60 protein-coding genes, 1 pseudogene and 1 riboswitch (2 of these 62 cut by a window edge) are annotated in these 55,438 nt (G+C 68.9%); of the genes and pseudogenes, 19 read left to right on the top strand and 42 right to left on the bottom strand.

Annotation, left to right across the window (positions count from 1 at the left end; translation table 11 throughout):
* Both JOD27_RS23240 and JOD27_RS23245 read left to right on the top strand, forming a co-directional pair.
* A protein-coding gene (locus JOD27_RS23240; RefSeq protein ID WP_204764354.1) for a response regulator transcription factor crosses the window boundary here: on the top strand, positions 1–413 show its 3' portion. The gene continues 232 nt to the left of window position 1, outside the view; only the last 413 of its 645 coding nucleotides appear in the window; the start codon falls outside the window, past its left edge; its stop codon occupies positions 411–413.
* Positions 414–496: 83 nt separating this feature from the next.
* The gene (locus JOD27_RS23245) at positions 497–1,042 is read left to right on the top strand and encodes a radical SAM family protein (protein WP_204764355.1); all 546 of its coding nucleotides are present in this window, start codon (positions 497–499) and stop codon (positions 1,040–1,042) included.
* Here the strand turns inward: JOD27_RS23245 and JOD27_RS23250 are convergent.
* The 10 genes from JOD27_RS23250 to JOD27_RS23295 form a co-directional block, all read right to left on the bottom strand.
* Positions 1,029–1,202: a DUF397 domain-containing protein gene (locus JOD27_RS23250; RefSeq protein WP_204764356.1), complete on the bottom strand. Its 174-nt coding sequence runs from the start codon at positions 1,200–1,202 to the stop codon at positions 1,029–1,031. The two genes, JOD27_RS23245 and JOD27_RS23250, sit on opposite strands and share 14 nt — an antisense overlap.
* Positions 1,177–2,022: a helix-turn-helix domain-containing protein gene (locus tag JOD27_RS23255; protein ID WP_204764357.1), complete on the bottom strand. Its 846-nt coding sequence runs from the start codon at positions 2,020–2,022 to the stop codon at positions 1,177–1,179. The genes JOD27_RS23250 and JOD27_RS23255 overlap by 26 nt, the downstream gene beginning before the upstream one ends.
* Positions 2,023–2,154: 132 nt before the next feature.
* Positions 2,155–3,309 carry an MFS transporter gene (locus JOD27_RS23260; RefSeq protein WP_204764358.1) on the bottom strand — a complete coding sequence of 385 codons (1,155 nt, stop codon included), beginning with the start codon at positions 3,307–3,309 and terminating at the stop codon, positions 2,155–2,157.
* A complete protein-coding gene (locus JOD27_RS23265) occupies positions 3,306–3,650 on the bottom strand; it encodes a cupin domain-containing protein (protein ID WP_204764359.1) in 345 nt (114 codons plus the stop codon). The genes JOD27_RS23260 and JOD27_RS23265 overlap by 4 nt, the downstream gene beginning before the upstream one ends.
* Positions 3,647–4,354, bottom strand: coding sequence for a cupin domain-containing protein (locus JOD27_RS23270; RefSeq protein WP_204764360.1), 708 nt, complete (start codon positions 4,352–4,354; stop codon positions 3,647–3,649). Before JOD27_RS23270 ends, JOD27_RS23265 begins: the two co-directional genes overlap by 4 nt.
* Complete coding sequence (locus JOD27_RS23275; RefSeq protein ID WP_204764361.1) at positions 4,351–5,538, bottom strand: sedoheptulose 7-phosphate cyclase; 1,188 nt, start codon at positions 5,536–5,538, stop codon at positions 4,351–4,353. Before JOD27_RS23275 ends, JOD27_RS23270 begins: the two co-directional genes overlap by 4 nt.
* Positions 5,531–6,709, bottom strand: coding sequence for an acyltransferase family protein (locus JOD27_RS23280; RefSeq protein ID WP_204764362.1), 1,179 nt, complete (start codon positions 6,707–6,709; stop codon positions 5,531–5,533). The genes JOD27_RS23275 and JOD27_RS23280 overlap by 8 nt, the downstream gene beginning before the upstream one ends.
* A gap of 13 nt (positions 6,710–6,722) precedes the next feature.
* The gene (locus JOD27_RS23285) at positions 6,723–8,339 is read right to left on the bottom strand and encodes an FAD-binding oxidoreductase (RefSeq protein ID WP_204764363.1); all 1,617 of its coding nucleotides are present in this window, start codon (positions 8,337–8,339) and stop codon (positions 6,723–6,725) included.
* Positions 8,340–8,434: 95 nt separating this feature from the next.
* Positions 8,435–9,334: a VOC family protein gene (locus tag JOD27_RS23290; RefSeq protein ID WP_204764364.1), complete on the bottom strand. Its 900-nt coding sequence runs from the start codon at positions 9,332–9,334 to the stop codon at positions 8,435–8,437.
* Positions 9,335–9,372: 38 nt separating this feature from the next.
* Entirely contained in the window at positions 9,373–10,134 is a 762-nt protein-coding gene (locus JOD27_RS23295) for an SDR family oxidoreductase (protein WP_307830286.1), read from the bottom strand.
* A gap of 110 nt (positions 10,135–10,244) precedes the next feature.
* Between JOD27_RS23295 and JOD27_RS23300 the strand changes: the two genes are divergently transcribed.
* On the top strand, positions 10,245–10,865 hold the full coding sequence (locus JOD27_RS23300; protein WP_204764365.1) for a TetR/AcrR family transcriptional regulator: 621 nt from the start codon (positions 10,245–10,247) through the stop codon (positions 10,863–10,865).
* A gap of 202 nt (positions 10,866–11,067) precedes the next feature.
* Here JOD27_RS23300 and JOD27_RS23305 read toward each other — a convergent pair whose 3' ends face one another.
* Positions 11,068–12,003 (bottom strand): asparaginase, encoded by a 936-nt coding sequence (locus JOD27_RS23305; protein WP_204764366.1) that lies wholly within the window; start codon positions 12,001–12,003, stop codon positions 11,068–11,070.
* Between the two features lie 10 nt (positions 12,004–12,013).
* Entirely contained in the window at positions 12,014–12,346 is a 333-nt protein-coding gene (locus tag JOD27_RS23310) for a winged helix-turn-helix transcriptional regulator (RefSeq protein WP_204764367.1), read from the bottom strand.
* Between the two features lie 87 nt (positions 12,347–12,433).
* On the opposite strand from JOD27_RS23310, the gene JOD27_RS23315 reads away from it, so the two are divergent.
* Positions 12,434–13,060, top strand: coding sequence for a DUF8737 domain-containing protein (locus tag JOD27_RS23315; RefSeq protein WP_204764368.1), 627 nt, complete (start codon positions 12,434–12,436; stop codon positions 13,058–13,060).
* Here the strand turns inward: JOD27_RS23315 and JOD27_RS23320 are convergent.
* The 5 genes from JOD27_RS23320 to JOD27_RS23340 are packed head-to-tail and all read right to left on the bottom strand — an operon-like array spanning position 13,049 to position 16,956.
* Entirely contained in the window at positions 13,049–13,612 is a 564-nt protein-coding gene (locus tag JOD27_RS23320) for a 1,2-dihydroxy-3-keto-5-methylthiopentene dioxygenase (protein ID WP_204764369.1), read from the bottom strand. The genes JOD27_RS23315 and JOD27_RS23320 overlap by 12 nt on opposite strands.
* On the bottom strand, positions 13,612–14,205 hold the full coding sequence (mtnB, locus tag JOD27_RS23325) for a methylthioribulose 1-phosphate dehydratase (protein ID WP_307830287.1): 594 nt from the start codon (positions 14,203–14,205) through the stop codon (positions 13,612–13,614). The genes JOD27_RS23320 and mtnB overlap by 1 nt, the downstream gene beginning before the upstream one ends.
* Positions 14,202–14,858, bottom strand: coding sequence for an acireductone synthase (mtnC, locus tag JOD27_RS23330; RefSeq protein ID WP_204764371.1), 657 nt, complete (start codon positions 14,856–14,858; stop codon positions 14,202–14,204). The genes mtnB and mtnC overlap by 4 nt, the downstream gene beginning before the upstream one ends.
* Complete coding sequence (locus JOD27_RS23335; protein WP_204764372.1) at positions 14,855–15,856, bottom strand: s-methyl-5-thioribose-1-phosphate isomerase; 1,002 nt, start codon at positions 15,854–15,856, stop codon at positions 14,855–14,857. The genes mtnC and JOD27_RS23335 overlap by 4 nt, the downstream gene beginning before the upstream one ends.
* Entirely contained in the window at positions 15,856–16,956 is a 1,101-nt protein-coding gene (locus JOD27_RS23340; protein ID WP_204764373.1) for an acyl-CoA dehydrogenase family protein, read from the bottom strand. The genes JOD27_RS23335 and JOD27_RS23340 overlap by 1 nt, the downstream gene beginning before the upstream one ends.
* 139 nt (positions 16,957–17,095) lie before the next feature.
* On the opposite strand from JOD27_RS23340, the gene JOD27_RS23345 reads away from it, so the two are divergent.
* From JOD27_RS23345 to JOD27_RS23360, 5 genes are all read left to right on the top strand, one after another.
* Positions 17,096–17,299: a cold-shock protein gene (locus JOD27_RS23345; protein ID WP_189253034.1), complete on the top strand. Its 204-nt coding sequence runs from the start codon at positions 17,096–17,098 to the stop codon at positions 17,297–17,299.
* 64 nt (positions 17,300–17,363) lie between these two features.
* On the top strand, positions 17,364–17,498 hold the full coding sequence (locus JOD27_RS46130; RefSeq protein ID WP_275591759.1) for a hypothetical protein: 135 nt from the start codon (positions 17,364–17,366) through the stop codon (positions 17,496–17,498).
* 163 nt (positions 17,499–17,661) lie between these two features.
* Positions 17,662–17,943 carry a hypothetical protein gene (locus JOD27_RS23350; protein WP_204764374.1) on the top strand — a complete coding sequence of 94 codons (282 nt, stop codon included), beginning with the start codon at positions 17,662–17,664 and terminating at the stop codon, positions 17,941–17,943.
* A gap of 372 nt (positions 17,944–18,315) precedes the next feature.
* Entirely contained in the window at positions 18,316–19,512 is a 1,197-nt protein-coding gene (locus JOD27_RS23355) for a PI-PLC domain-containing protein (protein WP_307830288.1), read from the top strand.
* A gap of 30 nt (positions 19,513–19,542) precedes the next feature.
* Positions 19,543–20,622 (top strand): aminotransferase-like domain-containing protein, encoded by a 1,080-nt coding sequence (locus tag JOD27_RS23360; protein WP_204764376.1) that lies wholly within the window; start codon positions 19,543–19,545, stop codon positions 20,620–20,622.
* Here JOD27_RS23360 and JOD27_RS23365 read toward each other — a convergent pair.
* Positions 20,585–21,412, bottom strand: coding sequence for a glycosyltransferase family 2 protein (locus tag JOD27_RS23365; protein WP_204764377.1), 828 nt, complete (start codon positions 21,410–21,412; stop codon positions 20,585–20,587). The genes JOD27_RS23360 and JOD27_RS23365 overlap by 38 nt on opposite strands.
* 44 nt (positions 21,413–21,456) lie before the next feature.
* On the opposite strand from JOD27_RS23365, the gene JOD27_RS45150 reads away from it, so the two are divergent.
* The 4 genes from JOD27_RS45150 (at position 21,457) to JOD27_RS23390 (ending at position 23,314) form a co-directional block, all read left to right on the top strand.
* The gene (locus tag JOD27_RS45150) at positions 21,457–22,026 is read left to right on the top strand and encodes an FAD-linked oxidase C-terminal domain-containing protein (protein WP_239568285.1); all 570 of its coding nucleotides are present in this window, start codon (positions 21,457–21,459) and stop codon (positions 22,024–22,026) included.
* 108 nt (positions 22,027–22,134) lie between these two features.
* Positions 22,135–22,584 (top strand): MarR family winged helix-turn-helix transcriptional regulator, encoded by a 450-nt coding sequence (locus JOD27_RS23380; protein WP_204764378.1) that lies wholly within the window; start codon positions 22,135–22,137, stop codon positions 22,582–22,584.
* Positions 22,581–22,976, top strand: coding sequence for a DUF5313 family protein (locus JOD27_RS23385; protein WP_204764379.1), 396 nt, complete (start codon positions 22,581–22,583; stop codon positions 22,974–22,976). Before JOD27_RS23380 ends, JOD27_RS23385 begins: the two co-directional genes overlap by 4 nt.
* Positions 22,977–22,984: 8 nt before the next feature.
* Positions 22,985–23,314: a hypothetical protein gene (locus JOD27_RS23390; protein WP_204764380.1), complete on the top strand. Its 330-nt coding sequence runs from the start codon at positions 22,985–22,987 to the stop codon at positions 23,312–23,314.
* Here the strand turns inward: JOD27_RS23390 and surE are convergent.
* The 9 genes from surE to JOD27_RS46735 form a co-directional block, all read right to left on the bottom strand.
* A complete protein-coding gene (gene surE / locus JOD27_RS23395; RefSeq protein WP_204764381.1) occupies positions 23,277–24,032 on the bottom strand; it encodes a 5'/3'-nucleotidase SurE in 756 nt (251 codons plus the stop codon). The genes JOD27_RS23390 and surE overlap by 38 nt on opposite strands.
* 4 nt (positions 24,033–24,036) lie before the next feature.
* Positions 24,037–24,942 carry a 1-phosphofructokinase family hexose kinase gene (locus JOD27_RS23400; protein WP_204764382.1) on the bottom strand — a complete coding sequence of 302 codons (906 nt, stop codon included), beginning with the start codon at positions 24,940–24,942 and terminating at the stop codon, positions 24,037–24,039.
* 47 nt (positions 24,943–24,989) lie between these two features.
* Positions 24,990–25,175 carry a hypothetical protein gene (locus tag JOD27_RS23405; protein ID WP_204764614.1) on the bottom strand — a complete coding sequence of 62 codons (186 nt, stop codon included), beginning with the start codon at positions 25,173–25,175 and terminating at the stop codon, positions 24,990–24,992.
* A gap of 204 nt (positions 25,176–25,379) precedes the next feature.
* Complete coding sequence (locus JOD27_RS23415) at positions 25,380–26,162, bottom strand: ECF transporter S component (RefSeq protein WP_307830289.1); 783 nt, start codon at positions 26,160–26,162, stop codon at positions 25,380–25,382.
* A complete protein-coding gene (locus JOD27_RS23420; RefSeq protein WP_204764384.1) occupies positions 26,159–27,715 on the bottom strand; it encodes an ABC transporter ATP-binding protein in 1,557 nt (518 codons plus the stop codon). Before JOD27_RS23420 ends, JOD27_RS23415 begins: the two co-directional genes overlap by 4 nt.
* Positions 27,712–28,743, bottom strand: coding sequence for a CbiQ family ECF transporter T component (locus JOD27_RS23425; protein WP_204764385.1), 1,032 nt, complete (start codon positions 28,741–28,743; stop codon positions 27,712–27,714). The genes JOD27_RS23420 and JOD27_RS23425 overlap by 4 nt, the downstream gene beginning before the upstream one ends.
* A gap of 124 nt (positions 28,744–28,867) precedes the next feature.
* Positions 28,868–29,626 (bottom strand): SCO2322-related protein, encoded by a 759-nt coding sequence (locus tag JOD27_RS23430; protein ID WP_204764386.1) that lies wholly within the window; start codon positions 29,624–29,626, stop codon positions 28,868–28,870.
* The gene (locus tag JOD27_RS23435) at positions 29,623–30,033 is read right to left on the bottom strand and encodes an SCO2322-related protein (protein WP_504739945.1); all 411 of its coding nucleotides are present in this window, start codon (positions 30,031–30,033) and stop codon (positions 29,623–29,625) included. The genes JOD27_RS23430 and JOD27_RS23435 overlap by 4 nt, the downstream gene beginning before the upstream one ends.
* Positions 30,033–31,211: an LAVTG motif-containing sortase-dependent surface protein gene (locus JOD27_RS46735; protein WP_204764388.1), complete on the bottom strand. Its 1,179-nt coding sequence runs from the start codon at positions 31,209–31,211 to the stop codon at positions 30,033–30,035. Before JOD27_RS46735 ends, JOD27_RS23435 begins: the two co-directional genes overlap by 1 nt.
* A 47-nt stretch (positions 31,212–31,258) precedes the next feature.
* Positions 31,259–31,338: riboswitch (adenosylcobalamin-variant (AdoCbl-variant) riboswitch) on the bottom strand.
* 81 nt (positions 31,339–31,419) lie between these two features.
* Here JOD27_RS46735 and JOD27_RS46740 point away from each other — a divergent pair.
* Complete coding sequence (locus tag JOD27_RS46740; protein ID WP_204764389.1) at positions 31,420–32,988, top strand: DUF6461 domain-containing protein; 1,569 nt, start codon at positions 31,420–31,422, stop codon at positions 32,986–32,988.
* On the opposite strand, the gene JOD27_RS23450 is transcribed toward JOD27_RS46740, so the two are convergent.
* The 10 genes and pseudogenes from JOD27_RS23450 to JOD27_RS23490 all read right to left on the bottom strand — a co-directional run.
* Positions 32,975–34,063, bottom strand: coding sequence for an FAD-dependent monooxygenase (locus tag JOD27_RS23450; protein WP_204764390.1), 1,089 nt, complete (start codon positions 34,061–34,063; stop codon positions 32,975–32,977). The genes JOD27_RS46740 and JOD27_RS23450 overlap by 14 nt on opposite strands.
* 149 nt (positions 34,064–34,212) lie before the next feature.
* On the bottom strand, positions 34,213–34,761 hold the full coding sequence (locus tag JOD27_RS23455) for a Uma2 family endonuclease (RefSeq protein ID WP_204764391.1): 549 nt from the start codon (positions 34,759–34,761) through the stop codon (positions 34,213–34,215).
* Positions 34,762–35,121: 360 nt separating this feature from the next.
* Entirely contained in the window at positions 35,122–37,155 is a 2,034-nt protein-coding gene (locus tag JOD27_RS46745) for a tetratricopeptide repeat protein (RefSeq protein ID WP_204764392.1), read from the bottom strand.
* 384 nt (positions 37,156–37,539) lie between these two features.
* Positions 37,540–40,470, bottom strand: coding sequence for an AfsR/SARP family transcriptional regulator (locus tag JOD27_RS23465; protein WP_204764393.1), 2,931 nt, complete (start codon positions 40,468–40,470; stop codon positions 37,540–37,542).
* Positions 40,470–41,060, bottom strand: coding sequence for a nitroreductase family protein (locus tag JOD27_RS23470; protein ID WP_372441720.1), 591 nt, complete (start codon positions 41,058–41,060; stop codon positions 40,470–40,472). Before JOD27_RS23470 ends, JOD27_RS23465 begins: the two co-directional genes overlap by 1 nt.
* Before the next feature lie 46 nt (positions 41,061–41,106).
* Positions 41,107–41,622: a DUF742 domain-containing protein gene (locus tag JOD27_RS23475; RefSeq protein ID WP_204764395.1), complete on the bottom strand. Its 516-nt coding sequence runs from the start codon at positions 41,620–41,622 to the stop codon at positions 41,107–41,109.
* The gene (locus JOD27_RS23480; protein WP_204764396.1) at positions 41,619–42,017 is read right to left on the bottom strand and encodes a roadblock/LC7 domain-containing protein; all 399 of its coding nucleotides are present in this window, start codon (positions 42,015–42,017) and stop codon (positions 41,619–41,621) included. Before JOD27_RS23480 ends, JOD27_RS23475 begins: the two co-directional genes overlap by 4 nt.
* Positions 42,014–44,143, bottom strand: a complete 2,130-nt coding sequence (locus JOD27_RS23485) for a sensor histidine kinase (RefSeq protein ID WP_204764397.1) — start codon at positions 44,141–44,143, stop codon at positions 42,014–42,016. Before JOD27_RS23485 ends, JOD27_RS23480 begins: the two co-directional genes overlap by 4 nt.
* Positions 44,143–44,250 carry an MFS transporter small subunit gene (locus JOD27_RS47390; RefSeq protein WP_419503918.1) on the bottom strand — a complete coding sequence of 36 codons (108 nt, stop codon included), beginning with the start codon at positions 44,248–44,250 and terminating at the stop codon, positions 44,143–44,145. The genes JOD27_RS23485 and JOD27_RS47390 overlap by 1 nt, the downstream gene beginning before the upstream one ends.
* Positions 44,251–44,738: 488 nt before the next feature.
* Positions 44,739–46,070, bottom strand: a pseudogene (locus JOD27_RS23490) (OFA family MFS transporter); the annotation flags it as partial.
* A 253-nt stretch (positions 46,071–46,323) separates the two neighbouring features.
* On the opposite strand from JOD27_RS23490, the gene JOD27_RS23495 reads away from it, so the two are divergent.
* Both JOD27_RS23495 and JOD27_RS23500 read left to right on the top strand, forming a co-directional pair.
* On the top strand, positions 46,324–46,740 hold the full coding sequence (locus tag JOD27_RS23495) for a DUF485 domain-containing protein (protein ID WP_204764399.1): 417 nt from the start codon (positions 46,324–46,326) through the stop codon (positions 46,738–46,740).
* A gap of 3 nt (positions 46,741–46,743) precedes the next feature.
* Complete coding sequence (locus tag JOD27_RS23500; RefSeq protein WP_204764400.1) at positions 46,744–48,324, top strand: monocarboxylic acid transporter; 1,581 nt, start codon at positions 46,744–46,746, stop codon at positions 48,322–48,324.
* 27 nt (positions 48,325–48,351) lie between these two features.
* Here JOD27_RS23500 and JOD27_RS23505 read toward each other — a convergent pair whose 3' ends face one another.
* From JOD27_RS23505 to JOD27_RS23515, 3 genes are read right to left on the bottom strand one after another with little or no spacing between them, the layout of a single operon-like run.
* Positions 48,352–48,999 (bottom strand): response regulator, encoded by a 648-nt coding sequence (locus JOD27_RS23505; protein ID WP_204764401.1) that lies wholly within the window; start codon positions 48,997–48,999, stop codon positions 48,352–48,354.
* Complete coding sequence (locus tag JOD27_RS23510; protein ID WP_204764402.1) at positions 48,996–50,375, bottom strand: sensor histidine kinase; 1,380 nt, start codon at positions 50,373–50,375, stop codon at positions 48,996–48,998. The genes JOD27_RS23505 and JOD27_RS23510 overlap by 4 nt, the downstream gene beginning before the upstream one ends.
* Positions 50,376–50,383: 8 nt before the next feature.
* Positions 50,384–50,863: a phosphatase PAP2 family protein gene (locus tag JOD27_RS23515; protein ID WP_307830290.1), complete on the bottom strand. Its 480-nt coding sequence runs from the start codon at positions 50,861–50,863 to the stop codon at positions 50,384–50,386.
* 168 nt (positions 50,864–51,031) lie between these two features.
* Here JOD27_RS23515 and JOD27_RS23520 point away from each other — a divergent pair, with 168 nt between their 5' ends.
* A complete protein-coding gene (locus tag JOD27_RS23520; protein ID WP_307830291.1) occupies positions 51,032–52,159 on the top strand; it encodes an MFS transporter in 1,128 nt (375 codons plus the stop codon).
* On the opposite strand, the gene JOD27_RS23525 is transcribed toward JOD27_RS23520, so the two are convergent.
* Positions 52,090–52,659 (bottom strand): DinB family protein, encoded by a 570-nt coding sequence (locus tag JOD27_RS23525; protein ID WP_204764403.1) that lies wholly within the window; start codon positions 52,657–52,659, stop codon positions 52,090–52,092. The two genes, JOD27_RS23520 and JOD27_RS23525, sit on opposite strands and share 70 nt — an antisense overlap.
* 49 nt (positions 52,660–52,708) lie before the next feature.
* On the opposite strand from JOD27_RS23525, the gene JOD27_RS23530 reads away from it, so the two are divergent.
* Together JOD27_RS23530 and JOD27_RS23535 are read left to right on the top strand one after the other, a co-directional pair.
* Positions 52,709–53,695 (top strand): prenyltransferase/squalene oxidase repeat-containing protein, encoded by a 987-nt coding sequence (locus JOD27_RS23530; RefSeq protein WP_307830292.1) that lies wholly within the window; start codon positions 52,709–52,711, stop codon positions 53,693–53,695.
* 97 nt (positions 53,696–53,792) lie between these two features.
* The gene (locus JOD27_RS23535) at positions 53,793–54,314 is read left to right on the top strand and encodes a DinB family protein (RefSeq protein WP_204764404.1); all 522 of its coding nucleotides are present in this window, start codon (positions 53,793–53,795) and stop codon (positions 54,312–54,314) included.
* A 55-nt stretch (positions 54,315–54,369) separates the two neighbouring features.
* Here JOD27_RS23535 and JOD27_RS23540 read toward each other — a convergent pair whose 3' ends face one another.
* A protein-coding gene (locus JOD27_RS23540) for an alkaline phosphatase family protein (protein WP_204764600.1) crosses the window boundary here: on the bottom strand, positions 54,370–55,438 show its 3' portion. The gene runs 506 nt beyond the window's last position; only the last 1,069 of its 1,575 coding nucleotides appear in the window; its start codon lies off the right edge, out of view; its stop codon occupies positions 54,370–54,372.

Consider the following 55,438-nt stretch of genomic DNA (forward strand, 5'->3'; position numbering starts at 1 on the left):
TTCTCGTGCTGACCATGCACGAGGACGACGAGCTGGTGTTCGCGGCGATGAAGGCCGGGGCGCGTGGCTACCTGGTCAAGACGACCGACGACGACGAGATCGTGCGCGCGGTGCAGGCCATCGGTGCCGGTGAGGCGATCTTCAGCGCCACCATCGCGCAACGGATGATGGGCTACTTCACCGCGATCTCGTCGTCCAAGGCCGTGGTGTTCCCGCAGCTCACCGACCGCGAACGGGACGTGCTGGAGCTGATGGCGTCCGGCCTCGACAACACCTCGATCGCCCACCGGCTGTCGTTGTCGGGCAAGACGGTGCGCAACCGGGTGTCCGCGATCTTCACCAAGCTGCAGGTCGCGGACCGCGCGCAGGCCATCGTGCGGGCGCGGGAGGCGGGACTGGGAAGTCCCTCCTAGTTCGGGACACCGGTCACGTGACGGCGGGACATCTCCCTCGCTTCGATCGGCGTCATCCGCCGAGCTTCAGGGGGCTTGACCGCATGGACATCACCTGGGACGTCGCCCACGCGCGGCTCAGTCACGAACGAATGCTGCACATCACTCGGGCGCTCGTCTCGATGCGACCGGAGACCGTCACGCTGGGCGGAGGGGAGCCTCTCGGCGTGCCGGGCCTGTTCGAGATCGTCGAGATGTTCCGCGCCGCCGGCATCGACGTCGTGCTGCGCACTTCGGGCAAGTCGCTGCACCCGTCGATGGTCCGCACACTGCTCGTCTCGTGCACGCGCATCGAGGTCTGCGCGATGGCGTTCACCCACGCCCTGCACGCGTTGCACCTGCTCGACATCGGCGCCGCCAAGCTGGACCGGCACGCCGTCTTCGGCCTCGACGCCACGGGCATCCGCCGCGGCTTCGACCGGCTGGAGGACTTCTGCGCCACCACCGCGTTCGAGCTGCCGCACCTCGCGTTCATCGCGTTCAGCGACACGATCGGGCCGGACCACGCGCAGTACCTGCAGTCGCTCGCTCCCCAGTCGGTCCGGGTGACCGTGGAGACCGCGAACACCTCGGTCGTCAGAGCCAGTTGATCAGGGCGCGCCACGCGGTCGTGGAGAACGCGAGTACGTCACCGCTCGCGTTCTTCGTGTCCCGCACGAGCGCGTCCTGGGCCAACGACACCTCCACACAGCTGCCACCGCCGTCGCCGTTGCTGTAGGTGCTCTTACGCCAAGTCCGTTCCGCCGTCATCAGGATCCTCTCGAAGTGCACTGACGTACTCCGCCAGCTTGCGCTTCGATTGTTCCGCATCCAGAGCCACCGCATCCAGCCGCTGAAAGAGCCTCCTGGTGCGCGCCACAGCGACGCTGTCCTGCGCATACACATTCGCCGTGTCGGTCTCGCTGTACACGACAGGTGAAGCCTTGCCGAACTCGTACAGCGTGCAGGCGGAGCGGAGAGTACTGACATTCGCGGGCACGATCCGGAGAATGTGGGTGTTGAATAGAAGACGCAGGTACTGGTCTTCTCGGACCGACGCGTCACCGAGCCGCATCTGCAATGCCAGTTCATGCAGGTAAAACAGGCACTCTGGGCGATTCGGCCGCCTCATGATCGTTTGCCGGTCCATGCGGGCTTGGACGAACCTCTCGATGTCGGCAGGCGCCTCGATATGCGAGTCGACGAACAACTCGCGTGCGTAGCCATCCGTCTGCAACAGGCCGTGCACCGTCATCACGTCGTACGAGATGATCTTCGTGGCCATCGCTTCTGTCATCGCGAGTGTGCGCAGCTTGTCAGGCACCTGCGCGAAGTACAGGTCGAAGGCGTTGTGATAGCGACGGCGGAACTCGTCCACGAAGTCGATGTTCTTGCCACACGTCGCCAGGTACTGCACGAGGTCGACGTCGCTCGCCCGCACCTTGCCGAGCTCGATGTCGGAGACCTTGCTCGGATCCCAGCCGAGCTGGACGGCCATCGAACGGCCGTTGAACTCGGTGCACGACTCCCGCAGGCGGCGCAGCTCGTCGCCGAGATCCCGGCTGTACGGGGTGGAAATGATCGCGGTCATGCCCTTCGAAGTTAGGGCTTGGATCAAATCCATGCCACGCGCTCATTCGGGTGAAAAAGACCCGGAAACACGGCATTGAGCTGCGAAAATCGGCGAGTGCGGACCCTTGCCCAGGTGGCAAGGGTCCGCACGTCAGCGTTCCGCGGGAACGGGTGCCGACCGGTTCGTGCCCACCGCCGTGAGAGCGATCGCGGCGATCGGGCTCAAGGCCGACAGCAGGACCAGCCCCTGCAGGCCGATCCCGCCCTCCACGGCGAGGCGGGCGACACCGCTCGCCACCATGATGCTGAGGTTGTAGGCGGCCACGTTGACGCTCGTCGCCAGTGTCGGTGCCAGGTCCGCGGTGCCCACGACGATGCGGGCGTTGAGGGCCGGCACGATCAGGAAGAACGCGGCGCCGAGGACGAACAGCAGGATCGCCGTGAACACCTTGCTGTGCAACGAAAGACCGAACAGCAGGGTGGTCAGTGCCAGCACGACCAGCCCGATCCGCAGGCCCCGGTCGAGGTGGAAGTCGGCGAGCCGCCCGCCCAGCACGCTGCCGGCCAGGCTGCCGAGGCCGAAGAGCAGCAACAGCAGCCAGAGGTCGTCGCGGGCGAAACCGGTCTCGTCGGTGAGGATCGGCGCGATGAACGTGTAGGTGGCGTACCCGCCGATGGTCGCGAGGAACGTCGTCGCGATCGCGACGAGCACCCGTGGCCGCAGCAGTGCCCTGATCTCCGCACGGGCGGTCGTGGCGGGCTGGTCGGGCGGGCAGCGCACGACGTGGGCCACCGCGACGCCCGCGGCGAGAGCGAGCAGGACGAACGCCATCCGCCACGACGTGAGCGTGTTGATCGCGAGCGCCAGCGGCACGCCCACCGCGGTGGCCAGGTTCAGCGCCACGGAGATCCTGGCCATCGCTCTGCCCTGCCTGGTGGCGTCGTCGTGGCGAGATGCGATCACCAGTGCCATCGCCACGATCGGGCAGTGCGTCGCGGCCGCGACGATCCGGCCGACCATCATCTCGGTCATGCCGGTCGACACGGCCGCGAGCAGGTTCGCCGCGCCGAACGCCGCGAGCAGCCCGATCAGCAGCGAGCGGCGTTCGACCCTGCTGACCGCGAGGGTCAGCAGGGGGCCTGCGACGGCGACGACCGCGGCGTAGACCGTGATCAGGCCACTGGCCTGCGCAACGGTGGTGCGCAGGCCGGTGGCGATGCTGGGCGCCAGCCCGGCGATGAGGTACTCCGACGCTCCGACGCAGAAGACCCCGATGGCGGCGCCCGACAACGGCGACCTGTTCACGACGACACCAGTTCAGGGATTCGCGGCGGCAGCGCCGAGGACACGGCCGACGGCATCGCGCGCACCGTGAGCACGGTCGCCTCACCCGACACCACCGCGTCCGTGCAGTCGGGTAGCAGGAGCACCTGACCAGCGCGAAGCGAATGCGTCTCGTCGCCGACCTGTGCCGTCACGGAGCCGTCCAGGACGATCACCGCTTCCTCGACGGCGTGCGCCGCACGGATGCGCAGTTCGTCCTTTTCGGACAGTCGCCGCCAGTCGACGCTCTCGCATTCGGCGAACAGCATTCCCCTGCGGGCGAGGCAGGTCCAGTCGTCCGCGTTGACGGTCGTGACGATCACGCGTCACCGCCGGGGATGGCGAGGTCCACGGCGTAGGCCACGACCGGAGCGGACGCGGTGAGCACGACCGACGAACCGGCGGGCAGTGTCACGCACGTGTTGGCGGACAACGGCTTCAGTCCGGTCAACGTCGCCTCGCCCTGCTGCACGAACAGTGCGGTCTCTGCTGACGGCCGCCCGAGCTCGCGACTCTCGCCCGGTTCGAGCGAGATCCGCTCGACGCGGCGCAACGGTCCGGTGAAGGTGCCGGTCGTCTCGACGACCGGTGTGGTGGTGAGGTCGAAGATCTGCGCGGCTGCCATGGGACGTTCCTCCATCGGTTCGGTGGTGGCGATGGCCTGCTGGGTCGCGGCGGCGAGCGTCTCGATGACCCACCAGTCGAGGTTCGTCGTGCCGGTGTTGAGCAGGCCGTGGGTGTGCCCGACGGGGGTGAGGGCGAGCGTGCCCGGCCGGACGGGGATCTTCTCCCCGTCGAGGATGAACTCCCCTTCCCCGCCCAGGATCAGGTAGATCTCCTCGGTGCGGCTGTGCAGGTGTTCCCCGCTCAGCCCGGACGGCGGGATGCTCGCCCACTCGACGGCCTCGGTCGGTGACGCGAGGTGCTGCCTGCTCGCGAGGCACGTCCAGTACGTCAGGCCGGCGGCGCCGTGCACTCCGTACACCGACGCCGGCGCGTCCGTGGTGCGGATCAGCGGCAGGTTCATGCGTGCACCGCCGGTGCCTGGGCGAGGGCGACGTCCTCCAGCGCGGCGGCCGCCTGCGCGAGCTCCTCCGGGCGGACGTCGTTGACGAAGCACGCGGAACCGATGCCCACCGGCAGCGGCAGGCGCTGCTGGCCGTCGCGGTGGCGCACGGTGTCGGCGAGCGCCTTCTCCAGCAGCTCCGCCGTGAGCAGCGGATGCCACGTCGGCAGCTCCAGGCGGGTCATCAGCTCCAGCACCCGCCTGCGTTCCTCCTCGGTGACGAGGCCTCGCTGCTCGGCGAGGCACGTGGTGAGCGCCATGTCGATGCAGACGGCCTCGCCGTGCAGCAACGCGGGCAGCGCGGCCATCTCGAGCGATGGGCTGAAGGTGTGGCCGTAGTCGACGACCCGCTCCAGCGTCTTCTCCCACAGGTTCGGCTGCAGCTCGGTGAGCATGCCGTGGATCGCGCGCTCGATGATCTCCAGCGCCGGGTCCACCGAGCCGGGGCCAGGCTGCATCTTCGCCTCGAGCACGTGCTCGCCGGTGACCTCCATCAGGTCGAACAGCTCGCGGTCCTTGATCAGCGCGATCTTCAGGATCTCCGCGAGGCCGTTGCTGACGTGCCTGCGCGGCAACGTGGTCAGGAACTTGCGGTCGAGCAGGGTGCGCTCGGCCGCGAAGTAGGTGCCGATGCGGTTCTTGTGCCCGTTGGCGTTCACTCCCGTCTTCACGCCGACGCCGGCGTCCACGAGTCCGATCAGCGTGGTGGGCACCCGGACGAACGGTGTGGCCCGCCGGTAGACGCTGCAGGCGTACCCGACGATGTCCAGCAGCACGCCGCCACCGATCGCGATCACCGGTTCTCTCCGGCGATCCACCCCGAACTCGTCCATGGCTGTTGTGACCAGCATGCTGGCCTCGATGGTCTTGTTGGTCTCGCCCGGTTCCAGCACCAGCACGCGGTACTCGACGTCGTTGCCGTCGAAGTAGGCGCGGATCGCCTGACCGAACAGGGCGTCCACGTGGGCGTCGACGACGACCAGCCTGCGCACACGACCCTGACCGGGGATCGGGCCGAGGATGCTGGGGTTGGCCGGGTCGAGGACGTTCTCGCAGAGCACCACGTCGTACTCGACAGGCTGGACGTTGCGCACGGTCCAGGACTTGGTGTTGCTGTTGTTGACGTACAGGCCGATTTCAGACATGGCTGGGCTCCGTGATCTGGACAGGAGTGGTGTCGGTGGGCACCGCGGCGGTCCGGTTGCGACGGCTCCACCAGCGGGTCAGCGGACGCTCGACGACGGCGTACAGCGCCCAGGCGGCGGCACAGCTCGCGATCAGCACACCGATGCCGAGCGCGATTCCGGCACCGGTGGGCAGCGTGCGACCGGCGAGCACGGTGCCGACTCCGGTCAGGAAGATGTCGTGCACCATGTAGAACGCGAAGGAGATCTCGCCGAGGAAGATCATCCTCGGGTGGCCGAGCAGTCCCCGTCCGCCACCACGTGACTCGTGCGCGGCGATCGCCGGGATGAGCAACGCGATCGGGATGACGAACGCCGCGTTCAGCTGGTACGGCAGCGGCAGCGCGAGGCTGACCGCGTAGGCCACCACGACCAGGGCCAGAGCGAACGCCGGGTGCAGGCGGGGCCAGCGACCGTTGCGCAGGATCGTCGCCATCAGCATGCCCAGCGCGAAGTCCAGCAGCCTCGTCAGCGGGAACGCGTAGACGAACCACACCTGGGTCATCGAGTGCTGGTACAGTGGCGAGTTCCGGTGGTTGGCGCCGAAGACCTCACCGGCGGGCAGCAGTGCCGCGATCGTGGGCAGCGCCAGGATCGTCAGCATCACCAGCACCGCCACCGGCCACAGCAGGCGGGCCGGTATCCGCCGCACTCCCATCCACAGCAGCGGGAACATCGCGTAGAAGAACAGCTCTGCCGACAGCGACCAGCTCGGGTGGTTGATGCTGAAGAAGCTGGTGTCACGCGGGATCCAGGCGTGCAGCAGGGTGAGGTTGCCCAGCGCCTCGAGCGCGGTCGCGCCGGCGAGGCCGAACAACGCGAACGCGCTCGCGAAGGTGACGAGGTGGTTGGGGAAGATCTTGACCAGCCGGCGTGCCACGAAGTCCTTCGCGCGGTCCTTCGGGCGCACCGACCAGGTGAGCACGAACCCGCTGAGCACGAAGAAGAACGAGACGCCGAACCAGCCGCCGTTGCGCATGAGCGCGGCGAACGGCGAGGACACGTCCGTGTCGGCGGTGAACAGTCGATTCAGCGACAGGTGGAACCCGAACACGACGAGCGCGGCGAAGAAGCGCATCCCGGTCAGGCTCGACAGTCGCTGACTGTCGCGTGTGGACGCAACAGCCGTCATCGGCAGACTCCGATCAGGAGAGGGGAATGGACTGCGAATGGCGGAACACGTTCAGCGGATCCCACCGGCGCTTCGTCGCGCGCAGAGCGGGAAACGCGTCCTTGTAGTACAGGCGGCCCCAGTGCACGCCTGAGCTGTTCCACGCGGGGTCGGACAGGTCGACGTCCGCGTAGTTGACGAAGCATCCGTCGGTGATCTCGTTGGAGACCGGGACACCGCCGGTGCCGGCGTAGAGGTCGCGGTAGAACTCGCGCACCCACGCCATGTTCGCGGCGTCGTCGGCGGCGTCGTTCCACAGCGACACGACCTGGTGCTTGATGATCGAGTCGCGCTGCTGGGACGCTGTCGCCGTGGACGACACCGCGTTGACCTGGCCGCCGTACGAGGCGATCATCATCAGCGCACCGGAGTTGGCGAAGTCGGTGCGCGTCAGGTGCCGGTGCATCACCTTGATCTGGGCCTCGGGGTAGGAGCGCCGCAGGTAGGTCGACTTGCCCTTGAACCTGGTCGTCGAGTCCGGTCCGGTGAACCCGCCCCAGGTGGTGGCCTGCAGCCACGGCACGGTCCGGTGCTGCATCACCTTGGGCGCGGGCAGTCCGGCTCCGACGGCCCGGATGTACGCGGCCAGCATTCCTTCCGCGTCCGGCTGGCCCGCGTCGACGGACGTGTCGAGCACGATGCTGCCGTTGCTGCGGTGGAACGGCTTGAGCTGGCTGAAGAGGTGGCGCTCCGGCGAGTTCGGCGCGCTGTGGCGCTCGTGCCAGGTGCCGTGGTTGCGCATGAGCGTGGCGAACGCGGCCTCGTCGATCTGCTCCCACGGCCACGCGACCTCGCTGATGATCAGTGAGCTGGGCGGGGAGGGCAGCGCCCTCGTCGGGTCGCGGCCGTCCGAGCCCGGCGAACGGAACCAGTAGCGCGTGACGACGCCGAAGTTCCCGCCGCCGCCACCGGTGTGCGCGAACCACAGGTCGCGGTTCGGGTCGTTCGCCTCGCGGGTCGCGACCACGACACGCACCTCGCCGGACGCGGTCACGTGCACGACCTCGACCGCGTACAGGTGGTCGACGCTCAACCCGTTGCGGCGGGACAGACTTCCGTAGCCACCACCCGCGAAGTGCCCGCCGGCCGCGACGGTCGGGCAGTTGCCCGCGGGCACGACCACGCCCCACCGCCGGAACAGCTGGCGATAGACGTGCCCGAGCTGCGCACCGGGGCCGATCGCGAACGCCCCGCGTTGCGCGTCGAACTCGACCTCGTCCATTGAGGACACGTCGATGACCGTGCGCACGGCGGCGTTGGTGACGAAGTCCTCGTAACAGTGCCCGCCACTGCGCACGGCGATCTGCTGGCCGTTGCGCAGCGCGTGGGCGACGGCGGCGACGACCTGCTGGGTCGACGTCGCGATCACCACGCGGTCGGGGCTGCCGTTCAGCCGCTGGTTGGTGCCCTTCGCGAGACTCGCGAACTGCGGGTCGACGGGGGTGATGACGGCGGCCGCGGTGTCCTGTCGGGACACCAGGTCCGCCAGCGCGGTTGCCGTGCGTGTCAGTGCGAGAGCGGGCACAGCCGCCAGCCCCGCACCGAGCACGCTGCGACGGGACAGCGTTGCAGGGGCGTGCTTGTATGCCATTGTGTGAAAGCTCCCCAGGAACGGGCGCGTTCGAGCGCCATCACAGGAAGTGTGGAAGGAAGAAGTGGTGGCAGTGCTGGGAAAGCTGTCTCAGCTCAGCACGGCTGCCACCGGCGCGCGGACGTTGCGCGCTCATAGGGCAGGTTGCCGTCGGGCATGCATATGAGCTCCATCTGCATGCCGAACGGACTGGTGAAGTAGACCCAGCGGTCGCCCGCGATGGGCCCGGTGGTCACCGTCTCCGGTGTGCCCATGACGTGCACGCCGTCCTGGTGCGCCAGGAACTCCGCGGCGCGGTCCACATCGGTGACAGCGAACGCGAGGTGGTGCCCACCGACGTCGTGGTTGCCCGGCGGAACTCCCGGCAGCGTTGCCGGTGCCAGCTCGACGAGCGGGCCGTTGCCGAGACGGTGGACGTTGCCGCGAACGGCCCCCATGCCGATCACGGATGTCAGAAACCTCTGTGCCGCGGGCAGGTCTGCGACGGTGTACCTCATGCCGACGACGTCGACCGGCAACCGCGGGGCGACCGCCCTGTCCTCGACGACCTCGAAGGTCAGCCCGAACTCGGTGCGGCAACGGAGGAGCCGGCGTTCGTCGCCCTCGACGACCAGTCCGGCCAGGCGCATCCGCGCGGCGAAGACCGGCAGGTCCGCGACGGCGAGCAGCAGGCACGACGACCCCGGCGTGCCCGGTTGCCCAGCGGTGCGGCTGGCGCCGGGACAGGTGTACTCGAACACCTCGAAGTTGAGACGTTTCCCCAGACGGATCATGACGATCCGCGCGCTCGCCTCGGCCGGTACGCCGAGCTTGCGAGCCATCCAATCGCCGGTGGCATCGGCGATCGGGCCCTCGCGGTAGCACTCCTGACCGCCGAGCTCGGCGGTCAGGAATGCGACGGCGGCCTCCAGATCGGAGACCGTGCTCGCGAGGTGATCAACGGCGACCGCGCCAGGCAGGGTCGCCTGCGGTAAAGCGCTTTCCGCAGTGTCCATCCCACGCACAGCAATCCCCCCGGGTCAGACTCAGGTTGTCACAGCGCGCTGCCGCCGGTGGCGTCGATGACCTGGCCCGTAACCCAGCCAGACGCATCGCTCGCCAGGAAGCCGACCACCTCGGCGACATCCGACGGCTGACCGACCCGGCCCAGCGCGGACAACCCCGCCGCGTACTGCTGCGCGGCGTCGTCGCCCCTCAGCCACGCCGCGTTCAGGTCGGTGTCGATGATACCTGGGGCCACCGCGTTGACGGTGATTTTCCGCGGGCCGAGATGCTTCGCCAGCGTCAGCGTGAACGCGTCGATCGCGCCCTTGCTCGCGCTGTAGCCGATGATGTCGGTCAGCGCGATGCGCGTGGCACCAGACGAGATGTTGATGATGCGGCCACCGTCGTTCTGCCGCGCCAGCCCCAGCTGCGTGACGAAGAACGGCGAGCGCACGTTGATCACGAGCTGGCGGTCGAACTCGGCCGGATCGGTCTCCTCGATCACACCGCGCACGGTGACGCCCGCGTTGTTGACCAGGATGTCGAACCTGCCGTCCATCCCGCGCTCACGGGACTTCTCGTCGAACGCCGCCCACAGCGCCGCCGGCCCGCCGGTGTCGGCCAGGTCGGCCTGGATCGCGAACGCGTTGCCCCCGGCGTGCTCGATCTTCTTGACGATCTCCTCCGCAGCCGCCGCGTCGCGCCCGTAGTGCACGGCGACAGTCGCACCGTCGGCGGCGAGCTTCAGCGCGATCGCCGCACCGATCCCCCGGCTGCCTCCGGTGACGACAGCGACTTTCCCCTCGGACACCGTGTATCCTCCAATCTGTAGCGATCGCTACAGATAGTCGAGCGAGGTGAGCCCCTGTGTCAAGCCGGTCCGGTGAGATCGGGCTCACAAAAGTTGAGGAGGGTCTGCTCATGGCCAGGTCCGGCCCGAGGACGTTCGACCGCGACGCGGCACTGGAAGCGGCCACACTCGTCTTCTGGGAGCACGGCTACTCGGGCACGTCGATCTCCCAGCTGACAGCGGCAATGAAGATCAACCCACCGAGCCTGTACGCCGCGTTCGGCGACAAGCGCACCCTGTTCACCGAGGTGGTCAACCGCTACAACGCGACCTACGGCAGGTTCATGGCGGACGCGTTCGCCGAGGAGACCACCGCGACGGGACTGGTGCACCGGCTGATCATGGGCGCGGCCGAGCACTACGCGGAGGGCAGCCACCCGCCCGGTTGCCTGGTGATCGCCGCAGCCGCCAACAACTCCCCCGGCAACGCCGAGGTGAGCATCGAACTCGCCGACCGGCGCAACGCGAACCGCGACCTGCTGCAGGCGCGCATCGCCGACGCGATCAGCTCCGGCGAGCTGCCCGCGGACACCGACGCGCGCGGGCTCGCGACCTACGTGGTCGCGGTCATCCAGGGCATGTCACAGCAGGCGCGCGACGGGGTGAACACCGAGACGCTGATGGCGGTCGGCGAGATGGCGCTGCGGACGTGGCCGGTGCCGCCCATGGCGACGACTGCTCGCCGCGGCTAGTAGAGCGTCGCGGCTTGGTTGTGCTCCGTCGAGTCTGGCAGGGGGGCTGGGCGGTCTGGTGCTCGTCACCGAAAGCGCGGATGGTCGCGCTCTCACGCACGTCGCTGCCGAGTTGGCGGTAGAGAAATGCTGACGCAAACGTTTGCTGATCACCCCGACTGCTGCCAACCGTGCAGTTGGGAAGCGCGGCTGCCTGCCGAAATCAGAAAACGCTTCCGCGATCCGCGAAAACATCCTCGACAGGGCGCGCCGCGCCGAGGGCGAGCCGCAGCAGCACGCGCGCCTTGCGGGGACAGAGCCAGCCCGCCATGACGGCACCGCGCTTGATCAGGTCCGACTCGGATCCGGTGAAGCCGTAGGTGTTGCGGAACGTCGTGCCCGCGCCGGTTCGCGTCGCCACCACGACCGGGAACCGGGCGCGCGAGATCGCTTCGGCCATGCCCTCCGAGACGTGTCCGGCGCCCGTTGCCGCGACGACGACTCCGCCCACGTTGAGCCAGTCGAGGAGCGCGCCGTCGTCGTCGAGCGTGGCCTCGATGAGCGGAACCGTTGGCACGTCGCGGGGCCGCGGCAGCGCCGGCTGCCGGTGCGCGGGGTGGAAGTACTGCGGGCTGCCCTCGACCTGGAGACCGAACGGGCCGGGGAACGACTCGAACGCGCTCGGGAGGCTGCTGTGGGCCTTGCGCACCCAGCGGGCGGCGTGGATCTCGTCGTTGATCACCAGCAGGGCGCCGCGGCCGCGCGAGTTGTGCGCGCCCGCGACGGCGACCGCGGCGGCGAGGTTGGCCGGGCCGTCCGCGCCGGGCAGTCCGGGATGCCGCATCGCTCCGGTGACGACGATCGGTTCCTCGTGCGGCCACAGGCAGTCGAAGAAGTACGCGGTCTCTTCGAGGGTGTCGGTGCCCTGGATGATCACGACGCCTGCAGCGCCCTGGGCGACCTGCTTATCGGCCCAGTCGAAGGCGTCCAGCAACGTCGTGAAGGTGAGCGAGGCGCCGGGAATCGTGGCCAGGGTGGCGATCTCGCCGACTTCGAGGCCCTGCACCAGGTCTTGCGCGCCGAGCGTCGGCGACACCGCTCCGGAGCCGGTCATCGTGATCGTGCCGCCGAGCGATGCCACCGCCACCTGTGAGCTCATGCGGCTCACTCTAGGGCCCGAGACGCCGCGTTCCCGGAATGTAGGTGACGCCCCAGGTGGCGATCGCGTCCAGCACCGGGCCGAGCGCACGGCCACGATCGGTGAGTGTGTACTCGTAGCGCAGCGGACGATCGGTGTAGGCCTGCTTGTCGAGGATCCCTGCGTCTTCGAGCTTGCGCAGCCGGTCGGCGAGCGTGTTGGTCGGGATGCCCTCCGCGGACGCGGCAAGATCGCCGTAGCGCAACGTGCCCCTGAACATCAGGTCGCGCACGATCAGCAACGACCAGCGGTCTCCGAGCACGTTCAGGGTTGCCGCAATCGCGCAGTCCGAACGCGGTGCCATCCCCACCTCCCTTGTCACTTGCATTCTACAAGTAACCCTGGCTACAGTCACTTGCAAATCTAAAGTGACTACTTCTCAGGGGTTGACATGGCTGTTCAGTTGATCTCGCCGATGCCGACATCCCGTAGTGCACCTGTCTGGGGCATCGCCGCCTGGCTCGCGGCGGCGTCGGTCGCGGGGGCGGCCGGGCTGTTCGCCCCGGACGGGACGCCGCCGATCGCGCTGGGCATCGCCGCGGGTGGACCGCCCCTGCTGGCCGTGGGACTCGGCATCTGGTCGCCGCGGTTCCGCGCCCGGGTGCGTTCGCTCGACCTGCGGTTGCTGACCCAGTTGCAGATGTGGCGGATCGCCGGCTTCGTCTTCATCGTGCTGGCCGGTCAACGCCTGTTGCCCGCCGGGTTCGCGTTGCCCGCCGGAATCGGCGACGTGTTCATCGGCATGACCGCGCCGGTCGTGGCCGCCGCGCTGCTGCAGCACCGGCGGGCGTACCTGGCCTGGACCGCGCTGGGCATCGCGGATCTGCTCATCGCGGTCACCCTGGGCACCCTGCATTCACACACGCCGATCGGCGTACTCGCCACGAGCATCGACACCGACATGCTGGGGCAACTGCCGATGAGCCTGATCCCGACCTTCGGCGTGCCGCTCTGCCTGGTGCTGCACGTGCTGGCGGTGATCAACCTGGGCGGTCGCCCCGACACCTCACATGCCTGAACGAAGTTCGTCGAACGTCGGGAACCTCGTGGCGATGTCGCTGCCGGTGAAGTTGCCGATCCAGCCGTCGTCGTCGTGGAAGAAGCGGATCGACACGTAGTCCGGCGTCGTGCCCATGTCGAACCAGTGCGTCGTGTTCGCCGGCACGCTCAGCAGGTCGCCCGCCTCGCAGAACACCGCGTACACCTTGTCGCCGATGTGCAGGTAGAAAACCCCTGCGCCACGGGCGAAGTAGCGGTCCTCGTCGTCGTCGTGCGTGTGCTCGGCGAGGAACTTGTTGCGGAACTCGACGGCCTTCGCGCGGTATTCGTCGGTGTCCGCAGGAGTCATCTCCATCGCGTCGACGTAGGTGTAGCCCTCCGTCTCGCTGACGCGGGCGACGTCCTTCTCGTACACCCGCAAGGCGTTCTCGGCGGTCACACCGTCCACAACGGACCACCGGTGGAAGCGCACGCCGTGCTCCTTGAGCGCGGTGGCGATCTCCTCGGGGTCGGTGGTGCGGACGAGGGTCTCCTCCGGGCCGGAGTCCGGCCACACCGTCAGCAGCGTCATTAGTGCCTCCCCGTAAAGATGTCTCGCGTCTCCACCTTGAAGCGCAGCAACCACTCCAGGCATTCCAGGCGGTGCCGGGCCTGCATCAGGTCGTCGCCCCACACGTACACGCCGTGCCGCGCCACGAGCAACGCCGGGACCTTCGGGTCGAAGCCCTTCTCGAAGGCGTCGCCCAGTTCGACCATGTCCTGCGAGTTCGGCACGACCGGGATCACGACCTCTTCGTGGTCGTAGCGGCCGAAACCCTTGAGCATTTCGAGGTCTTTCAGAACCACGCCGTCCGGCCAGTGTTCCGCGGCGACGACCGGTGCCAGCGCGTGGACGTGCACGACCGCGCCCGCTCCTGCGACACGAGCGATCCTCGCGTGCAGGCCGGCTTCGGCGGACGGGATCTTGTCGGAGTCGACGGCGAGGCCCTCGGAGTCGATCACCACGCTGTCCGCCGCGGTGATCTCGCCCTTGTCGACGCCGCTGACCGTGACCGCGAGGCGCAGCGGATCCCGTTGCAGCACCACGGAAAGGTTGCCCGACGTGCCGCGCATCCAGCCCATCCGCGCGTACCGGACGCACTCGCGGGCGAGCTCTGCGGTCACGACAGTTCCCACACGGTCGGGTGCGGCGTGAAGTCGGCGTTGCCGTACGGCTCACCGGCGCGCGCGACGCCGACCGTCTTCCAGCCCGCCTCCTGCGCGGCGTGCAGCTCGGCCGGGACGTCGCTGTAGAACGTGATGTCGTCGCTCTGCAGCACTGCGGCGATCTTGCGGTACGACTCCGCCTCACGCTTCGGGCCCGCGTTGACCGTGTCGAAGTGGTGCTCCAGCAACGGGGTCAGGTCGCCGTCGGTGGTGTGCTTGAAGAACGCGATCTGACCCGCGACCGAGCCGGACGAGAAAATCGCGAGCTTCACGCCGTCGTCGTGCCATTTGCGCAGCGCGGGGACGACGTCAGGGAAGAACTCCGCGACGAGGTCGCCCTGCGCGTAGCCCTGCTGCCAGATGAGCCCCTGCAACGTCTTGAGCGGCGTGACCTTCTGGTCCGCGTCCATCCAGTCGTGCAGCGCCTTGACGACGTCGTCGTGCCCGGCGAGTTCCTTGATCTGCTTGACGGCGTCGGCGACCACGGGGTCGTCACCGTGCTGCTCGATCCAGGGCCCGAGCCTCGGCCGGGCGTAGTCGTACAGGACGACCAGCACCTGGTCCGTCGCGCTCAGCGTGCCCTCGATGTCGAGCACGACCCACTTGCTCACCGCTGTTCTCCCTCGTAGTACTTGTCCAGCTCCCCGGCGCCGAACACCCCTCTGTCCGTCACGACGTCCGTGACGAACTGCGGCGGCGTCACGTCGAACGCCGGGTACAGCCCCTTCACCCGTGGCGTGGCGCTCGGTCTGCCTCGGACGTGCAACACCTCGGTGCCGTCGCGGTGCTCGATCGGCACGTCCTGTGCCGTCGGCGCCTGCCGGTCCGGTGCCTGCACCAGGGCATGAAACGGTACGCCGAACGCGTGCGCGGCCACCGCCAGCCCCAGTGTGCCGACCTTGTTGACGACGTGCCCGTCCATGGTGACCCGATCGGCCGCCGTGACCAATGCGTCGACCTCACCGGATTGCAGCACGGCCGCGCCCATGCCGTCCGTGATGAGCGTCGTGTCGACGCCCATCTCGATCAACGTCTCGGCGGTGAGCCGGGCTCCCTGCAGGTAGGGCCTGGTCTCGGTGCAGAAGAACCGGAGCCGCTTGCCCTGCTGCTGGGCCGCTCTCACCGTTTCGGTCAGGTAGAGGTCGGCCCAGCAGTGGGTGAGCACGGTGGCCTCGTCCGGCAGCAGGTTCGCCGTGTGCTCGCCGAGCGCCTGGCTCTTCGCCCGGTAGGCCGCGTCGCCGGCGCGCGCGCCCTGCAGGGCGTTGCGGACGTCCCGGGCCTCGTCGACGGCGTCGAGGACGATCTTGGTGGCCTTGCGCAGGGCGTTGTTGGTGCGCCTGGTGTTCTCGAGCAGCAGCGCGGTCCGGGCGAGCTCCTCGCGGGCCTGGGCGAAGGGCTTGTCCTCCAGGGTCCTGGCCTTGAGCACCATGCCGTAGAGGACCGCGAAGTACGGGCCGGAGGACTGGGTGACCATGTCCTCGATGGCTCGCGCGACGTCCTCGACGGTTCGGCAGAGCACCCAGTTGCGTTCGAAGGGGAACTCGCGGCGGTCGAGGATCAGCACGCCGTCGCCGGTGAGCTTGACCGAGTCGGCGAGCACCGGCCGCATCAGCTGTACCCGGTGTGGGCGGGGCGGGCACCGGTGAGGAAGTGCTCGCCGACCTCGCGGGCCTTGTAGATCACCGGGTCGTGCAGCGTGAGCGTGCGGGCGTTGCGCCAGAAGCGGTCCACGCCGTACTTGGCGGCCGTTCCGCGCGCGCCGACCTGCTCGAAGATCCGGCTGGTGACCTCGTTGACGAGCTTGGTGCTGACGACCTTGGCCTCGGAGATCGTGACGGCGACCTCGCCGCGCTTCGCAGGCGTCAGGTGGCGGCCGAGCTCGGAGGCCTCGTGGAGCTGCCTCGCGGCCTCGTCCGCGAGCAGGCCCGCCGCCCTCGTCTGGGACACCATCTCGCCGTACGCGGCGACGATGTACGGGTCGTCGGTGGCCTGGTCGACCCCGCTGACGAACCACGGGCGGGTCTTCGTGCGGGTGTAGTCGGCGGCTTCGGCCAGAGCGCCTTCCGAGATGGCCACGTAGAGCTGGGCGAGGACGAGCTGGAAGCCGATCGCGGCGAGACTGATCCGCGGGTCCTCGTTCGCGGGCTGCACGCCGAGGATCTCCGTGACTTCGACGTTCTCGAAGCTGACACCACCGGACGCGGTGAGCCGCTGGCCGATGTTGTCCCAGTCGTCCAGGTAGGTGATTCCGGGAGCCTTGCCGTCGAGCAGGAACGTGAGCTTCTCGCCGTTGTCCGTGCGGGTGGCGCTGACGACGATCCGGTCGGCCACGGAGGCCCCGGTCGCGAACGTCTTGCGGCCGTTGAGGAGGAAGCCGGTGTCGGTGGGCGTCAGTTCGAGGGCGGCGTCGAGCGGGTTGCTGACGCCCGCCCAGAACTGGTCCTTCTCCCTGCCGAAGGAGACGTCGAACAGGCCGCTGCGCCAGATCTGCAGGTAGTGGTACCCGAGGAGGTGTCCGACGTTCGCGTCGGCGGCGCCGATGATCCGGCCGATCTTCTGCTGGAGGGTCCAGTCCTCGACGTTCAGCAGCCCGCTCTGGCGGAGCAGTTCGACCTCTTTGGCGGGTGGCTGGTTGGCCCGATCCCTGTCCGCCGCGTCGGACCTGAGCGTCGCCGCAACGTCGTGCGCGACGTCCAGCCAGTTCGTCATCCCTGCTCCTCTCGGTGGTACCCGGTTCAACTTACTTCTTCACACCACCGGGCTAACCACGATGTGAGAGAGACAATCCGCTGGCAGACTGCCCGCGCACCCCGCTCGGCGGGGGGATCAACTCTAGGGAGCAATTGGTATGGCGCAGGGCACTGTCAAGTGGTTCAACGGCGAGAAGGGCTTCGGATTCATCGCGCAGGACGGCGGTGGTCCGGACGTCTTCGTGCACTACTCGCAGATCGAGGGCACCGGCTTCAAGTCGCTGGAGGAGAAGCAGCGCGTGGAGTTCGAGATCGGCCAGGGCCAGAAGGGACCACAGGCGCAGGCCGTCCGCGCCATCTGATTCAGCTCTTCCAGGCCCGCTCGGCGTGCTGCCGGGCGGGCTTCTTCCGTCCCGGACGGATTTGGTGGCGATCGCCGTGATGAGCGAGGTGGCGATGCCTGCCGCCTGGGTGGCGTTGACGGTGCTCACGACCCGGAAGAGCCAGGTGCTCGGCTTGCCCCCGAGGGCGAGGACGCCGATGGCGTTGCCCGTGATGTAGAGGCGGGTCTGTTCGGGCGAGTTCGAACATCCGGTGCGGGGTCTGGTCGTCGATGATCACGAGCCGCGATCCGAGAAGCCCTGAAACAGGTCCTGAGCTGGGCTTCCGAAATTGTCAGACCTGTCTGTCATCGTGAGGTCACCGAGAGTTCCATTGGAGGCCGATGATGATCCAGAACAAGCAGTCGCTGCGCAGCTCGCTCGACAAGGCGGCGCTAGTGCTCGCCAGGGAGACCAGCCGCCATCCGGGCTCGGTGAACCGGGAGCTGAACGGCCTGATGGGCGTCGATCGCCGGGCCGACGCGTCCACGGACCAGCTGCGCGAGGCCCTGAAGTACGCGGGCGACCGGCTGCGTGCCCTGGCGAGACGCCCAGGCGATCCGCGCCTGGAGCTTGCGGGCCTGGAGGAGGCCGACTTCGCGGCGGGCGACGATCCGCCCTTCTGACCACCGCCGGCGAGAGTGCACGCCGAGCGGAAGCGGAGCGGTTTGGGTCCCAGCCAGTGGCGGTTCATGCCCCCAGTCGGCGAAACCGGCGCTGTCTTCGCATGAGAAAGGCGTCGCGGCCCGTCGGCCACGACGCCCGTACCTCTCGCCGCGGGTCGACGAGCGAACGATGGCAACCGAGGGAGTCGAACCCTGCGCGGCTTGTGAAGGCGGCGCCCAGAACCGGCCCTAACCCTTCGGCTGGGCGACGGCTGCCGTGGAGTTGTACTACTGGTGAAGAGGACCTGACATTGCGTGGGATACCCACAGTGTTAAACGTCCAAACGCTTGAGGGCGTTTCATGTCTCACTCGTGTGGGTGACTCTGGTCGCCGTGCGATACCTCCCTGCCATCGCAGCACTGCTGCTGCTTCCCCTGGTGCCGACCACCGCGCACGCGGCTCCGTCGGGCACGTACTACATCACCGGTGTCCGGACCGGCCTCAACGTCGCCCAGAGCGGCACCGGACTGGCCCTGCACCGCCCGAAGGGCAACGAGGACCACCAGCAATGGCGACTGAGCGACGGGAGGTTCGAGAACACCGACTCGCCGGGTCAGTGCATCACCCGTCAGCTCACCATGGGTTCGTGTTCACAAGGGGATACGGTTCACGAGCCGAGGCAGTTCGGTGATCAATGGGAATTCTTCGGCCTGAACGGTGAGACCCGCTGGTACCTGACACCCGTCACCAGCCGGACCGAGCCGATGCCGACAGATCCGCGGCTCGACCAGATGACGTTCCTGACCGCCCACAACGCGTACGCGAACGGGGTGGACGGCGGGTTCGCGCCGCCGTTCGTCAACCTCGCGAAGAACCAGACGCGCGGCATCGTGCAGCAACTCGGCGACGGCGTGCGGGGGTTCATGCTGGACATCCACCAGACGCCCGACGGCGCGATCCTGTGTCACAACAGCTGCACGCTCGTGAGCAAGCCGGTGGCGCTCAACGTCGACCTCCAGCGAATTGTGGATTTTCTTCGGAACAATCGGAGCGAGATCGTCACGGTGTTCCTGGAGGACTACGTGTCGGCCGACGTGCTGCGCGGCGAACTCCGCCGGGTGCAGGGGCTGAACGATGTCCTCTACCGCGCGGAAGGAGTGCGCGAGAACGGGTGGCCGACGCGCAGTCGGCTCCTGAGCTCGAACAAGCGGCTGGTCATCTTCACCGACCACGGCGAGGACGGCCGGGAGGACTCCGGCGTGCTGTACCAGAAGGACTGGACGGTCGAGAACTACTGGTCGATGGGGTCCGGCCTGGGCTCCTCGGACTGGTCCTGTTACAGCCGATGGGATGAAAAACCGCTCACGGCCACGGGCACGTTCCAGCCATTGTTCGTCATGAACCACTTCCGCGACGTTCCGATCAGCGGCACGGCGACGACGGACAACAGCAAGCTCGCGAACCGGGCCCGGCAGTTCTGCCAGCCCGCCGCCCGCAAGAAGCCGAACTACCTGTCGGTTGATCTCTATCACCTGGGCAACGCCTCTCAGGCGGTGCAGCAGCTCAACTCGTACGTATATCGGCCGTAGCCCAAAATGTGGGAGTTGTACGCTCCGCGCATGGCCTCGATTCTGTTCACGCGCGGAGCACCCTCTCTCGACATCATCGACCAGGAGGGCCTGCGCGAAGCAGCGCAGAAAGCCTTCACCGACGACCCAGGCGGCACGTTCGCGTACGGCACGAGCGTGGGCTACGTGCCGCTGCGGCAGTGGCTCGCGGACCAGCACGGCGTGGAGCCGGAGCAGGTGCTCGTCACCAATGGCTCGATGCAGGCCGACGCGTTCCTCTTCGAGCTGCTCGTGCGGCCGGGCGACGACGTGGTGGTCGAGGCGCCGACCTACGACCGGACGCTGCTGAACCTGCGTCAGCGCGGTGCCAAGATCCACGCCATCGAGCTGGAGACCGACGGCATCAACGTCGACGCGCTGGAGCAGCTGCTGGAGAGCGGTGTGCGGCCGTCGCTCGCGCACATCATCCCGAACTTCCACAACCCGGCCGGCTACACGCTGTCCGAGGCCAAGCGCGCGCGGCTGCTCGACCTCGCGGACAAGTACGACTTCGTGCTGTTCGAGGACGACCCGTACATCAAGGTCCGCTTCGAGGGTGAGCCCCTGCCGACCATGCTGTCGCAGGACAAGAACGAGAAGGTCGTCTACGCCTCGTCGTTCTCGAAGACCATGGCGCCCGGCATCCGCTGCGGTTACCTGGTGGGTCCGAAGGCCGTCATCAAGAAGATCCAGGACATCGCCACCACCACGTACATCTCGCCGAACATGGTGGCGCAGTCGATCGTGAACTCGTACTGCCGCTCCGGCCGCATCGACGAGTCGATCGTCAACGTCCGCACCGCGTTGCGCGCCCGCCGTGACGCCCTCGTCACGGCGCTCAAGCGCGAACTGCCGGAGGCGATCTTCACCGCGCCGCAGGGCGGCTACTTCATGTGGGTCGAGCTGCCGGGCGTGTCCGTCGAGAAGCTCTTCGGAGTGGCCAAGGAGCACGGTGTCGAGTTCGTGAAGGGCTCGGACTTCCTGCTGGAGGGCGGCGACAACGCCATGCGCCTCGCGTTCTCCGGTGTCACTCCGGAGCAGATCGACGAGGGCATCACGCGTCTCGCCGCGGCGGTCCGCTCGCTTTCCTGATCTGCCGTTCCAGGTGCTTCGGCAGCGCGTGTCGCTGCCGGAGCGCCTGGCGCAGCCGGGGCACCGCGGCCCGGAACGCCCGCGGGTCCTTCAGCGACGCCGCCACCGCGCGGTGCACGGGCCGTCTCATCCACGAGGCCAGCACCGCGTTGCGCCGCTCGACGAGATCACCGCCGGGCTCCCGGTCGACCGCCGGATGGTGGTGCGCCACCACGTCCTCGACGTAGCAGAGCGCCCACCCCGCCGCCGCGAGGTCCCACGACAGCAGCGTTTCCTCGCCGCGGAAGAACAACACCGGGCTGAAGCCGCCCACCTCCAGGAACGCGTGCCGCCGCACGATCGCCGAGCAGGCCATGAACCCGAGCACCGCCGGTCCCGCGACACCGTCGCCCAGCGGGCTGTGCCGCAGCAGCGGTGTGATCGGATCCGGTGTCTCCGCAGGTCCGACGAGGGTGCGCGCGGCGATCACGCCCAGGTCCGGGTGCGCGTCGAAGATCGGCTCGGCTCGTTCGAACGCGTCGGGTGCCCACCACGAGTCGTCGTCGGCGAACGCCACGAACGGGGTCCGCGCCGCGCGCACGCCGAGATTGCGCCCGACCGCACCGAGGTTCACCGCTGACTCCAGCACCTCGACGTGCGGAAACCGTTGCCGCACGAGGGCGACGCTGTCGTCGGTGGACGCGTTGTCCACCAGGATCACCGGCACCGCGAGCTCGCTGAGGTGCGCGAGCGTGCGCATCAGGCTGACGGAGCGGTTCCGCGAGGCGATGACGACGGTTGTGCGAGCCATGTCAGTCGTCTACCCGGTAGCTCGCGGGTGACACGCTGGGAATCATGACGACCTCGGACCTGCCCGGCCTGCTCACCGACCCGGCCACCCTCGCGAACCTGAGCCACGACGAGGCCGAGTGGGCGCCGGCGGGCACTCCTGCCGCCGCGTTCCGCCCACAGTCCACAGAGGACGTTCAACGCGCTGTCCACGCCTGTGCGGAGCGAGGAATCCCGATCGTGCCGCGGGGGTGCGGGCACCGGTCTGTCCGGCGGCGCCAACGTTCACTGACGCGGGCGCCGCCTGGACCGAGCGCTCCACCGACTCGGCCGAGGCAGAGGCCCTTCGCCACCCGTCGCCTCACCTACCCCGAGGACGTCTGCGTGCCGCGGTCGCTCGTGCCGGCGATGCTCGCCCGCGTCGAGGAGATCGGCGTGAAGCACGGTGTGCGGATCGCCATCATCGCCCACGCGGGCGACGGCCACCCGCACCCGTTGCTGATCACCCCGCTCGGCGACGACAACGCCCGCGTCGCCGCGCAGGCGGCGTTCGCCGACATCATCGATCAGGCCCTTGACCTGGGCGGAACCGTCACCGGCGAGCACGGCGTGGGCTGCTCGAACGCGACGGCATGATCCGCGAACTCGGCCCCGACGTGTGCGCCACGTGCAGCAGGCCGTGGAGCACACGCCCGACCCGCTGAACCTCTTCAACCTAGGCAAGGCGTGATACCGTGTACACTAATGATTAGTACACCAAGTATCCCGGACAACCCGCTCGAACTGGAGCGTCAGGTCTGCTTCGCCCTCGCCGTGGCGTCCCGCACGGTGATCGCGGTGTACCGCCCGATCCTGGAGCCGTTGAACCTCACCCATCCCCAGTACCTGGTGATGCTCGCGCTCTGGGAGCGGTCGCCGCGCACGGTCAAAGACCTCAGCAACGTGCTGCAGCTCGACCCCGGCACCCTCAGCCCGCTCCTCAAGCGGCTGGAGTCGATCGGCTACATCGAGCGCCAACGGGACAAGAACGACGAACGCGCGCTGGCCCTGACCCTGACCGAGCAGGGCAGGGAACTGCGCAAGGAAGCGCTGAAAATCCCCTTCAAGGTCGTGGAGCAGCTGGACATGACGTTCGAGGAGCTCGCGCAGCTGAACGAGGTGCTGCACAAAGTGATCGCCAAGGCGACGAAGTGAACCCCGCGCTGAAGGTCTGGTACTACGCGGGCGGGCGGGTCCCGCGGAAACACCGCGAGTTCGTCTACCGCGACGTGACCGGTCCGAAGTGGTTGGTGCGCTTCACGATCCGCAGCCTCGTGCAGGTCACGCCGTTGACGACGGCCATCACGCTGGCGCTGGTGTTCGGGCTCGGATCGCCGTGGCCGCTGGCCATCGCGTGCGGAGCGCTCGGTTTCGTTGTAGGACTGTACTTCGCGTTGTCCTACGCGCCGGAAAGCGTGGATTACCGGCTCACCAGGTACGGGTACCCGCGAGGATCGGCGACCTCAGGGCGCCGGGAGCGAAACGCCGCGCGGGACCGCGAACGACAAGCGCAGTACGACGCGGTCTGGCGGCGATCCGAAGGGTAGGACGGACCATGGCCTTGCTGAGCGACGAACTGCAGTTCACGAGGCCGCAGATCCTCACGTTGTCGGCCGGGTTGTTGCAGCTCGCGTTCGGATGGTTCGACGTGTTCGGACTGGACCCCGACTACCACGTGATCCAGCTCGGGGTCGGGGTGCTCGGCGTCGTGATGGCGTGGCGGCACGATCTCGCCCGCATGTACGGGCTGCTCCTGCTGATTTCGTTCGGAATGCTCGCTTTCTCGCTCGACGACGTGACGACCGAGAGCTTTCTCGAGGTGCGCACGGCGTTGATCGGGCTGGTGATCACACTGGCCAGGCCGGGGAAGGCCGCTCCAAAGTGACGTCCTCGGCGATCGCGGTCAGCGGCGTCAGCGTCGCGTAGCCGGCCGCCAGCAACGCCGTGTCGGTGCCCGGCACGAGCGATTCTTCGGAGTAGACGGTGACGAGCTCGATCTCGTTCTCGTCCACCTCGTCCACGCGGCTCTGCACGGAACCGAACCGCGCCAGCCGCGCCCAGCGAATTCCTTGCACGTCAACGATGTTCGGCACGTTCAACGACAGCACCGTCGCGGTGGGCATGTCCAGCAGCATCGGCAGCACGGCGCGCACGACCTCGCCTGACTTGTCCCACAACGGTTCGGGCCCGTCCAACCCGACGTCGAGCGACACCGCCATCGACGAGACGTCGTTCAGGTGGCCGGTCAGCGCCGCGCCGACCGTGCCGGAGTGCAGGATCGCGCGGCCCACGTTCGCACCCAGGTTCACACCGGACAGCACCACATCCGGTTTGCCGCCGAAGCCGCCGCGGCACGCGATCAGCGAGATCAGGGCCGGGTGCGCGGCGACCGCGTAGGCCTCCGCGTCGAGGCCGGGAAGCGCGCGGCGCTCGCTCACCACGCGGCCGGTCTCACTGACCGACGCGACCGACGCGCTCGTGCCGCTGGACTGGGTCCCCGGGGCCGCGACGATGACGTCGAGGCCGCACGCCACAGCGGCTTCGGCCAAGGTCACGAGGCCGGGAGAGTCGATTCCGTCGTCGTTGGTGATCAGCGCACGCATCCGCTCATTCCTCGATCGGTTCCAGTTCCACGCGGTCGCTCAGCTCGCGCACCGCTTCTCCCCCGCCGCTGCCGAGGCCGTGCCGGGTCACGTTCACCGCTCCCGCTGCCGCGCCGAGCTTCACCGCGTCCTCCAGCGGCATACCCAGCGCGAGCCCCGCCGAAATCCCCGCGGTCATGGAGTCGCCGGCGCCACGGGTGTCGACGGGCTCCAGCCGAGGCATCCGCACCAGGTAGAACTGGTCTTCGAGCAGCGCCAACGCCGGTTCGTCCGCCCTGGACACCACCACGGCGTGCACGCCGGAAGAGGCGATTTTCCGGCACGCCCGCACCAGGTCGGGCAGCTCCTCGGCACCCAGTTCCTCGTGGCTCACCTTCACGACGTGCGGACCGCCCCTGATGGCCTCGGCCAGCCGCTCACCGGACAGGTCGACGATCACGCGGCAGTCGTTCCCGGCGAGGTCGGAGGTGAGCCGGAAGTACGTCTCGGGGGGCAGGACGCGGTCGTCGGACGGGCCGCTCAGCACGGCCGTACCAGCACGGATGCCTTCCACCAAGGTCGACTCGTACAGGTCGTCGAGCTCATGCCGAGGCAACGGGTCCGGCGGCATCTCGACCATCTCGGAACGGTGGCCGTCCCGGCGATCGTGCACGTAGGAGCCGTTGCGCGCGGTGACCTCGTGCCAACGCAGAGCGACGTTCTCGTCCTCCAGCAACGCGCGCAGCACCCGGCCGGTCTCGCCGCCGAACGCCGCGCACACCACGACCTCGACGCCCAGCGCGGCGATCATCCTGGACTGCCAGAAGCCCTGGCCACCGGCGTGCAGGTGCACGTCGGGATCACCGTCGAGGTCCTCGACGGTGATCGTCAGCTGCGGGGATGGAGCAAAAACGGCAACTCGGGCATCCACTGCATCCGGTTACCCGGTGCGAGCGAGCGGTACTCGCCCGCACCAGGTCACGCGCCGGAGCCGCCGGTCGGGTCGCCCCCGTCCTGCGGTGCGGGCGCGCCGCCCGGTCCCATCTTCTCGTCGGCGCGCCACTCACCTGGTTCCGTCAGGTCGCGGTACTCGTCGACCTCCTGGGGCGTCGGGTCGACGCCGACCTCTTCCGCGAACTCCTCGGCTTCCTCTGGATCCGTCATGGCCTGCGGAGTACCCAGAAGAGCTCAGCAGACGCCGCCGTCGCGCCAGACACCTCACTCGCCGGTGGTGCCGGGGTTCCTCGCCCTGCGTCCACCACTGCGCGGTCCACTTGTGGCCGTTGTGCGTCGACCGCGGCGACCAGCCAGCGCCGCGATCGCCACGAGTCGAGAGCGGCGGCCCGCTGTCCAGCCTGACCAGAACTCCTATTTGCCGTCAATGATCTGAGCCGATGTGAAGGAGGCTTTCCTCGATGCCCGGCGCAGCGTCCTCAGCAGCACGGGACCGGTCACCACCACGAGCAGCGCGGTGGTGACCGCCCGCCCGAGGTCCCAGCCGAGCGACGTGGCCAGCGTGAAAGCCAGCAGTCGCAGCAGGTTCGTGCCCGCGGACGCGTTCGGGTCGAAGCTCACCGAGGTGCCCTCGCCGACCGCGAACGGCCAGAACGACAGGTTGAGCAGAAACCCGTAGGCCAGCGAGCTGACCACTCCGTACAGAGCCAGCAGCGCGATTTCCGCCTTGCCGCGCCACTGCGGGAGAAGACCGGCGCCGAGGGCGACCCAGGCCGCGCCGAGCATCTGGTACGGCAGCCACGGCCCGACGCCGCCGGTCAGCAGGGCCGAGGCGAACAACGTCGTGTTGCCCAGCACGAACCCGAAGCCCGGCCCGAACACCCTGCCGCTCAGCACCATCAGGAAGAAGATCGTCTCGACTCCCGCCGTGCCCGCGCCCAACGGCCGGATCGCCGCACCGAGCGCGGACAGCACGCCGAGCATCGCGATCGCCTTGGAGTCCATGCCCCTCTCGCTCAGCTCCGCCAGCACGACGGCGAGGACCAATGGCAGCAGCAGCGCGAACGTCCACGGCGCGTCGCCGGCGTGCGCGATGTCGCTGGACGGTGCGACGAACAACGGCCAGGTGAACGCGGCCAGCCCGATCACGCCGGACACCGCCAGGGCGACCGCTGATCGTCTCCCGATCGCGATCACAGGGCCGCCTCGACGTCCGCGACCGTCAGCCACGGGCCGAGGATCTTGCTGACCTGCGGGGCGAAGATCGGCGACGACGTCACGACCTCGCGGGCAGGGCCGTCCGCGACCACCTCTCCCTCGGCCATCACGATCACCCTCGTCGCGTACTCGGCGACGAACTCGACGTCGTGCGTTGCCAGGACGACGGCGCTGCCGAGGTTCTTGAGGAGGCTTGCCAGCGCTTCCTTCGCCGGGTAGTCGAGGCCGCGCGTGGGTTCGTCGAGCAGCAGCACGTCGGGCGCACCGGTCAGCATCACCGCGAGCACGAGCGCCAGCCGTTGACCTTCCGACAGGTCGCGCGGGTGGGTGTCCTGCGGCACGGAAGCCAAGCCTTCCAACACCTTCCGGCACGTTCCCGCCGGTTGCCCGGTCTCGGCGTCGGCCTGCGCGCACTCCTCGGCGACCGTCTCCAGGTACAGCAGATCCGACGGCTGTTGCGGCACCAGGGCCACGGTTCGGCGCCGCTCGGCGGGCTTCAGCGCCCTGGGATCGGTTCCGCCGACGGAGACCGTACCGGAGGTGCGCTTGCCGCTGCCCTGCACCGCCCACAGCAACGACGACTTGCCGGAACCGTTGCGGCCCATCACCGCGACGCGTTCACCAGCGCCGATGTCGAGCGAAACCCCTTGCACAGCACGGACATCGCCGTACTTGACCACGATGTCCCGCGCTTCGAGCACCGGCTCGACCGGGGCGGGCATCGTGGTCGCGGGTTCGGGCAACCTCTCGCGCAGGGACGTCGCGTGCCGGCGCGCGTCCCGCACCGACACCGGTACCGGCGACCACCCGGCGACCTGCGCGAGCCGGACCACGGGTGGTGCGACCGGTGCGGCGGCGAGGATTTCGCCCACCTCGCCGATCTCGCCTTGGGGCAGCAGCAGTGCGCGGTCCGCGTACTGGGCGACCCGTTCGAGGCGGTGCTCGGCGATCACCACGGTCATGCCGAGGTCGTGCACAAGTCGTTGCACGGCAGCCAGAACATCCTCGGCCGCACCCGGATCGAGCGCCGACGTCGGTTCGTCGAGAACCAGGACGCGCGGATGCGCGGTGAGGGCAGCACCGATCGCGACGCGTTGCTGCTGACCGCCACTCAGAGTCGCAAGTGGACGATCTCGCAGCTGCGCGAGCCCGAGCAGGTCCAGGGTTTCCTCGACGCGCTTGCGCATCACGTCCCCCGGCAGTCCCAGCGACTCCATCGAGTACGCGAGCTCGTCCTCGACGTTGTCCGCGACGAAGCCCGCCACCGGGTCCTGCCCGACGAACCCGACGACGTCCGCGAGCTCACGCGGCGGAAACCGCGCGGTGTCCCGCCCGTCCACCAGCACGCGCCCGGCCAGCGTGCCACCGCTGAAATGCGGGACCAGGCCGTTGATCGCGCGCAGGAACGTCGACTTGCCGGAGCCGGTCCGCCCGACGACCAGGCACAGCTCGCCCTCGGGAATCTCCACCGAGATGTCCGCGAGCACAGGCCGCTCGGCATAGGTGATCGTGACGTCCTCGAACCTGATCATGCTTCCCTCACGATCACCACCGGCAGCAGAGCCACCAGAACCGCCAGCGCGGGCAGGACCGGGAACTCCGGCGCCTGCAGGGGAACCGTCGTCGGCGACAGCGCCGGATCTCCGGAGAACACCAGCACCACAGCCCCCGCGATCCCGCTCAACGCCACTCCCGCGGCCTTCACCGTCCACCGGTCCGGCCGATACCGCGTGCGCGGCACCCGGCGCGCCCCGACTCTCAAACCGGCGATCGCCAGCACAGCACCGACCACGAGCAGCGGCCAGCCGGAGTAGGCGTCGGCGAGCAGTCCGTACATGCCGATACAGAACCCGAACAGCCCCGCCAGCACCAACGCCCCGGTGAGCACCCGGTCCCGCTTCGAGATGCCGGCCGTGCGGCCGTACCCGCGCGAGTCCATGGAGGCGGCCAGCACCAGCGACCGTTCCAGGGCGTCCTCCAGCACCGGCACCAACATCGTGCGGATCGCGCGGGCTCCTCGTGCCGTGTCGCCCCTGAGTTGGCGGGCCCGTCGGACCGAGCGCGCGGACGCGACCAATTGCGGTGCGACGGTCAGCGCGACCACGACCGCCACGCTCACCTCGTAGAGCGCGGCGGGGAGGGAGCGGAGGAGGCGCTTCGGGTTCGCGAGGGCGTTGGCTGCGCCGACGCAGCTGAGGATCGTGGCGAGCAGCAAACCTTGGTACAGCGCGAAAACCAGGCCTTCGGCGGTGACGGGGCCGCCGATGCGGATGCCCTGGGCCCAGTGCGGGAGCGGGGCCTGGGGCAGGGTGAAGAGAGTGGTCGGGCCTGCGACGCCGCCGAGGAAGACGTGCAGGAGCACGCGGAGGGCGATGACCAGGAGGCCGAACTTCAGGAACACGCCATAGGTTCCGGCCCACGGTGTGGTGGCCCGGCAGGTCACGACGACTACGCCTGCCACGGCCAGGATCAGGCCTAGCATCAACGGGTTCGTCGTGCGGCTGGCGGCGGTGGCCAGGCCCAGGGCCCACAGCCACCACGCACCCGAATGAAGCCTCACTGCGCCACCAGCTCCGGAGATGACCTCACTTCGCCGCCGTACCGCGCCATCCGCGCCTCCCAGCGCCGAAAGAACTTTCACTCTGCCCCCCGCACAGCGACGCCTCCGAGTGCCGAAAGAACCTTCACTCGTCGTCCGTGCTGCGACGACGCCGTGCCACCACCAGACCGGCCACGACCAACGCGACGATCACCAGCACACCGATGGCCGTCCACAGCCATCCGGACCCGGACTTCTCCTGAACCTGCTGCGACCTCTCATCGATCACGACCGACGAGGTCTGCTCCGCGGCCGAGGATGTCGACGACGGAGCCGATTCCGAGGACGACACGGGCGCCGCGGACGACGTCGGCGGCACAGTGGTCGTCTTGGTCACCGCAGGCGGTTGCGGAGCCGACGGCTGACCGACCGGTGGCTTGGGAGCGGGTGGTTGTGGAGCCGGCGGCACAGGCACGGGAGCAGGCGGCGCGATCCCAGGCTGCTCCCCCGCGCCGAACGCCCAGCCCTCGACACTGCCAGGCGGAGGCACATACGTCGCCGCCCCCTGGCTGCTGTAGGACCAGGACCCGCCAGACCCGTGCCAGTACGACCAGTACGCCGAAGCAGGCGACGTGGTGACGCACTTGTCGGCGTCCGTGCCCGGCTTTCCGTTGATGCGGCAGACGAACCCCTGCTGCCGTGACGCGTACGTGTAGCCGAACCCGGCCGCGGACAGCGCCGCCACCCCGGACGCCGGACTGCCCGGCGCACAACCCTGCTGCACGCCTCCCCCGAGGCCGCGGAAGTCCACGACGACGGTCACGCCGTCACAGCCCGCGGCGTGCGCCGGCACCGGGATCGCGCACGCGATCACCAGAGCCAGCGCGAAGAAGAGCCTCGTCACGGGGTGGCACCCGGAGCGGCGCCCGCGCCGAACGACCAGCCCTCCACGGTGCCGGGGGCCGGGTCGTAGGTGCCGGCGCCCGAGGTGCTGTAGGTCCAGGCGCCGCCGGGCGTGGCGTGCCAGTACGACCAGTAAGCGCTGGTAGTGGGCATGGTGCACGGGTTCGGCAGCAGCTTGATCTGGCACACCAGTCCTGGCCGGCGCGGCACGAACGTGTACGGGAAGCCGGCGTCCTTCAGGGCTGCCAGGCCGGTGGCCGGATCGCCTGCGGCACAACCGGTTTCGACACCGCCGCCGAACGCGGTGAAGTCCACGACGAGCTTCACGCCCGCGCAGTCGTCGGCGGAGGCCGGCACGACCACGAACGAGCTGGCTACCAGGGCGAGAACAGCGAGGATGCGGCGCATCACGCACCAACCTTCCGGCGACGGGAGACGAAGACGAGCACGGCACCGGCGACCACGGCGAAGGAGCCGAACAGGGTCAGCGGCACGGCCTGGTCGGGGCCGGTGGCGGCGAGCGGCGGATCGACCGGGACGGGACCTGCCGGGGCAGGCGCGGAAGAAGACGGCGGAGTGGACGCGGGTGTAGCGCAGTCGACGGCCGGAACGCCCACGGCTGACGAAGAAGCCGTCACGTCGGCGAGGCCCACCCTGGCCAGGCCGAGCACCGCCTGCGTCGTGGCACGGATCGCGGAGTACGCCTCGAAACCCTTGCTGTCGTAGGCGATCGCGCCGCGCTGCGCCTCCGGTCCGGCACAACCCACCTGCAACGTCCGAAGGTAGGCCACGGCCTTGTCCGCGGCGTCCGCACGACCACCCGCGACGAGTGCGCCGACAGCGAGCCCGGTGGTGTTGGCGTTCGATCCCGCCGAAGCCGCCGGGAAACCGCCGTCCGCCCGCTGTTGGCCCACGAGCCAGTCGAGAGCCTTGGCGGACGCGGTCTTCTCGCCCGCGGCCAGCAGTGCCTGCAACACCATCGCCGTCGCGTCCACATCGGACTGACAGGCGGGCTGACCGAACACGATCGGGAAGCCCGCGCCCTGGCACTGTGTGGAAACAGCGAACTTGACCGGTGCGTCCACGGGCTGACCGGCGCGCTTGAGCGTGATGACCGCCAGCGACTGGGTGAAGGCGTTGGTCATGTCGAACTCGGGATCGGTCTTGTCCCGGAACCGGCCGTCCTTGTCCTGCAACGCGGACAGCCGGCCGAGCAGGTCGACACCGCCGAACTTGCGCGGGTCCTGGCCGAGCGTCTGCGCGACGAGCGCGAGCTTCGTGAGGCCACCGACGTAGGACTCGGCCTCGCCGTCGCCGATGAACGTTTCGAGCTGCGGTGACGCGGCGAGCCACGCGGCCGCCTTCCGCGCGGTCGACTTGCCGACCCCCGCGGCGGCGAGCGCGTACACGCCGTCGGCCGTGAGGCCCTCGTCGACGAGGTCGGGGCCCTTGAGCAGATGGTCGCCGTTCACGAACTGGCCGGCGAGCCACGTTCCCGCGGACGGCGCGGCCTCGACGGCCCGCGCCTGCGGTGTCGCCACGAGCGCGGCCGCGACGAACGCGACCAGAGCGGACTTCCGGATCACTGCGCCTCCCTGCCCCGCTGTCCTCGACGGGGTTGCTGGAGCTACCGCGCGTCACGGGCAGTCGGACTTTCACCGTTGCGGGTCAGTGCCGGAGTTGCACCGGCTTCCCCCGCGGCGTGCGGATGCTGTTGTCTCCCTGGATCGTCCGCGAGGGATCATGTTGAGTCAAATGGCTGTGAGCTGGACCATCACGCGGCACAATCGTGCCGTGGGGGAATTCGACGAACTGATCACCGCCGCCGTACCGTCGATCGAGGCGCTCATCCCGCCGGACGCGGCCGCGGAACTCGGCAGGTACGAACCACAGCGGTGGACCGGCCACCACGAGCACGGCACGCCCGCTCAGCGTGCGCTCGGCAGATTTCCCGGACTGGCCGCGGAACGGCTGCTCGGAGCACTGGAACTGGGTGTGGCGCGGCTGACGCTGACCGCGCCCGCCGAGGTCGTGGCCGGTCTGCGGCCACTCCCGGACGGCAGTTCCTTCTCGATCATCTCCGCCAGTGGCCAGAGCGCGCTCACGACGCCGGTCACCTTGGTGGCGGCGGTGCATCCCGGCGCGATCGAGCTGATCACCGACCAGGTGCGGTCGATGACGGCGCTGCTCGACCTCAGCGGAATCGACGGGGACGAGGCATCCGTCGCGGCCAAGCACGGCGCGGCGCATCTCGCGCTGGCCGTGGCAACGGCAACCGCCGTCCTGCGCGCGATCGGCACGCCCATCGCGACCAACCCGCCGGCGATCATCGGCATCGCGATCGGGGTGACCGCGCTGCTGCTGCCGGAGACGCCGAAGCCTCCGGCGTACGAGCGGGCGTTGCTGGAGAAACGGCGGGCCGAGTACACGGGCTCATCGTGGTCGACCAGCGTTCCGGTGTTCGACCACGAGTTCATGTTCGTGGAGGAACCGAGCCACTCCTGGGCCGACTTCGCGGCGACGGGTCTCGTCAGCGCGGTCGACACCGGGTTCGCCGTGCGCACCGGCATCGCGGAGGGCACGGTCCCCGTGTGGGCGCGGGTGACGCTCGACGTCCCCGGCGAACCGGAGCTCGCCCACTGGGACGAGGTCGCCGAGGTGAGCTTCACGGCGGAGAAGGGTGACGCCCGGCTCGGTCCCGGTGGAATGCCGCCGTGGCCGGGCGAGTTCCGCGTCCGGGTGCACGCGCGGGGCCGCGACGGGGACGACGACGAGCGCTACGAGCTGCTGATCTGGCCGGCACCCCACGCGGAACCGGTGGTGCACAAGAAGACCGACCGCGTCGGCCATCTCCTGCGCGGCGAGCCCGCACCCGAGACTCGGGTCGCGCCGGAAGCCGGGTTCCGGTGGCTGGAGAAACTGCTCGACACGGCCGCGACGATCACGGTCGCGATGGGGCTCGACGTCGACGACGTGGTCGACGAGTTCGAGGAGGACGCCATCGCCGTCGAGATCGACGGCGGGGTGATCGTGGTGGAGGACAACAACTACCGCGGTTCCCTGCGGGACGTCCTGGAGCGCCTGTCCCGCAACGGAAAGGCCGCGAGCCACTTCTGGAACGTCAACCGGCTCACGCGCCTGTCGTTCGCGCGCGACGGGCAGGTCGTCTCGGCGCGGGAAGTGCTGAACCAGACGGAGTTCGGCGACGATCCCGAGGTCCTCGCGGCGCTGGACGGCCTGGACTTCACCGACTTCCGCCACCTCGACGCCAAGGGGATCACGGCGGTGGTGCGCTTCACCGGTGCCGTGATCCCCGAGGACGACGTTCGCGACGCGATCGACGAGTTGTTCAGTACGTTGTGAGCTGGAAGCCGTTCACCACGTCGTCGAAGTCCTCCTGCCGTTCCCAGCCGCCCTCCCGGTTCCTCAGCGCCATGTCCTGGTTGGCCGTCACGTACGGCCGCAGGATCTCCTCGTAGCGCTGGAAAGCCGTCGCCGGGTTGTCCCGCAGCTCACCGGCGAGCACGTACGCGCCCACCAACGCCATGCTGGTGCCCTGACCGGACATCGGTGAACCGCAGTAGCCGGCGTCGCCGAGCAGCACGACGTTGTCCTTCGACCACGTTTCCATCCGGATCTGGCTCATCGAGTCGAAGTGGAAGTCCGGTGCCTCCCACATGTGCTTCAGCGCCGTCTGCCACTCCCAGCCCGCGTCGGCGAACTTCTCCGCGATCAGCCGCCGTTGCGCCTCGACGTCGCGGTGGTCGAAGTCGACCTCACCGTTGAAGCCCATGTAGACACGGCATTCCGCGTTGGCGCGGGCGCTCATGATGCCGCCGCCGACGATCTCACCCTGCTGGAACGTCTGCCAGTGGTCCAGGTTCAGGAAGTTCGGCGCGGTGAACACGGCGAGGTACATGCCGAGGTGGCTGATGAACTGCTCCTCCGGCCCGAAGACGAGCCGGCGGACGTTCGAGTGCAGGCCGTCGGCGCCGACGATGACGTCGAAGTCGCGGGGCGCGGCCTTCTCGAACGTGACGCGGCTGCCGTCGATGGCGGTGATCGTGTCGTCGAACAGGTACTCGACGCCGTCGGTGGCGTTGAACAGCATGTTCGCGAGATCGTCGCGCAGCAGCTCGACGTCTGCGCTCGACAGGTCGCCGCCGCTGATGGTGTGGGTGGTGGAGCTGAACAGCTCGTTGCCGTCCGCGTCGAGCATGGTCATGCCGCGCATGTTGGTGCCCGCCGACCGAAGCTGGTCGCCGAGCCCCATGCGCTCCATGACCTGCAACGCCGGACCGCGCACGTCGATGGCCTGGCCGCCGGGCCGAAGACCGCGCGCCCGCTCGACGACGGTGACGTCGAAGCCGTACCTGCGCAGCCAGTATGCGAGCGCGGGACCGCCGATGCTGGCGCCGGAGATCAGGACGTTCGTCATGGTGTTTCCCCCTGTGGGTCGGTGTTGCCCACAAGGTGCCGACCCGCGCTGACCATCGGCTGATCAGGAGCTGTCAGCGGCCGTCAGGGTCTGACAGCGCAGCGGGCTGGTCGCGATGCACGCAACCAGCCCAGCGCACCGGCGGGAACTCAGCGCACCAACGACTGAGCGCTCAGCTTCACCGCGAACGGGAATTGCAGCTCGATGATTTCCTCGCCGTCCGACCGCGCCTGTTCCACGTACACCCCTTTTTCGAGGTGCAGGCACCGCAACCACGGCGAGTCGTAGTCGATCATCCAGTAGTTCTCGCAGCCGACTTCCTGGAACTTCGCCCGCTTCAGTTCCAGGTCCACGTGCCGCGTCCGCGGGGAAAGGACCTCGACCGCCAGCACGGGCGGCCCCATGAGCGCCTGCTTCGTGAACTGTTCGCGACGACCCACGACCAGGTCCGGGATGAAGACCGTGTCGTCGGCGAGCACCACGTCGACCGGAGCCGGGAGGACCTCCAGCTCCGGTGGGCAGACAGCCGTCAGCGCCACCAGCAGGCGGGCTACGACCCGCTGGTGCACAGGACGGGGTGAGGGGCTCATCACCAACACCCCGTCGACGAGTTCGAAACGGTGCCCATCATCAGGCATCGCCTCCAGGTCCGCCCACGTCAGCGGTCTGCCGTGGGGAAACGTCGGTACACCACCCATGGTGCGTTCCACCCCCTGGTCGAGGCCACTGTCCGCCGGACGGATCCCGGCGATGCCATTAGACAAGACTGGTCCGATTCTCACGACTCGCAAGCCCCTTTTGGCCGACCTCGCACCACTGCACGCACACGTCTCCGTGACCGCCGTCCCGGAGGGTGAAGACCTGCTGCTCCGGTAGTGGAAGGCGACACCCCGATGGAGCAGCGTTTTGGTTGCAATCGAACAAGTGGCTAATTTTTGATCAATTTTCGGGCGATTTTCGGTAACGCCATCACCCGTGCCAATTGCTCGCGAATGCGACCCTAACGGAATCTTACGAGTCCGCCAAGCACTCTGTTGGAGCAATACCTCACAACGGCCTCACACGCGGAAGATCAAACCACCCGGTGAGGACTTCAGGCCGAATTCCGAGTAAACGGCGCGGGCGGCCGCCGCCAACTCCGCGGCGAGTTCCGTTTCTCCACTCGCGCGGTGGACGCGGGACAGTTCCAGACGGGCTCGCGCGGCACCCACGACGTCGAAGCTCGCGTCGCAGATGGCGGCCGAGTCGCGCAGGTACGCGCGGGCGGCATCGAGCCGGCCACGCGTGAACTCGTTGCACCCCAACACATACAGCACGAAACTCTCGCCACGGCGGTCCCTCCCCGCCCGTGCCAGGTCAGCCGCGACGGTCAGGACGTCGAAGGCCTCGTCATGCCGTCCCTCGGCCACGAGCAGCTTGCCGAGCCGGTAGTTGATCTGCGCCAGGATCCGCCCCGGCCCCGCCTCGCAGACGCCCAGAGCCCCGTTCAGCCGCGCCAGGGCCGACGCCGGGTCGGAGTCGTGGAGGTCGATCTGCGCCAGGTTCTGCAGCACCGACGCCTGGCCGACGGGATCCCCCAGCCGCTCGTACAACGACAGCGCGCGCTGGTACCACCGCCGTGCCGCCGCGTTGTCCCCCGACGCCCGCGAGACGATACCGATGTTGCGGTACGTCAGCGCGAGGCCCGCGAGCTCACCGAGGTCCTCGAAGATGTCCTGGGCGAGCAACGCCATCTCTCGCGCGAGGTCGTAGCGGCTCTGGCTGATGTGCAACGACGCGAGCGAGCACCACAGCACGGCCGTTCCCCGCGCGTTGGCCGCCGCCTCGCACGCCTCCAGAGCGACGTCGTGCGTGTGCTGCCAGCCGTCGTGGTCCGAGCTGGTCTCGAACAGCGTCACCAGCCGGTGCGCGAGCTCCCAGCTCAGCTCGTCGAGCCCGGCTTCGGCAGCGAGCTCCACCGCCTCGCACAGGCTGACCCTGCAGGATTCCAGCCACGCCAGCGGGTCGGCCCGCAGCAACGGATCGAGCGCGACCACCTCGCGCACCGCCGACCCACGCACGACCGAGAAGTCGCCGCCGTACAACGCGGTTCGCGCGTGGTCCAGCAGGTGGAGCCAGCCGCCGAGCACCCGCCGCACCGCTTCGGCGCCGTCCGCCTGTCCCGCCGCGAACTCACGGACCAGCGGCGGCACGACGTATCCGGAAGCGTCGGCCGAGACGAGGTGCGCCGACACCAGTTCGTCCACAGCGGACTGTCCGCGCGCGTCACCGAACGCCGCCACCGGTGCCCACGACGGCAACCGCAAGGATCCCACAGCGGCGATCTGTCCGAGCAGCCTGCGTGCGGGCAGGGTCAGGTCGCCCGCCGTCTCCTCCAGCCGCTCGCGGACGGACAGACCGCCGTGCGCCAAGGCGTCCAGACCCTCCCGCGAGAGCTGGTCGACCAGCAACGAGATCGACCAGTGCGGACGGGCCGCGAGCCGGGCACCCGCGATCCGCAAAACCAAAGGCGAACAGTCCGAAATGGCCACGAGCGCATCGGCCCGTGAAGCCTCGGCCGCCACCCGTTCGGTGCCGATCTGCCTGCCCAGCAACGTGATCGCCTCCGCGGGCGCCAGCGGGCCGACGTCGACCACGTGCGGCAGCCGCAGCCGGTGCCGCGACGTGACCAGGACCGTGCAGCCGGGAGCGTGCGGCAGCAACGGCGTCACCTGCTCGACGCTCGTCGCGTCGTCCAGGACGAGCAGAAGTGATTGCCGCGCAACAGCGTCTCGATAGGCGCTCAGCCGTGCGGTGAAATCCCACGGAACGGACAGGCCGAACGACGCGAGGAACCGGCCGAGCACCTCGTGCGGTGTCGTCCCGCGCAGCCGCACGAACAGCTCTCCGTCGGGGAAGTGTCCTGCCGCGACCCTGTGCGCGGCGTGCACGGCGAGCGCCGTCTTGCCTGCCCCCACAGGGCCTGTCAGCAGCACCACCTGCGGGAACGGGGTGACCAGGTCCACGATGGACTCGGTGAGCTCCTCACGTCCCACGAAGTCCGCGACGGCGGCGGGCAGCTGGTGCGGGCGCGGGAACAGATCGATCTGCACACCGCCCCCTTCAGCCGTAACACCGTCAGCCGAAGTCAGTCTCACACAGAACGCCGGCGGGATCACCGCAGCGGGGTCCGGTCATCCGTGCGACGATCGCTCGCATTTCCCGCAGGCAGCCCGGATCACGCCCGGCCCGTGCCGGCACAAGCAAAGCCTCCGCCTCGCCCAGCGCGAACGGTCTCCCGCTGCACCTCGGCCGCCTCACGAGCACGCTCACGCGCCCGTACCCCCGCGTTGTCGCCCCGTGTGATCGCGATGGGATCGATGTGTGGACGCACTCCGAGACCCTCTGTGGCATCACCACCGAGGGGAGCAAGGGGATGCGCAGGACCAACGAGAGAGTCGCTCAGATCGTGGCTTTCGCGCTCGTGGCAGGCGTTGCTACGACGCTGGTGCTGCTGGCGCTGTGGCTGTAGCGAGGATCCGCTGCGCCACCGCCAGCGCCCTGGGCTGACGCAGTCGCGCGGCGGCCACGACCACCTCCTCGGCATAGCGGATGGCGGTCTCCCGGTCGCCGAGCGCCAGGTGCAGGGTGGAGAGCTGCGCGAGCACCTTGTACTCGCTCCACCAGCGACTGGTCGACCTGATGGCGACCAGGCACCGCCGCGTGTGTTCGAGCGCCTCCACCAGCCGGCCGTCCACCTCGGCACCGAGCGACAGGGCCACGAGCAACCCCACCTGGCCGACGTGGTCGCGAATCTCCTCCATCGCCGCCAGCACCGCGTCATCGTCCGGCAGGTTCATGTACGTGCGGCACAGTCGAGGCACCTCGCGCACCATCTCGCGGACCGCGGCGAAGTCGCCCATCACGTAGCGCCAGTAGGCGAACTCGGCCGTGGCGATCGACTCCGCGCGCAGGTCACCCGACTCCCGGTAGGCGGCCAGCGACCGCTCCGCACAGGACACGCACTCTTCGTCGTTGGACAAACCGAAGTGCACGTAGGCGATGTCGTGCAGGACTCCCGCGTAGGACCGCACGTCGCCGTGCTCCTCCAACAGCGCGTGGGACCTCTCCAGATGTGCCAGCGCCTCGGCGTCCTCTCCACGCTCGGCGTGCACGATGCCTATGTGCTGCAACGCGTTCGCCTCCCCGGTCGGAGCTCCCGCCTGCCGCATCAGCACCAGACCGCGTTGGAAGTGCTCCATCGCCTGGTCGAAGTCCTGGCGTTCCCTGGCGATCATGCCGAGCAGCCCCAGCGTCGACGCCTCACCGCGCACGTTGCCGGTCTGCCGCATCAGGCCGAGCGCCTCCCGCAGGTACTTCTCCGCCTCCGCGTGATTCTCCTGTCCGAGGTACGCCGAACCCAAGCCGCGCAACGCCTCCGCGCGTGCCTCGAGATCGCCGAGGTGACGCGCGGCCGCGAGCGCGACGCTCTGCACCTCGATCCGCTCCCTCCCCAATCCGCGCAGGAGCAGGAAATGCGCGAAGTGGTGCGGCAGCTGCCAGGCGTACCGGTAGTGCCCCTCGTACGCGGCCAGGTAGACGGCGGCCTTGAGGTTGCGCCGCTCCGCCTCCTGCCACGCCAGCGCCTCGACCGGCGTGGCGAACACCGGCGGATCGACGGGTTCGTACGTGACGTCCTCGTGGATCTGCGGGCGTCCGGGAGCGATCCGCAGCGCGGACGCGGCCGCGCCGTGCAGGTAATGGTCGAGGATGCGGAGGATCGCCTCGTCCTTCTCGTCCGGCTCGACGCTGGCTTTGGCGTGCTCCGCCAGCAGGTCGTGGAAGCGGTAGCGGCCGTTCTCCTGCTGCTGCACCAGATGCACGTCGAGCAGCTCGTCCAGCAGCCGTTCGGCCTCCGCCCGCGTCGAGCCGATCACCGCCGCGGCCAGGTGGGCGTCCCAGTCGTCGCCCGTGTGCAGGCCCAGCCGCCGGAACAGGCGCTGCTGCTCGGGCGTGAGTTGCTGGTAGGACAACGCGAACGCGCCCGCGACGCTGCGTTCGCCCGCGGCCAGCTCGGTCAGCCGGTGCTCGGTGAGGCGGCGCGTCACGTCCTGCGCGGACCACGCGGGCCTGGTGCGCCACCGGGCACCGACGATCCGCACCGCGAGCGGCAGGTAGCCGCAGAGCCGGACGATCTCCCGCGAGGCGCCGAGATCGGCCTTCTTCCCGGCGATGCTCGCGAGGAGCTTCAACGAGTCCTCTTCGGACAGAACATCGAGCGAGACGGTGCGCGCGGCGTCGAGGTCGACGAGGCGGCGCCTGCTGGTCACCAGGACCAGGCCGGTGCCGGGCAGCAGCGGGCGGACCTGGGCGGCGCTGCCCGCGTTGTCGAGCACCACGAGTGCCTTGCGGTGGGCCATTTCCGCCCGCCACCGGGCCGCGCGGGCGTCGAGGCCGTCCGGAATGTCCTGCGCGGGCACGCCGAGCGCGGTCAGCAGCGCGAGCAGCGCGTCCGACGGGGTGCGCGGTTCGACGCCCTCGGTGTAGGAGTGCAGGTCCACGAAGAGTTGCGCGTCCGGGAAGCGCGAGGTGAGCCGGTGCGCCGCGCGGACCGCGAGCGTGGTCTTGCCGATGCCCGCCATGCCGTCGATCGCGGTGATCGCGACGCAGCCGGACGGGACGGCGGCGAGGATCTCGTCGAGGTCGTCGGCGCGGCCCGCGAAGTCCGGGATGTCGCCGGGCAGGTCGTTGCGGGCCCTGGGCCTGTTGTCGGCCGTGAGCACCTGATGGCGGGCCTGCTGCAGGTCCCTGCCGGGGTCGAGGCCGAGCTCCTCGGCGAGCCTGGTGCGGATGTCGTCGTAGGCCTGCAGGGCTTCGGTCTGCCGGTCGCAGCGGTGCAGCGCGACGATCAGCTGGGCCCACATCCGTTCCCTGGTCGGGTTGTGCTGGGTGAGCGAGCGCAGTTCGGGGACGAGCTGCTCGTGCCTGCCGTCGCGGAGGTCCTGCTCGATCCGTGCTTCGAGCGTGGCGAGGTGCTTCTCGGTCAGCGCGGGCACGTGGTCGCGTTCGAGGGCATCGCTGCCGATGTCCGCGAACGGCCGCCCGCGCCAGAGCTTCAGCGCTTCCCTTGGTTCCAGCTGCCCGAACCGGTGCAGGTCGACCTCGTCGTGCCGCACGTCGAGCAGGTAGCCGCCGGGCCGGGTCAGCACCAGCTCGGACCGGCCGAGGTCCTCGCGCAGCCGCCCGACCGTGGTCTGCAGGGCACCCCGCGACCCGCCGACCAGGTCGATCAGCTCGTCGACGCCGACCACCTGACCGGGCCGCAACAACAGCGCGGCCAGCACCACACGACGTTTGCCGGGCGGGACGTGGACGTGGCGCCCGTCGAGCACCACGTCCAACGGTCCCAGCAGACCGAACGACCTCACTACCACTGGTCCCAGTGCACGACCTCGTCCGCCGCGAGCCGCTTGCGCGTCCGCGGTGAGGCTCCCTCCGAGATGCCCTGCTCGGCCGGGTGCCCGATCGCGATCATGCCGATCGGCACGTGCGTCTCGGGAATGCCGAACTCCGCCCGCAGCTGCGGCCAGTCCTCCTCGGCCATCCCGAAGAGCACCGCGCCGAGACCCTCGTCCACGGCCGTCTGCAGGATCAGCAACGCGGCCATGCCGGTGTCGATGTACCAGTACGGCACCGGCCAGTTGGCCTCGCTGCGGTCGGTCCACCCCTTGTCCGGCTGCGCGTACCGGTCGAGGTAGACGTCCTTCACCGAGAACGGGATCACGACGACCTGCGCGGTCTTCGCGTCGTCACCCGCCCAGAAGTCGAACTTCTCCTTGAGCCGCTTGAGCGACTCGCCCCTCAGCACGAGGAACGCCTGCCCCTGCGAGAACCCCGCCGACGGACCGCGCACGGCGTTGCGCATGATCCGCTGGATGCTCTCCTCGCTGACGGGCTCGTCGCTGAACTTGCGAACCATGCGCCGACGCCGGACAACGTCCTGAAACTCCACGTCCACCTCCCCAGATGTGAGCCCGACGGTAGCAGCGTCCGGGGAGGGGCTCTCAGAGACGACGAAGACCGGCCAGCACGCGTTCCAGCAACGCTCCGTCGGGACGGTCGCCGCCGTACGACGACGCCGTGCGGTGCACGTCGATCAGGCCGTGCGAGGCCATGTCGCCGAGCAGCACCTTCGTGACGCCCAGCGGCAGCCCGCGCAACGCCGCGATCTCCGCGACCGACCGCGGCGAGTGGCACAACGCCAGCACTTCCTGGTGCTCGGGACGCACCGCGGTCGCCGAGAACTCGTTCACCGAGACCAGGGTCTCGATCTCGAGGTGCACGTCGGACGTGGTGCGGCCGCCGGTCCACGCGTAGGCGCGGACGATCGACGCGGACGACTCGATGGACGGCAGCGGCGGCACGTCGAACGGCATCGTCGCGTACGGGTCCGGTTCCGGCATCGGATCCGCGGCCCGCTGGGTCTTCTTCTTGCCGCGCTTGCGGATCCTGGCGCTGTCGAAACTGAAACCACTGACCAGGTCACCGAAGTTGACCTGCTCCTCCGACTCTCTGCTCATGCCAGCTCGGCCCGCAGTTCCGGCGTGAGCAGCTGGCCCACCTGCCGCACGACCACCGTCATCTCGTAGGCGACCTGCGCGACGTCGGACGTGTTCGACGCCAGCACCGCGAGGACCGACCCGTCGCTGATCGACGACAGCAGCATCACGCCCCTGTCCATCTGCACCACCGTACGCACGACCGCTTCACCGGCGAAGCAGTGCGACGCCGACTCCGCGAGCGACACCACGCCGGCGACGATCGCCGCGAACTGCGGTGCCACGTGCGGGGGCAGCTTCGACGACGAGATCAACACCAAGCCGTCTGCCGAGATCACCACGGCGTGCTCGATGCCGGGTGTGCGCTCGGCGAAGTTGGTGACCAGCCATCCGAACTGGTCCACCTGCGTGCTCATCGACTCTCCTGCCGGTCGGGAAGGCCTCGCTGCACACCGCGCTGGAAGGCGTCGAGGAAACCTCGTGCCGACTCAGGCGACTGGCGTGCTGGTGCGGGGGGAGGCGGCGCGGCCGCGGCCGGTGACTCGAACCACGACGCCGAACCCGACGCCGCACTCGACATCTGGCTGGGCATCGGTGGCCGCACCGGCAGCTGCTCGACAGCTTCCCCTCGGAAAGACTCCCAGGACTCCTCTCGTCGTGGTGCCAGTTCGGCAGGAACCAACACGATCGCGCGAGTCCCCTTGCCCTGTTGGGCATCGAGACGTACCACGATCTGGTGGCGTGCGGCCAGCCTTCCCACGACGAAAAGTCCCATTTCGCGGAAGACCTGGACGTCCGCGCCCTCGCCCGCGGCCTCGAGCCGGTGGTTCACGACCGCCAGCGCCTCGGGGTCGATGCCGATGCCGTGGTCGACCACGTCGATCTGCACGATGTCGCCGGCCTCGATCGACGCGCTGATCGAGACCTGGGTGTGCGGCGGCGAGAAAGCCGCTGCGTTGTCAAGGAGTTCGGCCAGCAGACGGACGAGGTCGCTCGCCACGTAACCGACTACCTCGGCGTTCGGCGCCGTGTGCACCATCACCCGCTGGTACTGCTCGATCTCCGCGGCCGCCGCGCGCAGCACGTCGGTCAGCGGGATCGGCCGGGTGAACCGCCGCGCCACGTCGCCGCCGGAGAGCACCATCAGGTTCTCGTTGTTGCGGCGCATGCGGGTGGCGAGGTGGTCGAGCTTGAAGAGGTTCGCGAGCTGGTCCGGGTCCTCCTCGTACTTCTCCAGCTCCTCCATGAGCTTGAGCTGGCGTTCGACGAGACTCTGACTGCGGCGCGAGAGGTTCACGAAGATGTTGCGCATGTTCGCGCGCATGCCGGCCTGTTCGATGACCGACTTCACGGCCTGCTGGTGCACCGCGTCGAACGCGCGCGCCACCTGGCCGAACTCCTCGGTCGTGTCCACCGGCACCGGCTCGATCTCGGTGCTGCCGCGCCCGGTCGCCACCATCTCGGGAAGCTTGTGCCACGCCACTTCCAGCGCGGAGCGGCGCAGCGCGTTGAGCGAGCGCAGCAGGTAGCGGCCGACGACGAACCCGACGGTGCCGGCCAGGATCAGGCTGGCGAACAGGATCGCGGACGCTGTGCCCGCCGCGTCGCTGGTCTCGTCGCGCAGGCGGTTCGCGGTGTCGCGCAGGTCGTTCTGCAGGCCCGTCACCACGCTGTCCAGCGACGTCGCGACCGCACCAGAGGCCTTGCTCCAGTCGGAGGCCGCGATCGGCAACGGCTTCGGGCGCGCGCTGCCGGTGCCCGTGACCGGGGCGTCCGACGTCGGGTGCAGCAGCGCGGTGGCCAGCATCCTGCGGTGCGCCTCGATGTCCGGACCGTTGAACTTGGTGGTCCAGTACGTGTTCAGCTGCTCCGGCGTCGCGAGCGCGGCGAACTGGCCCGCGATGTAGCCAAGCTTGACGTTCGACTCGACCAGCGTGCGGACCTCGGCGGTGGTCAGCTGCCCGCGGGTGAGCCCGGACAGCACGACCGCCTGCTGGTACAGGACCTCCTCCTGCACGTGCAGCGCGTGGTGCAGGCCCATCGCCGTGCGGGAGAGCGCGGCGTCGCCGAACTCGCCTGCGATCACCTCGTCCATGTCGAGCATCGACTCGGCGAGAGCGGAGTACTCCTTGATCACGCCGGGCACGTCGGTGGTCCGCTCGCGCAACACGGGCAGACCACTGATCTTGGTGCGCACGTCGGCCATGCGCGCGGTCACGACCTCGCTCAGCGAGGTCTTCTCGATCTGACCGCGCAGCGCGGTGCGTGCCTCATCGGTGCGCTTCACCTGATCGGCGAGCGCCTGCGATCCGGATCCCTCCGCGATGATCCGCCGTTCCGCCTGCACGCCCTCGATCACGGGGATCAGCGCGGCGCGGACCTTCACCAGCCGCTGGAGCGCCGCGTAGGACTCGGCGCGTTCCATGTGGGACTGGATCTGCAGCACACCGGCGCCCACCGCGATGAAGACCGGAACGATCAACACCGCGGCGAGCTTCACCGGCAGGCGCCAGTTGCGCCAGTTGACGAGCGCGTTGAACATCAGACGAAGAGCTTGGCCGCGTTCAGGAAGAGCCGGTACAGGCCGTAGGCGAGCGGAATACCCACCCACAACCACGCACCGATCAGCAACAAGCGCTGCGAGTTCACTTCTGCACCACGCCTTCCGGCTCGTCAGCGTTCTTGTCGGCCGTCTCTGCGACGTCGGCCGCCTCGGCTTCGTTCCACTTCGCGACCGTGGCTTCCGCGGTGTTCTCCTCCGTGGCCGCGATCTCGGCGGCCTCGGCGGTGATCTCCTTCGCGGCCTCGGATTCCTCAGCCTCGGGTTCCTCAGCCTCGGGCTCCGCGGTCTCGGACTCGGCAGCCTCGGACTCGCCGGCTTCGGCGGTGATCTCTTCCGCGGCCTCGGACTCGTCAGCCTTGGCAGCGATCTCCTCGGCGACCTCGGACTCGTCGGCCTCGGCAGCGATCTCCTCCGCGGCCTCGGACTCCTCAGCCTCGGCAGCGATCTCCTCCGCGACCTCGACCGCGGCGGCCACGGCGGTGACCTTCTCCGCGACCTCAGGTTCCGCGGCCTTGTCCGCAGCCTTCTCCGTGACAGTCTCCGCGGTCTCGGGTTCCGCGGCCTCGACGACGACCTCGTCCGCGACCTTCGGCTCGTGGAACTTCGGGTTGACCGGGCGGACCAGCTCGTTCGCGACGAAGCCGACGACCAGCAGCGAGATCATGATGTAGAACGACGTCGCGTACAGGTCAGGACCGACGTGTCCGGCCTTCTTGCCCGCGTCCGCGATCGCGTTGACGATCAGCGGTCCCAGCACGCCGGCGACCGACCACGCGGTCAGCAGGCGACCGTGGATCGCGCCGACCTGGTAGGTGCCGAAGAGGTCGCGCAGGTAGGCCGGGATCGTGGCGAAACCGCCGCCGTAGAACGACAGGATCACCATCGCCGCGACCACGAACAGCGGGGTGCTGGTCGGGCCGAACGTCAGCAGCACCAGGTAGAGCAGGGCACCGACGCCGAGGTAGAGGCGGTAGATGTTCTTGCGGCCCACGATGTCCGAAGTGGACGACCAGACGAACCGGCCCGCCATGTTCGCGGCGCTGAGCAGCGCCACGAAACCGGTGGCGGCGGTCGCGGCGACCGGCGTCGAGGACTCCTTGAAGAAGTCGACCAGCATCGGCGCGGCCTTCTCCAGGATGCCGATGCCAGCGGTGACGTTGAAGCACAGCACGACCCAGAGCAGCCAGAACTGCGGCGTCTTGATCGCGTTGTTCGCGGAGACGTTGAAGGCGACGGAAGCCTTGGGCTTGTCCTTGAGGAGCTCCGCCTTCTCCTTGGTGAACTCCTCGGAGGGCAGGCGGACCAGCAGCACGCCGACGCTCATGAAGATCGCGTAGACGATGCCGTGGATGAGGAACGCCTTGCCGATACCGGAAGTGGAGGTGTTCCCGAACGCCGTGAGCATCGAGGTCGACCACGGGGAGGCGATCAACGCACCGCCGCCGAAGCCCATGATCGCGATGCCGGTCGCCATACCTGGCCGGTCGGGGAACCACTTGATCAGCGTCGAGACCGGCGAGATGTAACCGATGCCGAGGCCGATGCCGCCGACCAGGCCGTAGCCCAGCACGACTACCCAGTACATGCCGGCCCACACGCCGACCGCCGAGATCAGCAGACCGGAGCAGAAGCAGAGCAAGGAGGTGAACATCGCCCACCTCGGGCCCTTGCGCTCCACGGTCGTGCCGAGCACCGCGGCCGAGAGCCCGAGCATCACGATGCCGAGCTGGAAGGGCAGAGCCGACTGCGTTCCCGTGATACCGAGAGATTTCTCCAGCGGCGTCTTGAAGACGCTCCAGGCGTAGGCCTGACCAATGGAGAGATGAATCGCCAGTGCTGCGGGCGGAACGAGCCAGCGGTTCCATCCGGGAGGCGCGACTGTGCGTTCGCGCGCTAAGAACCCCACTATATCCCCAACCGTCACCAGAAACGCGGACCGGATGATCCTAGGCCAGGCGTACACGTGCGACAACGGCCTGGACCCGTCTCCCGCTGTTGCATCCGCCGCAACTTCGGCGCAACACAACCGAGCTATCCTCGCGTCCGACCATTTGAGACGAATGCAGTGTCCGGTTTTGCCCGTTTCACGGTACGGGAGCACGTTGACTGCACACGTGAGACCGCTACAGTGTGGCGCGCACGCAGAGGGGCGGGACTACATGACCAAGGCGATGTGGCCGCCTGGAGAAACACAGCACGAACACCAGGAATTGCGGGGCTTCGCGTCGTTCGACGACCCCGAGTCTTTGTCGTACGTGGATTCGAACGGCAAACCGAACTTCGTGCTGATTCAGCAGACCGACGAATTCCGCACCCTGCGGCGGCGGCTCACGACGTTCGTCTTCCCGATGACCGTGTTGTTCCTCTCGTCCTACTTGACCTTCGTGCTGCTGTCCGCGTATGCGCGAGACTTGGTCAGTACCAAGGTGATCGGCGTCATCAACCTCGGGATCCTGTTGGGACTCGGGCAGTTCGTGGTGTCGATCCTCATCACGCTCGGCTACTCCCGTTACGCGAAGCGACGGCTGGACCCGCAGCGCACACTGATCGCAGAGAAGACAGGCGTCGAGGAGTAACACATGCCCACCACCGGCAACCCGGTGCTGAACCTCAGCGTCTTCGCCGTCTTCGTCCTGATCACCCTCTACATCGTCTACCGCGCCAGCAGCCGCAACGTCACGGCGTCGGACTACTACGCCGCGGGCAGCTCGTTCACCGGCGCCCAGAACGGTGTGGCGCTGTCCGGTGACTTCCTGTCCGCCGCGTCGTTCCTCGGCATCTCCGGCGGTATCGCGGCGCACGGCTACGACGGCTTCCTCTACTCCGTCGGCTGGGTCGTCGCGTGGCTCGTCGGCCTGCTGCTGATCGCGGAGGGCCTGCGCAACACCGGCCGCTTCACCGTCGGCGACGTGCTGGCGTTCCGGATGCGGCAGCGCCCGGTCCGCGCGGCCGCCGCGAACGCGACCCTGGTGATCTCGTTCTTCTACATGATCGCGCAGATGGCGGGCGCCGGCGGCCTGATCGCGTTGCTGCTCAACGTGCACTCGAAGTGGGGCCAGGCGCTGCTGATCGCGGTCGTCGGCATGGTCATGGTGCTCTACGTGCTCGTCGGCGGCATGAAGGGCACGACCTGGGTGCAGATCATCAAGGCCGTCCTGCTGCTGCTCTGCGTGACGCTGATGACCGTCTTCCTGCTCGGCAAGTTCGGCTTCAGCCTGTCGGCGATCATGCAGGAGGCCACCGAGCACAACAAGCTCGGTGAAGCGGTCCTCGACCCCGGTGCGAAGTACGGCATCAGCACGATGTCCAAACTGGACTTCGTCTCACTGGCGCTGTCGCTGGTGCTGGGCATCGCGTCGCTGCCGCACGTGCTGATGCGCTTCTACACGGTGCCGAACGCGTCCGAGGCCCGTCGTTCGGTCGTGTGGGCGACCTGGACGATGGTCATCTTCTACCTGTGCACGCTGGTGATCGGCTTCGGCGCGATGGCACTGGTGGGCACCGACGCGATCGCCGCGGCACCGGGTGGCGAGAACTCCGCGGCACCGCTGCTCGCGTTCCGCATCGGCGGCGCGGTCCTGCTCGGCGTCGTGTCCGCGGTCGCGTTCGCCACGATCCTCGCGGTCGTCGCGGGTCTGACCCTCGCGGCGTCGGCCTCGTTCGCGCACGACGTCTACGCGAACGTGATCAAGCGCGGCAACGCCGAGCCCCGCAAGGAGATCCGCGTCGCCCGGCTGACCGCCGTGGTCGTCGGCGTGCTGTCGATCATCGGCGGTATCGCGGCGAACGGCCAGAACGTGGCGTTCCTCGTGTCGCTCGCCCTCGCGCTGGCGGCGTCCGCGAACCTGTCGACGATCCTCTACACGATCTTCTGGCGGCGCTTCAACACGACCGGCACGCTGTGGAGCATCTACGGCGGTCTCGGGTCGTGCCTGACGCTGATCATCTTCTCGCCGGTGATGTCCGGCTCGAAGACGTCGATCTTCCCGGACATCGACTTCGCGTGGTTCCCGCTCGGCAACCCCGGGCTGGTGTCGATCCCGTTCTCGTTCCTGTGCGGGTTCCTCGGCACGATGTTCTCGCGGCGCGAGCCGGAGCACGCGGCCAAGGCGGCGGAGATGGAAGTACGGGCGATCGCCGGGCTCGGCACGAAGGCCTGATTGTCGGGCCTGATTCGTAGGGCCTGATCAGCCGGGGATGATCCCCGACTCGTGCGCGATGATCGCGGCCTGCACGCGGTTGCGGACACCCAGCTGCCGCAGGATCGTGCTCACGTACACCTTCACGGTGCCCTCGACGACGTGGATCCGTGCGGCGATCTCCCCGTTGGACAGGCCCGCGCCGACCAGGCCGAGCACCTCGCGTTCCCGCGCCGTGAGCACCTTGATCCGTTCCGTCGCGCCCGACCGCGGCCGGGCCTTCGCGAGCTGGTCGACGACCCGCTTGGCGACCAGAGGTGACAGGTAGGCGGCGCCGGTCGCGACGGCGCGGACCCCGGAGATGATCTCCTGCGGGTCGCCGGTCTTCAGCACGAACCCGGCGGCGCCCTCCCCCAGCGCCCTGCTGATGTAGGTGTCGTCGGCGAACGTGGTCAGCACCAGCGTTCGCGTCTCCGGGTGCCGCTCGCGGATCAGCGCAGCCGCGTCCAGCCCGTCTACGCCGGGCATGCGGATGTCGAGCACGGCGACGTCGGGCCGGTGCCGCGCAACGAGATCGAGCGCCTCGCCGCCGTTCTCCGCCTCCGCGACGACCTCGATGTCGCCGCCGGTCGCGAGGACCGCCTTCACACCGAACCTCACCACGGGCTCGTCGTCCGCGAGCACCACCCTGATCAACCGCTTCTCCTGACGAGCCACTCCTTGGACACGAGCCGATCATCCCGGAAGCACAGCTGGTGCAGGTCGTGGCGGTCGCTGTCGAACGGGTTGCCGTGCGTGCTGTAGTAGTGGCATTCGGTGCCGGGCGGCGCGGTGACGCCGAGCGGGTTGTCGACGCGGGTGCGCAGCGGCAGGTCGAGGTCGTCGTCATCGGCCCCCAGCTTGGCCTGCGCGAACTGCTGCGGCGTGAGCACCGACGTCACCGCGTCGAACACCATGTAGCCCGGCACGCCGATCGCGATCACCGCGCACACGACGGACGTGATCAGCACGGTTCTCCTGGCGCTCTTGCGGATCTCCTCCTCGGTGCTCTGCCTTCGCACGTGCGTGGGCGTCGTCCTCGGCAGCGGCCGTTCGGGAAGCTTCGCCCTCACCTCGAACCCGCCGTCGTCGCTCGGCGCCGCGTCGAACCAGCCGCCGACGAGCGCGACGCGTTCGGCGAGGCCCACCAGTCCCTTGCCGCTGCCCACCGCAGTGGTTTTCGGCGCCGGCCCGTTGGCGATCCGCAGCTCCAGGTTCGCGGTGAGGGTCACCGTGACCTTCGCGCCGGGAGCGTGCTTGATCACGTTCGTCAGCGCCTCGGCGGTCACGCGGTGCACGGTTCGCGCGATGATCCCGTCGATCGCCGTCCTGCGCCCGTTGGTCAGCTCGACCTCGAGTCCGCTCCTGGCAACGACTTCCTCGATCGTCGCCACGGGTTCGTCCGTGTCCGCCCTGAGCACCTGCATGACGTCGGCGAGCCGTTCCGCCGCCGCGGTGACGCTGGTACGGGCGGTCCTGGCCGCCTCCCGTTGCTGCGCGGTGAGAGTCGGCTCCAGTTCCAGCGCACCCACGAGCAGCGCGGCCCGTGCGAGCTCGTGGCCCACCAGATCGTGCATCTCGCCGGCGAGCCTGGCCCGTTCGGAGTCGCGGGCGTTGTCCGCGTCCCGCTCCAGCAACGCCGCGTGTTCCCAGCCGACCTCCCGCAGCTCCGCGAACCGCCGCCGGAACCGCCCGAAGGCCCACGGCACGACACCGAGCACGCCGACGCCGGACGTGACGGCGAGCGCCGTGTCCGACCCGCCCCGCTCGGTCAGGGCGGCCACGACACCGGCGACCTCGGCCACGGCGAACGCGATCGCCGTGGCCCGCGGGTCCTTCGCGTGCCGCCCGGCGAGGAAGCTCACCAGTGCCAGCGCGGGAGCGAGCGCGACCACCCGCACGTCGAACTCGACGCTGACGAGATAGCAGACGAGCCACGCGCCCAGCGCGATCCCGAGAGCGACCGCGGGACGCTTGCGGACGAGGGCGAACGCCACGACGAACAGGGCGAGGTAGAACACGGCCTCCCACACGGAGTCCATCATCCCAGCCGTTGCAGAACCACCGTCGGGGCGTCGTCAGGAATGGCCTGCTTCTTCTTCAGCACCACCGCGATCCCCCAGGAAACCAACGCTCCCAACGCAAGCCCCGCCAGCACGTCGTGTACATAGTGGACACCGACGATCACCCGCGACGCCGCCGCCGCGAGCGCGCAGACCGCTGCCACCCAGCCGAGAGTCCGGTGCATCGCCCAGATCGCCATCGCGGACGCGCCCGCGATCACCGAGTGGTTGCTGGGGAACGACCAGTCGCCGTGCGGCGGGCACTCGGCGAGCGAAGGCGCTGTGCGGCAAGGCCGTTCCTCCCGCACGACAAGTTTGATCACCTCGCTCACCGCGTACGCCACCACCACTCCGGCGCCGGCGAGGAAAGCACGCAACCGGAGTTTCACCGCGAGCCACGCGAACATCAGCACGAACACACCCAGCACCGCGTCGGTGCCGATCACCAGCCAAGTCACCCAGTCGAAGATACGAAGACCGCGGCCCGCACACCTCTGCCGATCGGAACCGGGCAACCCTTACTTTCGACAAGGTCCGGTCTGGACGGACAACGCGTGTTCACGCTGCGGTGACGGCCGGAACGGGGAGAATGCGCAGGACGATCCCCGGGAGGAGGGCGACTCGGTGTGCTGACCCAGCGTGCGGCCATTGCTCTCGTCCAGGTTCTCGGGCTGGCCGTGTGGTTTTCGATGTCGGCGGTCGTGCCCTCGTTGCGGCACGAGTGGGGCATCAGCGCGGGGGCGGCGGTGTGGCTCACCGCCTCGGTGCAGCTCGGGTTCGTCACCGGTGCGGTCGGCGCCACCGTGCTCAACCTGGCCGATCGGGTGCGGCCGCACCTGTTGCTCGCGTGTTCGGCGGCGGCTGGGGCGGTGTTCACACTGGTGCTCGGGCTGACGGTGGACGGGCTCGGGGCGGCGGTTCCCCTGCGGTTTCTCACCGGGGTGGCGTTGGCCGGGGTCTATCCGGTGGGCATGAAGCTGATGGCCTCGTGGTCGGAGAGCAGGAACCGAGGGCGGGCGCTCGGGGTGCTGATCGGGGCTTTGACGCTCGGGAGTGCGCTTCCGCACGTGTTCGGGCAGCTGCCGTGGCGGCAGGTGCTCGTGACGGCGGCGGGGATCGCGTTCGTCGGTGCGGTGACGGCGTTGGTGTTCGTGCGGCCGGGGCCGTTCGTCACCGCCACCACCGCGCAGCTCAACCCGCGGTATGCCGTGCAGATGTTCCGCGAGCGCAAGCCGCGGCTCGTCAACCTCGGCTACTTCGGGCACATGTGGGAGCTGTACGCGTTGTGGACGTGGCTGCCCACGTTCTTGTTGAGCGCCAACACACCCGCTGGGCTCACCGTTTTCCTCACGATGGGCGTGGCGGGGTTCGCGGGCTGCCTCGTCGGCGGCTGGGCTGCCGACCGGTTCGGGCGGGCGCCCGCCGCTGTGGGTGCGCTCGCGGTGAGCGGGACCTGTTGTCTCCTTTCGCCTTTGGCCTGGGGAACGCCGATGCTGGTCGCGTTCTGCGCGGTGTGGGGCGCGTCGGTGATCGCGGACTCCGGGGTGTTCTCGGCGTCGTTGAGCGAGGTCGCCGACCCGCGGTACGTCGGAACGGCACTCACCGCGCTGACCGCCATCGGGTTCGGGCTGACGGTGGTCAGCATCCAGCTCGTGCCGCTGCTGGCCGAACTCGTGACCTGGCGCTACGCCTTCCTGCTGCTCGTGCCTGGGCCGGTGATCGGGGCGCTCGCCATGCTCAGGACCAGGTCGTAGTAGCCATCGGGGTTGTCGGCGCCGGAGCGGCCGTCGATCAGCTCCCGCACGACGTCGCAGTGGCCCGCGTGCTGCGCCGTCTCCGCCACGACCCGGACGAGCAGGTGGCCGAACGTCGTCCGGCGCTTGTGCTCGGGCCACCACGGCACCGACGCCGGCGCGTCCAGCGGCAGGTGCGCGATCGACGAGTCGCTGTGCTGCCAGGCCTGCCGATAGAGGTCGAGCAGGTACTCACGGCTCTCGTCGGGCTTGGCCCACATGTCGCCGTTCTCCCAGATCGACCTGTCCTCGACCCACGGCAGCGTGACCGGCGCGGGACGACCGACACTGTCGCCCAAATAACCGAACTCGATGCCGATGAGGTGCTTCACGAGACCGAGCAGGTTGGTGCCGCTGGGCACGAGGGGGCGGCGCACGTCGTACTCGCCCAGTCCGTCCAAAGAGGACACGACGGAGTCACGCGAGGCCTGCAGGTAGTGGCGGAGATCATCGGCGGTCATGGTTCGACATTAGCGACGGGGTCTGACGGTTTCTGGAAGCCTCGGGACCGTGCAGAAACTCATCCTCGCCGCCGTCGTCGGCGCCTCCCTCGTCACCACCGCCGTCCCCGCCCAGGCCACAGCCCACAGAACAGACGCCGCCGCGGGTTGGCTCGCGAGACAGATGGCCGACGGCGAACGGCTCGAGACCGAGTTCGGCGGCGTCAAGTACCCGGACCACGGCCTGACCATCGACGCGATCTTCGCGTTCGCCGCCGCGAGGAACGCCGACGACTACTCCGACCGCGCCATCGCCTGGCTGGCCAAGCCCGAGGTCAGGGACGCCTACGTGGGCACCGGCGGCGAGGCGTACGCAGGCGCGCACGCCAAGCTCGCCGTCGCGGCCCGCGTGAAGGGCAAGAACCCGAAGGACTTCGGCGGCGTCGACCTGATCGCTGGACTGAAGGCGTTGCGGGCGCCGTCCGGCCGGTTCTCCGACCGCTCGCAGTTCGGCGACTTCTCCAACGCCTTCACCCAGTCCTACGCCCTGTTCGCGCTCGGAAAGGACGCCAAGGGCGCCGCCTACCTCGCGAGCAGCCAGTGCCCCGACGGCGGTTTCCCCGTCACGTTCGAAACCTCGCCGTGCGTGAGCGACGTCGACGCCACGGCGATCGTCGTCCAGGCGCTGCGCTCCCAGGGCAAGCCGACCAGCGACGCCATCACGTGGCTGCGGTCGAAGCAGCAGGCCGACGGCGGTTTCCCGAGCGCTGTCCAGAATTCAGACATGGGGAGCGGTTCGAACGCCAACAGCACGGGTCTCGCGGCCCAGGTGCTGAACGGCAGGCCCGCGGCCATGGCACGCGCCTACCTGAAGTCGTTGCAGGTCGGCTGCACCGGCCAGGAAGCCGACCGGGGTGCGATCGCGTTCGACGCATCGGGCTTCAACCAGGCCAACGCACCGCGCGCGACGGCGCAGGCCGTTCTGGGACTGACCGGCGCGAACCTCGCGACGCTGCGCAGCGGCGGCCCGGACGGAGCACCCCGGCTCGCCTGCTGAAAAGTTCCGCACGATCGTTCGTTGTTTAGGACAGAGGCTGACCGCAAGCCTTCCTAGAGTTCTTCTTGTCGGGACAAACGAACGAAGGACAAGAGCGATGACCACCACCGAGATCCTCACCGGCGAGCGCGCGGACCTCCTCGAGACGCTGCGGCAGCACCGCTGGTTCCTGACGTTCACCGCGCAGGGCCTCACCGACGAGCAGGCCGCGTCCAGCCCGACGGTGAGCGCGTTGTCGATCGGCGGTCTCATCAAGCACGTCACGTCGGTCGAGGAGAGCTGGGTCAGGTTCATCGAGCTGGGCACCGAGGCGATGGCGTTCGACCCCGAGTCCGACACGGCCCACGCGGACCACGAGGCCAGCTTCAGGATGGCGCCCGGCGAGACGCTGGCGGGCCTGCTCCAGCGGTACCACGAGGTCGCGGCCTACACCGACCGTGTCGTCGAGACGGTCGACCTCGACCTCTCGCACCCGCTGCCGGCGGCCCCGTGGTTCCCCGAGGGCAAGACCTGGTCGGCGCGGCGCGTGTTCGTGCACATCGTGGCCGAGACCTCGCAGCACGCGGGCCACGCCGACATCATCCGCGAGACGATCGACGGCCAGAAGACGATGGGCTGAGGCCGCACTGGATGAACGGTGCATTGTCCACGTGAGGTGGACAATGCACCGTTCATCAGGGACGCGGGGAGCTGAAGGTCGAGAGGAAATGGTCCCGGAAGTCGCTCATCCGCGACACCGGGGCCGATCCCGAAGGCCTGATGCCTTCGTCCCACTTCCAGGCCTCGACCCGCGACAGCACGGCCGGGTCCTTGGCGACGATGGTGATCGGCACGTCCCGCGAGGCTCCCTCGCCGGTCACCATCTGCGCCGGCTGGTGGTCGCCGAGGAACACGAGCACCAGGTTCTCGTCGCCGTAGCGCTCGACGTAGGAGATGACCGACTCCAGCGAGTACGAGATCGAGTGGCCGTAGTCGGCGCGCACCGCGGCGGGGTCGCGGCCGAAGATGGACTCCGGCGGGTCGTTCGAGGCGGGCATCGTCCGGTAGATCGAGCCGTCGCCCAGCGCGGACCAGTCGACCGTGTCCGGTGTCGGTGACCACGGCGCGTGCGAGGACACCATCGGGATCGCCGCCATCACCGGCTGGTGTTCACCCGAACGCTCGGCACGTTGGAACGCCTCCAACGTGAACTGGTCCGGGGTCGTCGCGTAGCCGAACCGCGGTCCGGTGTACCCGAGGTCCTGCGCCTGGTAGATCTTGTTGTAGTGGAAGAAATCCCCTTCAGGCCACGCCTGCGTGATGCCGGGGACCACGCCCACCGAACGCCAAGACGCCTCGCGGAACGCCCGCGGCAACGTCAGCCGGTCCGAGGCCACGAGGTTGCGGTAGCGCTGCTGGTTGTCGATCCACAGCCCGGACAGCAGCGTCGCCTGGGCCATCCAGCTGCCGCCGCCGGCCGTCGGTGACGTCAGCAGGGCCGACTTGGCCGTGTACCCGGCCGCCTTCAGCCGCTCGTTGCCCTGGGCCAGCTTCGCCGTGACGTCCGGAAGATCCAAAGCGGACTTCCCGTAGCTCTCCACGAACGTGATGACGACATCCTTGCCCTGCAAGGAGGACAGCAGCCCCTGCTGGCCGCGGTAGGAGTCCACGGACGCCTCCGCGGCGAACGCCTCCTGGTCCTTCAGCCCTGCCTGGAAGCGCCGCGCGTGATCCACCAGCGATGTCGCCGCCGCGTCCGAGTAC

The sequence above is a fragment of the Lentzea nigeriaca genome (assembly GCF_016907955.1).
GTDB lineage: Bacteria > Actinomycetota > Actinomycetes > Mycobacteriales > Pseudonocardiaceae > Lentzea > Lentzea nigeriaca.

Excerpts from the sequence above, each read along its gene's own strand:
- JOD27_RS23245 (WP_204764355.1), top strand. The coding sequence starts at position 497 with ATGGACATCACCTGGGACGTCGCCCACGCGCGGCTCAGTCACGAACGA.
- JOD27_RS23250 (WP_204764356.1), bottom strand. The coding sequence starts at position 1,202 with ATGACGGCGGAACGGACTTGGCGTAAGAGCACCTACAGCAACGGCGAC.
- JOD27_RS23255 (WP_204764357.1), bottom strand. The coding sequence starts at position 2,022 with ATGACCGCGATCATTTCCACCCCGTACAGCCGGGATCTCGGCGACGAG.
- JOD27_RS23270 (WP_204764360.1), bottom strand. The coding sequence starts at position 4,354 with ATGAACCTGCCGCTGATCCGCACCACGGACGCGCCGGCGTCGGTGTAC.
- JOD27_RS23275 (WP_204764361.1), bottom strand. The coding sequence starts at position 5,538 with ATGTCTGAAATCGGCCTGTACGTCAACAACAGCAACACCAAGTCCTGG.
- JOD27_RS23280 (WP_204764362.1), bottom strand. The coding sequence starts at position 6,709 with ATGACGGCTGTTGCGTCCACACGCGACAGTCAGCGACTGTCGAGCCTG.
- JOD27_RS23285 (WP_204764363.1), bottom strand. The coding sequence starts at position 8,339 with ATGGCATACAAGCACGCCCCTGCAACGCTGTCCCGTCGCAGCGTGCTC.
- JOD27_RS23290 (WP_204764364.1), bottom strand. The coding sequence starts at position 9,334 with ATGGACACTGCGGAAAGCGCTTTACCGCAGGCGACCCTGCCTGGCGCG.
- JOD27_RS23300 (WP_204764365.1), top strand. The coding sequence starts at position 10,245 with ATGGCCAGGTCCGGCCCGAGGACGTTCGACCGCGACGCGGCACTGGAA.
- JOD27_RS23305 (WP_204764366.1), bottom strand. The coding sequence starts at position 12,003 with ATGAGCTCACAGGTGGCGGTGGCATCGCTCGGCGGCACGATCACGATG.
- JOD27_RS23310 (WP_204764367.1), bottom strand. The coding sequence starts at position 12,346 with ATGGCACCGCGTTCGGACTGCGCGATTGCGGCAACCCTGAACGTGCTC.
- JOD27_RS23315 (WP_204764368.1), top strand. The coding sequence starts at position 12,434 with ATGGCTGTTCAGTTGATCTCGCCGATGCCGACATCCCGTAGTGCACCT.
- JOD27_RS23320 (WP_204764369.1), bottom strand. The coding sequence starts at position 13,612 with ATGACGCTGCTGACGGTGTGGCCGGACTCCGGCCCGGAGGAGACCCTC.
- JOD27_RS23335 (WP_204764372.1), bottom strand. The coding sequence starts at position 15,856 with ATGCGGCCGGTGCTCGCCGACTCGGTCAAGCTCACCGGCGACGGCGTG.
- JOD27_RS23340 (WP_204764373.1), bottom strand. The coding sequence starts at position 16,956 with ATGACGAACTGGCTGGACGTCGCGCACGACGTTGCGGCGACGCTCAGG.
- JOD27_RS23345 (WP_189253034.1), top strand. The coding sequence starts at position 17,096 with ATGGCGCAGGGCACTGTCAAGTGGTTCAACGGCGAGAAGGGCTTCGGA.
- JOD27_RS23350 (WP_204764374.1), top strand. The coding sequence starts at position 17,662 with ATGATGATCCAGAACAAGCAGTCGCTGCGCAGCTCGCTCGACAAGGCG.
- JOD27_RS23360 (WP_204764376.1), top strand. The coding sequence starts at position 19,543 with ATGGCCTCGATTCTGTTCACGCGCGGAGCACCCTCTCTCGACATCATC.
- JOD27_RS23365 (WP_204764377.1), bottom strand. The coding sequence starts at position 21,412 with ATGGCTCGCACAACCGTCGTCATCGCCTCGCGGAACCGCTCCGTCAGC.
- JOD27_RS45150 (WP_239568285.1), top strand. The coding sequence starts at position 21,457 with ATGACGACCTCGGACCTGCCCGGCCTGCTCACCGACCCGGCCACCCTC.
- JOD27_RS23380 (WP_204764378.1), top strand. The coding sequence starts at position 22,135 with ATGATTAGTACACCAAGTATCCCGGACAACCCGCTCGAACTGGAGCGT.
- JOD27_RS23390 (WP_204764380.1), top strand. The coding sequence starts at position 22,985 with ATGGCCTTGCTGAGCGACGAACTGCAGTTCACGAGGCCGCAGATCCTC.
- surE (WP_204764381.1), bottom strand. The coding sequence starts at position 24,032 with ATGCGTGCGCTGATCACCAACGACGACGGAATCGACTCTCCCGGCCTC.
- JOD27_RS23405 (WP_204764614.1), bottom strand. The coding sequence starts at position 25,175 with ATGACGGATCCAGAGGAAGCCGAGGAGTTCGCGGAAGAGGTCGGCGTC.
- JOD27_RS23420 (WP_204764384.1), bottom strand. The coding sequence starts at position 27,715 with ATGATCAGGTTCGAGGACGTCACGATCACCTATGCCGAGCGGCCTGTG.
- JOD27_RS23435 (WP_504739945.1), bottom strand. The coding sequence starts at position 30,033 with ATGCGCCGCATCCTCGCTGTTCTCGCCCTGGTAGCCAGCTCGTTCGTG.
- JOD27_RS23450 (WP_204764390.1), bottom strand. The coding sequence starts at position 34,063 with ATGACGAACGTCCTGATCTCCGGCGCCAGCATCGGCGGTCCCGCGCTC.
- JOD27_RS23455 (WP_204764391.1), bottom strand. The coding sequence starts at position 34,761 with ATGGGTGGTGTACCGACGTTTCCCCACGGCAGACCGCTGACGTGGGCG.
- JOD27_RS23475 (WP_204764395.1), bottom strand. The coding sequence starts at position 41,622 with ATGAGCAGAGAGTCGGAGGAGCAGGTCAACTTCGGTGACCTGGTCAGT.
- JOD27_RS23480 (WP_204764396.1), bottom strand. The coding sequence starts at position 42,017 with ATGAGCACGCAGGTGGACCAGTTCGGATGGCTGGTCACCAACTTCGCC.
- JOD27_RS23485 (WP_204764397.1), bottom strand. The coding sequence starts at position 44,143 with ATGTTCAACGCGCTCGTCAACTGGCGCAACTGGCGCCTGCCGGTGAAG.
- JOD27_RS23495 (WP_204764399.1), top strand. The coding sequence starts at position 46,324 with ATGACCAAGGCGATGTGGCCGCCTGGAGAAACACAGCACGAACACCAG.
- JOD27_RS23500 (WP_204764400.1), top strand. The coding sequence starts at position 46,744 with ATGCCCACCACCGGCAACCCGGTGCTGAACCTCAGCGTCTTCGCCGTC.
- JOD27_RS23525 (WP_204764403.1), bottom strand. The coding sequence starts at position 52,659 with ATGACCGCCGATGATCTCCGCCACTACCTGCAGGCCTCGCGTGACTCC.
- JOD27_RS23535 (WP_204764404.1), top strand. The coding sequence starts at position 53,793 with ATGACCACCACCGAGATCCTCACCGGCGAGCGCGCGGACCTCCTCGAG.